The organism is Pokkaliibacter sp. MBI-7, from assembly GCF_029846635.1.
In the GTDB taxonomy this organism is placed as follows: domain Bacteria; phylum Pseudomonadota; class Gammaproteobacteria; order Pseudomonadales; family Balneatricaceae; genus Pokkaliibacter.
This window is the reverse complement of record NZ_JARVTG010000001.1, coordinates 2,175,001-2,230,463: the sequence shown is the minus strand read 5'-3', so window position 1 is coordinate 2,230,463 and position 55,463 is coordinate 2,175,001. Positions and strand designations below refer to the sequence as shown.

The following is a 55,463-nucleotide window of genomic DNA, read 5'->3' as shown; positions in this document are numbered from 1 at the left end:
TTAAGGAGGTGCCTGTCGAGTCCGGCTATCCCTGCCGACCGTTTGGCACTGTTGTCCATACTCTGTGGCCAACTGCGAAAACCGGTTCATTTTCTGGCCTGTTCGGAAGCCGGCTATTGTGCCTTTTTATTGCCTATAAGGAAACCTGATATGCAGGCGGTGGACACGTTTCAGTTTTGTCTGGAAATTTAGAGTTTGCTGACCAGAAATGCAGTGGTGTTCGTTGTCTTTGTGTCTTGATGCATTATCCTGTAGCCCATGTTACCGCCTGGAGCATGGCTGTGCCGGTTCGGGCCGCCCAGGACAGGTCCTGAAGAATGACAACATAGACTCCCTGGCCAGCGGGCTGGAGTGGTTAACAACAGTGCGAGGGAGAAACAGTCAATGTCGACGCCAGTGGGCCAAGCCCTGATCGAATGCAGTGTGCTGAACCTGTTCGGTGAGCGCAGCCAGCGCTACGTTCAGGATGATGTATTCCAGCTGTGGCAGTTCATGATGTATCACAAGCACGGCTTCCAGGTGGAAAATCCACAGCCCTGCCGCTGGTTGCCTCTGCTGCCGGGTGGCAGCAATGTGCCTGCCGGGCCGCTGGTCAACCGCGTGCAGCTGAGCCGCTGGGACGCCGAGCTGCAGAAGGTGCAGTTTATCGAGCGTTTCGTCAGTGCCGATGACACGGCCAAGGTCAGTGACCTGCTGCGCCGCCATTACAGTCCGGAACAGCTGGGCGGCTATCCGCTGGAGCTGAAGATCGAGCCGGGTTTCGTCAGTATCTGACACAGGCTGCAGGCTGACTAAAAAAGAACCGGAGTGATGACCTTACTCCGGTTTTTTGCTTTCTGCAGTGTCGCTTGCCTGTCCGGATCGTTGCGCGGGCCGTAGTGGCTGTTGCACAGTCTGCTGTGGTGATAGTGCTAGACTTCTGCTCCTGACTTCACTTCGCTCAGTCCAAGGACGGTTTCCATGTTCAGCCGCCTGTTTCTTGCCCTCATTCTGCTCGCCGCCGCCGCTTTGCTGCTGTTCCCGCCGCCGATGCTGAATCTGCTGCAGTCCCGTACGCTGGCCATCGTGCTGGTCACCCTGACCCTTTGGGCAAGCAGCGCCTTGCCGCAATACCTCACCAGTCTGCTGTTCTTTCTCGCCGCCATCCTGCTGCAGGTAGCTACGCCCGTCAGTGTCTTCAGCGGTTTTGCTTCGGCGGCATTCTGGCTGATTTTCGCCGGACTGGTGATTGGCATGGCCATTCGCTCTACTGGTCTGGGTGACCGGATGGCGGCCCTCCTCGGGCGGCATCTGGCGCACAGTTATACCTGGCTGATCTGTGGCCTGATGCTGTGCGGCACCCTGCTGGGGTTTGTCATGCCATCCTCTATGGGGCGAGCCGTGATGATGGTGCCGATTGCCATGGCACTGGCGGAGCGATGTGGCTTTGCCCCGGGGTCGCAGGGGCGGATTGGCGTTGCTCTGGCAGTGGCCTTTGGCTGCCACGTACCGACCTTTACCATCCTGCCGTCCAACATTCCCAATATGGTGCTGAGCGGCACGGCTGAAACTATCTATGGCGTGCACATCAGCTATACCGACTACCTGTGGCTGCATTTCCCGGTGCTGGGCCTGCTTAAGGCGGCGGTGATTGCGGCCCTGATTCTCTGGCGCTATCCGGCGCAGGTGGTCGCGCAGACGTCAGCTGTATCCGCTACGGCCAGCCATGATCCGGCATTGCAGCGACGCCTGAGCCTGATCTTGCTGGTGGCGCTGGGGTTCTGGCTGACCGACAGCCTGCATGGCATCAATCCGGCCTGGGTCGGGCTGGCGGCCGCCTGTCTGTTGCTGATGCCAAAGATCGGTATGGTCAGCGACAAGGAGCTGCAACAGCAGATGAACATCAGCATGCTGCTGTTTGTCGCCGGGGTGCTGGCGCTGGGAGCGCTGGTCAACAGTTCGGGGCTGGGCTCGGCCATTGCCGGAGCCATGATTGACTGGCTGCCGTTACGGCCGGGGGCGGATCTGCAGAACTTCCTGTCCCTGAGCGGACTGGCCTTTGTTACCGGGCTGATCGCCACGTTGCCCGGGGTGCCTGCGGTACTGACACCGATGGCGGGGGAGCTGGCACAGCACAGTGGCTGGACGGTGCCCATGGTGCTGATGACGCAGGTGGTGGGGTTTTCCACCATCCTCTTTCCCTATCAGTCGGGGCCGCTGATTGTGGGCATGCAGCTGTGCAAGGAGCCGCTGCGCGAGCTGCTGAAGATTACGGTGCCGCTGACAGTGATCAGTCTGCTGGTGCTGATACCGCTGGATTATCTGTGGTGGTGGCTGACCGGACAGTTCAGTGCTCTGAGTGGCTGAGGGAGAGCACAGGGGCGCCACAACGGCACCCCTGTTGCAGGTCAATACCTGACCTTGTCGACCAGCATGGCCAGCACATCGGCCATGTTGTCCAGTTCGTGGCGCTGCAGTACCAGCGCTTCACCCAGGATCAGTGCCTGCTCGGCGGCCTGCAGGCGCCGCTGTTCATCAGTAATGCTGTCCAGATCCTTGACGTGCGCCAGGCCCACTGTACGGCGGATCAGTTCACAACCGGCATAACCCAGGGTGTCCTGCCAGATGGCGCGCAGCAGGCGTGACTGCCAGCGCAAAGTGTTGAGGCTGGGGTCGCGGGTCGACTGGCTGAGATGCTCGCTGAAGCGTTCGGCAAAACCGCTCCACAGCTGATCAATACTTTCCAGCAGCCCGCTGCGGTAGGCATTGCGCTGCTCTTCGGCTGCCATCAACCCCCACTGACCACAGAAATTGAGCAGCATGTTGCCGATGAAGGAGCCAATGTCGAAGCCCATCGGGCCGTAGTAGGCAAACTCGGCATCAATCACCTTGGTGCTGTCCTGACGCACAAAGATGGAGCCGGCATGGACGTCACCGTGCAGCAGTGCCTGCGCTTCGGTGAGGAAGCGGAATTTCAGCTCAGCCACTTCCCCCTTCAGCGCCTCGTTGTGCCAGAGCGCTGCCGCCCGTGTTTCAAAGCCGGGGTAGACGTTGTTGCGTTCGTGGTCGCAGTAGGGGTCAAGAAAGAACAGGTCTTCGGTGATCTTGCACAGCTCAGGGTTGATGAACTGCGCCACCCGGGCCTTTTTCTGCTGCTGATCCAGATACAGATCAGAAGTGAAGAACAGGGTGTCGGCCAGAAAGCGGGCCATATCGTCGATCAGTCGGGGGAAGTGCTCACCGGCAACCATGGCCTGACGCAGGATGACGTGATCGGACAGGTCTTCCATGATGGTCACCGCCATCCCGGCATCATAGTGATAGATGGTCGGCACCAGCGCAGGGCACAACTCACTCTCGATCAGCATGGCTTCGGCCTCGATGCGGGCGCGGTCCAGCGTCAGTGGCCAGGATTCGCCGACGCAGCGGGCGTAGGGCAGAGCCTGCTTGACGATGGCACTGGCGCCACCGGGGTGGCTGACCTTGAACACCAGATTCAGGTTGCCATCACCAATTTCGCTGCAACTCAGGGTAGTCGGGTCGAGGCCTTCAAACAGGGAGGTATGCGCCACGGCATAGGCCAGGGCATCCTGGGGCTGAAAGGTCTTATACACTGCCATGGTATTGCCTTTTCGTTATGTCGTTATCGGTTTTTGGTTATAAGCGTCAGGGCTTATTAGAAGATATACGCTCTTCACAGCGAACGAAGAGCTTACCCTCTGCAATCGGTATTGGCGACTGATTAACGTTCATTTGTTTATCCAAGGTCGACATTGGGCAGCGTGCGGGCTTCTGCTATGGTTAATCCCCTACCGTCCGTGCGCCCATGGTGCCTCACCTGGGCATGCCGACTTCTTCAGGACGATGACGAGGACATGTGCCTATGAAAGATTTGCTGGCTACCAGCGTGAAGTATGAGCAGGGTCGCTTGTGGGTACTCGACCAGCACGCCTTGCCTCATCAGGAAAACTGGCTGCCGTGTGATTCGGTGGATGCCATGGTGGCGATGATTAAAGCCCTGCAGATTCGCGGTGCACCGCTGATCGGTGTCGGTGCCAGTCTGCTGCTGGCCCATCTGGCCGAGCAGGGGGCTGACCGCGAGCAGCTCGAGCAGGGCGCGCTGACACTGCGCGCAGCCCGGCCGACGGCAGTGAATCTGATGCACTGCATGGACCGCATGCTGACCTCATTGAAACAGAACGACCGCGTGGCGCTGGTGCGCACGGCCGAAGCCATCTTCGAGGAAGATATCAAACTCTGTAACCGCATCGCCGAGAACGGTGCGGCGTTATTTGGTTCAGGGCAGCGCCTGCTGACCCATTGCAACACCGGCCGGCTGGCCACTGCCGGTGCCGGTACGGCACTGGGTGTCATTTATAAGCTGGCGGAGCAGGGCAAGGCACCCCATGTCTGGGTGGATGAAACCCGTCCGCTGCTGCAGGGCGGCCGCCTGACGACCTGGGAGCTGGCCAAATATGGCATCAGCCACACCCTGCAGTGTGACAACATGGCGGGTATTCTGCTGCGCGATGGCAAGGTCGATGCGGTGCTGGTCGGCGCAGATCGCATCGCCCGCAACGGCGATTTCGCCAACAAGGTCGGCACCTACAGTCTGGCGGTGCTGGCACACTTCCATAAGGTGCCTTTCTACGTGGTAGCACCCTACACCACGGTGGATGTGGATTGTGCCGATGGCACGCAGATTCCGATTGAGCAGCGTGATGGTGCCGAAGTGCAGGGCGTCAGCGGCAGCTTCGGCAGCGTGGAATGGGCACCGGCAGACACCGAGGTGTTCAATCCGGCATTTGATGTCACACCGGCGGCACTGGTAACCGGCTGGATTCTCGATACCGGCATCTACAGTCAGGACGAGATTCGCAACGGCGCCTTGCTGGCACTGGAAGCGGCCTGATAGCGCACAGTCAGTCTGAGAACATAGATCAGTCTGGCGCCACGGTGTGCCCCTATCCTTTGCGGATAGAAGGCCGACCGTGGCTTGTTGTTTCTGGCCCATATGGAACTGCCAGCCCTTCATCCCTATAAAGCAGCTATGAACCTGACATGACCGGAGCGCCATGGATGCGACGTTACCTGCTTTATCCCCTGTTGTTTTTGCTGCTGTTACTGGCAGGACCGGCAGCCCTGCTGCTCAGTGGCCAGATTGATCTGCAGACCTCCTGGAGCAACGCGGACCGCAGTTCGGCGCAGCTGGCGCCCGATCCTGCCCGCACGCCGGAAGCGGTGGTGCAGGTCTACGCTGCCCGCGCCTATAACTGGCGTGGTGCCTTTGCGGTGCACAGCTGGATTGCCACCAAGGCGGCGAACGCCAGCCAGTATCGGGTGCGACAGGTCACCGGCTGGCGGCGGCCGACAGTGATTGACCGCTATGATGTGCCCGACCGTGCCTGGTTTGGCAGTCAGGCGCAGTTGCTGGGCGAGCTGCGCGGTGAGGCCGCAGCCCGTGCCATCACCGAGATCGACCGGTTGCTGCCAGGCTACCCCTATGCCGACGAGTACCGTGCCTGGCCGGGGCCTAATTCCAATACCTTTGTGGCCTGGGTGCTGCGCCGGGTGCCTGAACTGCAGGTAGCACTGCCGTCCAATGCGCTGGGCAAAGACTATCTGGGCCCGCAGCTGCTGGCAGCGACACCCAGTAAAAGTGGCTATCAGCTGTCTCTGGGCGGACTGTTTGGCGCCACGCTGGCCGCTCAGGAAGGGCTGGAGCTGAATGTGCTGGGACTGGTGGTCGGGCTCGACTGGCAGCAGCGGGCGATCAAGCTGCCGGGAATGGGTGAGGTACGCCTGCTACAGTGATCGTTTTTTTGCCAGATCTGCCATCGCCATTGACGATGGCAGCCTCGCCAATCACTGTTTTGCACACCCTGCGTCCCATTGCATGATGTTTTGGCCCGCCTTCAAGAGTTATCGAGCAGCACTCTTTTCTTGGACCGCGGGCTCTTGCCCTGTTTCCATGAGATCGGGCTGACGTCATCGTCCAGGCAGATGGACGGTACGGCAGAGGAAATGTGGGCAGGAAACCTCCCTCCGACTCAATTACTCCAATCAATAACAATAATGTGGAGACACCCATGAAGGCATTCGCATACGCCGCCGGTTCTATCGGCCTGGCCTGCGCTCTGATTTTCGGCGCTCCCGCCCAGGCAGAATCCAATCTGGAACAAACCAAAGTCAGCATCGCCGTGGGCGGTAAGACCCTGTTTTATTACCTGCCACTCACTATTGCCGAGCAGAAAGGCTTCTTCAAAGAAGAGGGGCTGGACGTGGAAATCAGTGATCTGAGCGGTGGCTCCAAAGCCCTGCAGGCACTGGTAGGGGGCAGTGCGGATGTGGTGTCAGGCTCCTATGAGCACACCATCAGCATGCAGGCCAAGGGCCAGGATATTGTGGCCTTCGTGGTGGAAGGCAATGCGCCGGGTATCGTACTGGGTGTTGCCAAAAGCAAAGCGGACAAGATTACCTCCGCCAAGGATCTCAAGGGGCTGAACATCGGCGTGACGGCACCCGGCTCCTCGACGCATATGTACGTCAAAACCCTGCTGGTGAAGGCTGGCCTCAGCCCGGATGATATTTCCGCCATCGGCGTGGGTGCCGGTGCCGGTGCGGTGGCTGCGCTGGAACACGGTGAAGTGGATGCCGTGGCCAACCTGGATCCGGTGATTGCCAAACTCGAAGCCGATGATGCCATCAAGGTAATGTATGACACCCGCACCAAGGCCGGTGTCGACGAAGTTTATGGTGGTGACTACCACGCCGCGGTGCTCTACACCAAGGCCAGCTATCTGCACGATAACCCTCACACCTCACAGGCACTGGCCAACGCCATTGTCCATGCGCTGAAGTGGATGGCATCCGCCACGCCCGAAGAAATCGTCAATACCGTGCCTGAAGCCTATTACGGTGGCGACAAGGCGCTCTATACCGCCGCATTGAAAGCGAACCTTGGCAGCTACAGTAAAACCGGTGAGTTCTCTGCAGAGGCGACTGAACACGTACTGGCCGTGCTCAAAGCCTTCGATGAAAAAGTGCAGAAAGCCACCATCGATCTGAGCAAGACCTACGACGACCAGTTCGCCAAAGCCGCCCAGTCGGCCGTCAAGTAATCTCTGCGCGCACCCCATGAAAGGTGGGGTGCCTGCTTCCTGAGTTTTGTTGTGAGTGCAGAACCCGCCATACCGTCATAGCGCTGGTGCCGTTCTGCCAGGAGCCTGACATGCCTGCAGTTGTCAAAGATCATCTCAGTCTGGTGCGCAACCAGCAGGGTGCCGCCAACAGTGCGGTATCGCTGAAAAGTATCACCTGTTCGTTTAATACCCCCAAAGGCGGTACCTATACCGCGGTCAAGGATATCTGTCTGGATGTCGGCGAGGCCGAGTTTGTCTCCGTCGTCGGGCCGACCGGCTGTGGTAAGTCGACCATTCTGAACAGTATTGCCGGTCTGCTACAGCCCACATCAGGTACGGTGGAAGTGTTTGGCCAGCCGTTGCAGGGCATTAACCGTGACGCTGGCTATATGTTTCAGGCCGATGCGCTGATGCCATGGCGCACCGCTTACGACAACGTGGTGGCCGGGCTGCAGTTTCGCGGCACGGAGCCGGAAGAAATGAAGCATCTGGGTCATCAGTGGCTGGACCGGGTGGGGCTGGGGCGCTTTGCCGACCGCTATCCGCACCAGATGTCCGGCGGTATGCGCAAACGGGTGGCCATGGCGCAGATGCTGATCCTCAACCCGAAGATCATTCTGATGGATGAGCCATTTTCCGCGCTGGATGTACAGACCCGTCAGCTGATGGAAAACGAACTGCTGGCACTGTGGTCAGCCAATCGCCGCTCGGCGGTGTTTATCACCCATGATCTGGAAGAAGCCATTGCCATGTCTGACCGGGTGGTGGTGCTGTCTGCCGGGCCGGCATCGCACATCATGGCAGAGTTTGAAATCACCCTCAGTCGCCCTCGTGATGTGGCTGAAATCCGCATGACGCCGGAGTTTCTCGATCTGCATCATCAGATCTGGGCCACCATGCGTGATGAGGTAATGAAGGGGTATCAGCAGAGTCAGCAGGGCTGACCGGCTGCCGCCATTAACGTACCGGGGCCGCGCGCTGCGTCGGCCGTCGGGCACCAGGGTTTGAGGAGCACAACGATGTCGTCATCCGCATCGACCGGTGCAGCTGGCGTGGCCCAGCCTGCCATCAGCTATAAAGCCAGGATTCGTCTGTACCAGCTCGCGTTGCTGATCGGACTGTTCCTGTTCTGGGGGATCACCACGCACTACGGTATTCTGCCCAGCTTCTTCTTCGGTGAGCCGATCCCCGTGCTGCAACAGGTCTTCGACTGGTTCAGTGGCACCGCCATCTACATGCATCTGGGGATTACCCTGCTGGAAACCCTGCTGGCGTTCGTGATCGGTGCCGTACTGGCCATGATCGTCGGCCTGTGGCTGGGTCTGAATGATCTGGCCTCCGCCGTGGCTGACCCCTACATCAAGGCCATGAATGCGATGCCAAGGGTGATTCTGGCGCCAATCTTCGCCGTCTGGTTCGGCCTGGGTATCTGGTCCAAGGTGGCGCTGGGGATCACCCTGGTGTTCTTTATCGTGTTCTTCAACGTTTATCAGGGCGTGCGTGAAGTCAGCCCGACCCTGGTCGCCAATGCGCGTATGCTGGGCGCCTCACGCAAGCAGCTGATCCGCAGTGTCTACCTGCCTTCTGCCACCAGCTGGGTGTTCTCCAGCCTGCATACCTCGGTGGGGATGGCCTTCGTCGGCGCCGTTGTCGGTGAGTATCTGGGCTCAGCCCGCGGCATGGGCTATCTGATTCATCAGGCCGAAGGGGTATTCGATATCAACACCGTGCTGGCGGGGATTCTGGTGCTGACCATCTTCGCCCTGATTCTCGACGGACTGGTTACGGTAGTGGAGAGCAGACTGCACGGCTGGCGGCCTGTGGCGGACCATTCCGGCCACTGACGGCCTGAACCCTGTCTGGTGGGCATTGCCCGCTGGATCCTGCCCGGATCGTGAGCAGGTTCTTATCTCCGTGGTCTGTCTCCGCGTTAGCTGTGGATTTTCGTCATCGTATTTTCTGTTGCAAGGGAGGCCTCCATGCTGACCGATTCTACCCAACCGCTGCCCCTGCAGGGGGTCAAGGTCATCGAACTGGGAACCCTGATCGCAGGCCCTTATGCTGCTGCAGTGCTGGCCCAGTTTGGTGCCGAAGTGATCAAGATCGAGTCGCCCAAGGGCGGCGATCCGCTGCGTACCTGGCGCAAAATGCACAAGGACACCTCGTTGTGGTGGTACTCCCAGAGCCGCAACAAGAAATCCATCACGCTCAATCTCAAGTCGGCAGAAGGTCAGCAGATCGTCCGTGATCTGGTGCAGGAGGCCGATATCGTTATCGAGAACTTCCGCCCCGGCTGTCTGGAAGAATGGGGGCTGGGCTGGGAGCAGCTGTCGGCGCTCAATCCGGCCCTGATCATGGTGCGGATTTCCGGTTACGGCCAGAGTGGCCCCTACAAGGACCGGCCGGGTTTTGCTGCCATCGCCGAGTCCATGGCGGGGATGCGTTATGTCACCGGTTACCCGGACCGGCCACCGGTGCGGGTCGGGGTCAGCATCGGCGATACCCTGGCTTCGCTGTACGGGGTGATCGGCGCCATGATGGCCATGCACCATCTGAAAGTGAATGGCGGCAAGGGTCAGTTTATCGACGTGGCGCTTTATGAAGCGGTGTTCGGGGTGATGGAAAGCCTGATTCCCGAGTTCTCGGCGACCGGCTTTATCCGCGAACGCAGTGGTTCCAGCATGCCGGGCATTTCGCCTTCTAATACTTATCTCTGTGCCGACGGCAGCTATGTGGTGATTGCCGGGAATGGCGACAGCATCTTCAAACGCCTGATGCAGGCCATTGGTCGTGCTGATCTGGCCGATGATCCGCGACTGGCCAAGAACGATGGCCGCGCCCGGTACAATGACGAGCTGGATGATGCCATTGGTGCCTGGACCGGTCAGCACAGCCTGGAGCAGGTACTGGCCGCGTTGCAGCAGGCCGACGTGCCCTGCGGCAAGATCTACAACGCCGCCGATATTGCCAGCGATCCGCATTTTGCAGCCCGTGAGATGATCGGCCACCACACGCTGGAAGACGGGCAGGCGGTGGATATTCCCGGCATCGTACCCAAGCTCAGTGCCACCCCGGGGCAGACCCGCTGGCTGGGGCCGACCCTGGGCCAGCATACCGAAGAAGTACTGGCCAGCATCGGCATTGACGCCGCCCGGCTGGCGGACCTGAAAGCCCGTGGTGTGGTGTGAGGGAAAGGTCATGAGTCTGTTTTCAGCACTGGCGGCCGGTGAGCGGCCGCAACTGGCCATCAACGAAGTGATGACCCGCGACGGGCTGCAGAGTGAAGCGCTGTTCGTGCCGACCGAGGCCAAGATCGCGCTGGTCGATCAGCTGTCCTGCACCGGGCTGGCCAAGATCGAGGTGACCTCCTTTGTGTCACCCAGAGCCATTCCCAATCTGCGTGATGCGGCGGAAGTGATGGCCGAGATCATTCGTCATCCCGGCGTCACCTATGTGGCGCTGGTACCCAATGTGCGTGGGGCGGAGCGGGCGCTGGAGTGCTCGGTGGATGAGATCAATCTGGTGATGTCGATTGGCGAAGAACACAATCTGGCCAATATGCGTATGACCTGTGCCCAGTCGCTGGCGCAGTTTGCCGACGTGATGTCCCTGCTGCAGGGCTCACCGATGAAGGTCAATGGCACGCTGGCCACCGCATTTGGCTGCCCGTTTGGCGGCGGGCAGAGTGATGAGCGGGTACGCTGGGCCATTGATGCCTATCTGGAGCTCGGCATGCACAGCATCACGCTGGCCGATACCACCGGCATGGCCTTCCCCCGGCAGGTGTATGAGCGCGTCGCGGCGGTCAGACCAGCCTATCCGCAGCTGCCCCTGACGCTGCATTTCCACAATACCCGCGGGATGGGGCTGGCCAATGTGCTGGCCGCTGTGGAGGCTGGCGCGCGCTCGTTTGATGCCTCGCTGGGCGGCATTGGCGGTTGCCCCTATGCACCGGGCGCCAGCGGTAATATCAGCACCGAGGATACGGTGCATATGCTGGAAGGCTGCGGTATCGCCACCGGCGTTGATCTGGATGCACTGCTGGCGATCGGCCGTGAGCTGCCCACCTTGCTCGGTCACGATCTGCCCGGGCAGATTCTCAAGGCGGGAAAAAGCTCGGAACTGCGTCAGCGCGGGAGTGTCAAAGCCCAGTCGTGACCTGCAAGCGGGGCAAACTATGGGGCTGGGAAAACAAAGGGGGTACGGCACGTTGCTGGCGCTGCTGCTTATTGCGATGGCCGCCGCAGGCCATGCTGCCCCGCTAACGGGACCGGCTTATACCACTGAGGTGTTGACCCTGCCGGGCAGCACCGCGCGTGCCCTGTATTTAAGCCCTGCTCATCCGCGTGCGGTCCTGCTGATGCTGATCGGCGGTACCGGACAGCTGGGGCTGACAGCGGATGGTCATCTGGCTCACCGCGCTAATGTGCTGGTGCGCACCCGTCGTGACTGGCTTGCGCGTGGCTATGCCGTTCTGCTGCCCGATGCACCTGATCGCCATAGCCTGCGCGGTCAGCGATCCTCCTCTGCCTATCTGGCGTACCTCAACCGCTGGCTGGACCGTATAGCAGGTCAGACTGCTGCACCGGTGATTCTGCTGGGGACCAGTCAGGGCTCGATCGCAGCCGTCAATGGCGCTGCCCATCTGACTGCACGCCTGCACGGCGTGGTACTCAGCGAGCCTGTTACGGTGTCGGGTGGCAGTCACGAGACGGTATTTGATGCAGGCCTGCAGCAGGTGGCACTGCCCACCCTGATTGTGGCCAACCATGATGATCAGTGCCCGGTCACTCCGGCCAGAGGCGCGGCACAGATACCTGCTCGGATGCCGCTGGCGCAGACCAGGCTGATATATATCGATGGTGGTGCAGGCGACAGCGCCGATTGCGACTCGTTGTCAGCTCACGGCTACCGTGGGCAGGAAGCTGCCTTTGTCCAGCATGTAGCAACGTGGATACAGCAGCTGCATTGACCTGAGCAATGGCTTCAGGCATTTGTATCGGCTGGTCTTCCTGACTGCTTCCACATTCACGCTGTCTACAAGGGGCTGCTATGTCCACTTCTTCTCTGCACTACCATCTGGATCGCACACTGACCGCTGAGCAGTTTGTTGATGTGCTTAACCGCTCCAGTCTGGGCGAGCGCCGCCCGGTGGATGACCGTACCACCATTCAGGGCATGCTTGATCATGCCGATCTGCTGATCACCGCCTGGGACGGTGAAACCCTAGTAGGGGTGTCGCGCGCTGTGACTGACTTCCACTACTGCTGCTACCTGTCTGATCTGGCGGTCGACAAGGCCTGTCAGCATCAGGGCATCGGCATCGAACTGATGGAGCTGACCCGTCAGCAGCTGGGGCCAAAGTGCACGTTGATTCTGCTGGCCGCTCCCGCCGCACAGGACTACTACCCCAAGGTCGGGTTCGACGCCCATCCACGCTGCTGGGTAGTGGCGCCGGGCAACAGGATTGAACGCAAGGGCTGAACAGCAAAACGCTGCCAGCCAATGGTAGCGGCCGGGCACATTACCGGTGGGTCAGGCTTGCACCCGCCTTCCCGTCAGCTGTCGGTGCAGCACTAGGCTCAGCCAGGTGAAGGCTGCAATGCCCAGTGCATCGGCCAGCAGATCCTTGCCATCCAGGGTGCGGGAAGGGAAGAAGTATTGGCTCAGTTCTTCCAGCAGCACGAAGCTCAGTACCGCCAGCGTGCCGTAGGGTAAGGTCAGGCGCTGCCAGCGTATTCCGCGGCAGGCGCTGGCCAGATTGACCAGCAGGGTGAGCAGGCCAAACAGGCCCAGATGGCCGACCTTGTCGGCGTAGGGTGTACGGCGGACAAAGTCGAGAAAGAGGTTGCTGGCGCCGGTGTCGGCCTGATAGATGATCCACAGGATAAAGGCCAAGAAGGCAAGGGCGAGGCTACTGATCAGTGTGCGCATGGTCCATTCCTGCGTGATGAAGAATGAGGGCATGCTAGCACTGTGATCCCAGTCTCCACCGTGTGGATTCAGTGTGCTTTTGCAGTGCGGGGCAAGAAGGCAGAAAAGCGCCTGATCGGTACCGGTCCGGCACGATTTCTGCTCATTCTCTGATCATTCAGCCTGTACCCGTGATCGGCTACTGGGGTAAAATGCCCGTCCAATGAATACCCGCCGGAGTACCTCTTCAATGTATCAGCTTGATGATCTCGAACAATTACTGGAACAGCGCCCAGAGTGGCAGCGCGCCCTGTTCGCGGTCTCCATGGCAGAACGCCTTTTCCCCAACTATGCCCTGTTTGCGCGGGTCGCCGAATTCGGTGATGCAGCGGTGCTGCGCAACGCACTGGACAAGACCTGGGACAAGCTGGCGGGCCGTCGCAACGTGGTCCATGTGGAAGAGCTGCTGGACGAGCTGGACAGCGTCACTCCTGATCTGCGTGAGTTCGATATGTACGGTGCTCACGCCGCACTGGACTCCTGTGTCGCCCTGAATACCGCGCTGAATGCACTGGAAAGTGGCGAAGCCGCCGATGCTGCCTCTTCGGCACAGGTAGTCCAGGAATGCATCGCCGGTTTTGTCGAGTTCACGGCACCCAATGATGACCTGTCCGACGAAGAGCTGGTACGTCTGATCAATACCCATGAGCTGACTCAGCAGCAGGACGAATACGTTGCCTGGTTGCTGGATGAGCTGAAGCAGCACACCAAGGTGGATGCTGCCTGGATCGACGAGCTGCGTGCAGCGGCTGTCAATGAAGGCGTAAGTGCCATCGGGATCTCTGACGACGAGTAACACCCATGACCGCAGCGCCCTCTATTGCGGTCGGTTATGCCAGCGAATCGGGTAATGCCGAAACGCTGGCCAGACATCTGACCCAACTGCTGCACGATCAGTTCCAGCAGCAACTACCCTCCCAGACGCTCTCCATTACCTGTCTGAGTCTTGACGATCTGGCAGCCCAGGTGGCGCACGCCGATATTCTGCTGCTGATCAGCAGCACCTATGGCGCCGGTGATATCCCCTCCAACGGCGGGCATTTCCTCAGCGAACTGAAAGCCAAACGGCTGCAGGTGCAGGAAAAACAGATGGCGGTGCTGGCGCTGGGAGATCGTGCCTACGATTCTTTCTGTCAGGCCGGTCGTGATCTTTATCGTCTGCTGGCGGAGCAGGGTGCCCATGTGCTGGTGCCCCTGTTCGAGGCCGATACCAGCTTTCAGCCAACCTATAACCAGTGGCTCAGCCGCTTGCTGCCACGCCTTGGGCTGGCGGTACCGGAAAAGCTACTGGCCTTCAGCAAGACCTACAGTGCACGAGAGCCTTTTCTGGCGACGCTGACGCATCAGCACCGTTTGACCTCTGCTACGGCTGACAAAGACGTACGCCACTATGTACTGAATATCAGCGGTGCCGGGATACATTATCAGGCGGGTGACAGTATCGGGGTGATGCCGGTCAACAGCCGTCAGCGGGTCGAGGAAGTGCTGGCGGCGGCGGGGTTGCAGGGCAATGAATACTGCCGCCGTGCCGATGGCCATGATGGCCCCATTGCTGAGTTGCTGAGCCGGTATATCGAGCTGACAACGCCCGGCCAGACCATGCTGCAGTGGCTGGCTGAGGTTACCGGGGCCGAATGGTTACAGGCCCTGCTGCATCCCAGTCAGGTGCAGGCTCTGTGTCAGTTCCAGTTCACGGCGGATCTGGCCGAGGTATTGCGCCGGGTGTCAGGGCAGGTTGATCCGTTGCAGCTGCTGGCCCGACAGAGCGGTTTACTGCCCCGTTACTATTCGCTGAGTGCCAGCCCGCTGAGCCATCCTGACGAGTTACATCTGACTGTCGCTACCCTGAGTTACAGCAAGCAGGGCGCCACCGTGCAGGGTACCGCCTCGGGTTGGCTGGCGAGCTTGCCGCTGGGGTCCAAAGTGCCGGTGTTCCTGCAGCCCAGTCCATTATTCCGCCTGCCGGAAGACCCTGAGCGCGATGTCATCATGATTGGCCCGGGTACTGGTATTGCGCCTTTCAGAGCCTTTCTGCATGAACGTGAACAGCTGCAGGCCGGTGGCCGTAACTGGCTGTTCTTCGGTGAGCGTCATCGCGCCAGCCATTATCTTTATCAGGCGGACCTGCTGCGCTGGCAGCTGCGCAAGGAGCTGACCCGTCTGGATCTGGCCTTCTCCCGTGATCAGGCAGAGTCTGTCTACGTCCAGCACCTGTTGCTGCAACACGCTGCCGAGGTGTTCGCCTGGCTGGAAAATGGCGCTTGTCTCTACGTCTGTGGTGACAAGACCCGTATGGCCGCTGATGTGGATCGGGCGCTACGTCAGGTGCTGGTGGAAGGCGGCATGAGCGTGGCGGATGCCGGGCGTTATCTGCTCAGGTTGCGGATGGAAAAGCGCTATCTGCGCGACGTGTATTAAGCCTGTTACTCCCCTCATGCGCGTCTCTCCAGCGCGTCTGTGCCGGCCACGTTAATCTGTTGTTACGTGGCCGACACGACCTGCAATCTCTGCTTCAGCCCATACCACCACTGCTACGCACCCATGCTGCCCTTTACACTCTCTATACAGCGCTGCCGCTATGCTGTTGACGGCTGTGGCATCATCGCGCACACCGCGTCAGATGGTGCGAGGAGAGAATCGTGAAGAAAAAGATGTTGATGTTGTCTGCCGTGGCGTTGCAGGGCCTGACACTGGGTGGCTGCTATCCCTGGTTCCCATGGGGACCGCATGATGGTGGCGGCGGTGGAGGTGGTGGTGGCCACTGGGGCGGCGGCGGTGGACCGGGTTCCGGTTACCATGGCCACTGATGGCCACTGTTACCACTACTATTCAGAGCGCGGGCCGTTAGCCGCACGCGACAGGAAGGGAAATACCCACCGGGTATAAGGCAAGACGGGGCAGAGCGGATCGCTGCCCCGTTGTGCTGAGAACGTGCACACGCGTTGCCAGGTGTCGGCCACAACGGGCTGACCAGACCCCCTGCGTGCGCACTTCAGGCGATTAGCACACCTCAAACGCTAAAGCGTGCCGTCCATTGCTGCATGTCTCTGGCGCTGCTGGCCACCAGTCCGCTTTGCCGGGCGATATGGTGAGAGCCACTGTCAGTCTGATGAGCAATGGTGGCGATATTGGCCAGATTGCGGCTCATCTCTTCAGCCACGTTGCTTTGCTGCTGGACAGCAGTAGCAACCATGGCGTTCATATCACGAATTTCGTCGATCTTGCCCACGATGACATCAAAATGTGCACCGGTTTCTTCGGTGTGACTGACGCTTTTCTCGGCCTGCTGTAGCCCACGGTGCATTGACTGCACGGCATCCTGACAGGCTTGCCGCAAGCGTTCGTTGAGCTGGGTAATCTCTTCGGTGGACTGGCGGGTACGCATGGCCAGGGTGCGCACTTCATCGGCCACCACGGCAAAGCCACGGCCCTGTTCGCCAGCACGGGCTGCCTCGATAGCGGCATTCAGGGCGAGCAAATTGGTCTGTTCGGAGATGGCCGTGATCTGCTGCAGGATGGTGCCGACTTCCTCGCCGTGTTTTTCCAGCATGGTGACGGTATCTGCGGAGGTTTCGATGGCCTGTGCCAGAGAACTGATCTGCTGGATATTTTCCTGCACCAGTTTGTGCCCGGCCTGTGCGCGCTCACTGACTTCCTGAGTGGTGTGCGCCGTGTTGACTGCGTGCTGCGATACTTCCACCGAACTGGCAGCCATTTCCTGCATGGCGGTGACCAGCTGATTGGTCTCGTTGTTCTGCTGCTCGATACCCTTGCGGCTCTGCTCTGCCGTAGCAGACAGCTCGGCACTGTGCTGATTCAGATTGTTGGCCTGTTCATGCATGGACCTGACCAGCTGCTGCAGGCTGTCGAGTGACTGATCCAGACGCTGACTGAGTACACCCAGCTCATCGCGGGACTGATGGTTCAGGCGGCTGGTCAGGTTGCCTTTGGCCATCTGCTCGATAACGGCCAGCGCCCCCTGCAGTGGCTGGCTGATGCTGCGGCTGATTTCCCGGCTGAGGTAGACGGTGATCAGCAGTGCCCCCACCAGCACGGCGATCAGTTTGCGCGCCTCGTGCCAGAACAGGCTGTCGACATCATCCAGATAGACACCGGTGGCCGCGACCCAGCTCCACGCTGGCGCCCGCTGTGCATAAGCCACCTTGGGCACCGCTGCGGACTGGCCGTCCTTGCTCCACTGATATTGCGCAACCGCTTCACCGGACTGGCGCACATCAGTGATCATGCGGGTCAGGAAGGGGTCGCCGCCGGCATCTTTCACCTGTGCCAGATTCTGACCATTCAGTTTTGGCAGCAGCGGGTGCATGACGAACGTACCCTGCTCAGAAATGATGAAAACATAGTTGTTACCCGCGTAGCGCATGGCGCCCACGGCGGCCATGGCCTGCTGCTGGGCGTCGGCTTCGCTGAGTTTGCCCTGTCTGGCCAGCGCGGCGTAATGGCCGATCAGGCTGTTGGCCTGCTCGACGATGTCCTTATTCTGCAACTGGCGCTCCGCCATGATCTGGCCACGCAGCATGATCAGGTTGTAGCTGGCGATCAGGATCACCACCAGGGTCATCAGGCCAAACAGCAGTGCCAGTTTCTTGTTGATGGAGACATGCTTGATGATGCTTTGCACAGTAATCAACCTCAATTCATCTAATGAGTTCTGTAGGCTTTCGGGGGGCAGTGGGCACTGGCAGGTACAACATCTTTCATCAAAGTGGCGCTGCACCGCTTAATTATTGGTTTTTCATCGGCGGTGCGAGCTGAGTTCTTATTGGTAGCTGGAACAGGTTCAACTAACTGCCTGCCCCTTTGGAAATAGCGTTGAAATTTTTCCGCCTGATTATAGTGGCGGTCAGAAAATTAGCTATAACGGTTCAGCTGCCAGCGCTGGCCGTCATGTCGACTGATCTGTGCAGATCAACGGACGACCAGATTGGCGTCTTTGGGGGTGTCATCGCAAAACGTCATTCCAGCAAGATGTGCTAGCATTGCCGCGCTTTGCAGATAGGGGGCAGGAAGGTGATGTTGCGCTGGGGTTTGGTGTTGCTGATAGCACCATTACTGCTGTTGATGGGGGTGTACTGGCACGAGTTCGGCAGCGTCAACGAATGCATCCTGCAAGGTGGGCAGTATGACTACCGGCTGCATGAATGCACCTTTGCTGTCACGATGCCCTTTATACCTTTCGCTGAGCGCTATCCACTGCTGGTCAACCTGTCGATGCTAGCAGCACTGGCGGGGTTTGTGCTGTGTCTGATGGGGTTGTATTCCCGCCGCCGCTGATCTCAGAGCCCGTTGTTAACCAGCAGAATCAGCCCTGCGCCTGTTGCCTGAGGGCGGTGATGCGCTGATCCTTGTGTTGCCACAGGCTGTTGATCCAGTCCTGAAAGGCTGCACGGAACTGTTCATCCTGTTGATAATCCCCTTCCCGCAGCGCCTCCGGCACCGGAATGGCGCGGACCTCCATCACCACCCGACGAATCTGCCCGGACAGCAGATGCCAGAAACTGGGTACGCTGCCATCAGCATAGACAATGGTGACGTCCAGCACGGTATCGATCTGCTGGTGCATGGCTGACAGCACAAAGGCCACGCCTCCCGCTCTTGGTTTTAGCAGATGGCTGAACGGAGACTGCTGCTGATCGTGTTTGCGCTGAGTAAAGCGCGTGCCTTCCACGTAATTGATCAGGGTGACCTTGCGGTCCTGCAGTTTGTCACAGGCGATACGGGTAATCTCCAGGTCTTTGCCACGCAGTTGCGGGCGTCGCTCCAGTTCAGCACGGCTGTAGCGGCGCATGAAGGGGTAATCCAGTGCCCACCATGCCAGCCCTAGCAGAGGCACCCAGAACAGTTCGCGCTTTAGGAAGAAAGTAAAGAACGGTGCCTTTTCCAGCATCAGTTCCATCAGCGCAGGTATATCCACCCAGCTCTGATGGTTACAGATAATCAGGGTCGAGCGTTGCGACAGGATGTGCTCACGGCCCCGAATATCCCACTCGGTGCCGGTCAGCGCGTGCAATATCCGCCGATTGGCTAGTGCCCAGCAGCGGGCTATCCAGCGTACGCCGGTACCACAACGCCGACGCAGGGCGGGTACCGGCAGCAGGGCTTTGAGCAGGGCCAGGATCAGCATCGGTACGATACCGATCAGGGTGTTCAGTACAATCAGGCTGGCACTGGCCAGTCCAATGATCAGCGACGGCATGATGTCTCCGGTCTGGGGGCAGTGCCATCTCCGTCATGGTCCGGTGTGGCGTGCAACGGCTTGTGGACCCTGTGCACAGGCTGCGGGCACGGGTCTCTTGTTCTGTCATTTAACTGACTATTCACGTCATCTTGACCTTTTATGCACTGGCATCAGCCGCAATTGCCTCAGCATCCTCTACTATTCAAGGAGTCTGGACACGCTGGCCAGAGTCGGGACGTATTCTGGCAGCAAAATGAATAAAGTCACCGTCTGACGCAGGGAAATCAACCGCGCGGGTGGCACTGACATTCAGGGTCTTTCCGCATGGGGTGGATAAGAGGGGTGTTGTTGGTCCTTGTCTGGCTGAGCCTGACAGGGCGTGCCGGGGCGGAGATGCCCGTGCAGAGCATCACCGCTTTGCCGGGAGATCTGCTGCAGCAAAGCGGGACACCGATGATGCTGATCGATCCTGAGTCTGGTCGTATTCTTGCTGCCAACCCGGCCGCCATTCATTTCTATGGTTACAGCGGCGAACAGCTGGCACGCATGAGCATTGATCAGATCAACAGTCTTGATCCTGCCGAGGTAGCCGCCGAGCGCCAGCGCGCGCTGAAGGAAAAGCGTAACTACTTCGTCTTCCCCCACCGACTGGCTAACGGTGATATTCGCACCATGCAGGTCAACTCCTGGCCTGTACAGATCAAGGACGGCGGCAAAGCGTTGTTTTCAGTGCTGATTGATGTCACCGGGCAGCCACTGGCCCGTGACCAGCTGCTGAGCTACACCGGCAAGCTGGAGTCAATGGTGGAGGCGCGCAACAGCGAACTGCTGCAAACCCAGGTGCGTTATACCCGTATGCTGATGGCCGCGCTGGCCGTCACTCTGGTGGTGATGCTGTGGCTGATGGTCAATGTGCGTCGCCGTCGGCATGCCGAGAAGGAGCTGACACGGCAAACCATCCTGCTCAGTGGCCTGCTGGACTCCATCCCGGATCTGGTGTTCTTCAAGGACCCGCAAGGGGTCTATCTTGGCTGTAATCTGGCGTTTACCCACTTTGTTGGCCGTGACCGTGACCGCATTGTCGGCAGCACCGATGCAGACATGTTCGGTGCGGAGCTGGCTGCCATGTTCCGCAGCTATGACGAACGCATGATGCAATCAGGCATGCCAAGCTCCAATGAAGAAGAGGTGCGTTACCCCGATGGCCGCCAGGTGCTGCTGGATACGCTCAAGGCACCGCTGCACGACGCCTCTGGCAAGCTGGTCGGTCTGCTGGGCATCAGTCGTGATATCACCGCGCGCAAACAGGCCGAGGCACGCATCGAGAATCTGGCCTTCTACGACTCCCTGACGCAGTTACCCAACCGTATCCAGCTCAATCAGCGCCTGCCGGAGGTGATTCAGCAGCTGGGTGTGTCCGGTCTGCATGGGGTGCTGCTGTTTATCGATCTGGATTACTTCAAGACCATCAATGATGTCTTCGGCCATGCGACCGGTGATGAGTTGCTGCAGATCATGGCTGGTCGGCTGCGTCGTCATGCCCGCGAGGGGGATATTCTGGCGCGCCTCGGTGGCGATGAGTTTGTACTGGTGATGACGCAGCTGAGCAGTGATGAGGCGATTGCCCGCGCCGATGCGGATCAGCGTATTGCGGAGTTGCAACGCCATATGGCCATGCCTGTGTCGCTGCATGCCCGTGAAGTGAAGCTGGGGTGTAGCGTTGGCGCGGTGCTGTTTGGTGACACATGGAAAGTGCATGCCGATCTGCTCAAGTGTGCTGATATGGCCATGTATCAGGCCAAGGACGCCGGGCGGGGCACCTGCAGCTGGTACGAACCGGCACTGCGGGAGCGCATTGAGCATCGCTTCACTGTGGGGGAAGAGCTGCGTCACGCGCTGCGTAAGGATGAGTTTGTGCTGTATCTGCAGCCGCAGGTGGATGGCAACGGGCAGATTTGTAGCTTTGAAACCCTGGTGCGCTGGAAGCATCCCCAGCGTGGGCTGGTCCTGCCTGGTGAGTTTATCCCGGTAGCGGAAGAGAACGGTCTGATCGCCGAGCTGGGCGACTGGGTGCTGAACCATACCTGCCATCTGATGGCGCAGCATCCGCGGCTGCACTGCTCGGTCAATGTCAGCGTGCGGCAGTTCCTCCATCCTGAATTCCTTGACCGCATCGGCAGCCTGCTGCGTGATCATGAAATTGGCGCCAGTCGTTTGACCCTGGAGGTGACAGAAAGCCTGCTGATTGCCGACGTTGAGCAGGTGGCGCTGAAGATGCAGTCGTTGCAGCAACTGGGGGTACGGTTGTCCATTGATGACTTTGGCACCGGTTATTCGTCACTGGTGTATCTCAAGCGCCTGCCCATTGATGAGCTGAAGATTGACCGCGATTTTGTCCGTGACCTGCCCGGCGACACCAGTGATGCCTCGCTGGTCGTGCTGATTCTGGCCATGGCGCGCCATCTCAATCTGTCCGTGGTGGCGGAAGGTGTGGAGAACGCCGAACAGGCTGAGTTCCTGCGGCAGCACGGCTGTCATTACTATCAGGGTTATTTCTACGGCAGACCGCAACCCATCGACAGCTGGCTGGACGTGCTGGATCACGCCCGAGGGGTGCGCCCGGCGGCCATCTGAGTCTGTCATCGCCGCTACGGCAGAGGCGCGGCGGCGATGAGCGAAGCACGATCAGAAGGTGAGGACGATCTTGCCACGCACCCGGCCACTGGCGCTGAGCTGATGCGCTTCTCTGACCTGCTGGAACGGGAAGGTGGTGGAGACTTCCACCCTGACCTTGCCAGCCTCCACCAGATCAGCAATTTCCTGCAACTGGTCAGCCGAAGGGAATACGCGCATGCCGGTAGCACGATAGCCGTGCTGGGAGGCCGCCTCTACCACTTCTTCTGCGGTTTTTGACGGCAGGGTAACCAGTACACCATCGTGTTTGAGCACCGCCAGGGCTTTGACGCCACTGCTGCCACCTACGCCATCCAGTACGATATCAACATCACGAACGGCGTCTTTCAGTTCCACTTTCCAGTAATCAATACAGGCATCGGCACCCAGCTGGCGCAGATAGTCGTGATTGCGTTCCGACGCGACGGCGATAACCTCGGCACCGGCCTGTTTGGCAAACTGCACGGCCAGATGGCCTACTCCCCCTGCGGCAGCCAGAATCAGCACACGTTGACCGGCGCGCAGGTGAGCATAGTCATGCAGTGCTTGCCACGCGGTCAGACCGGCCAGTGGCAGTGCTGCGGCTTCGGCAAAGCTGATGTTGTCGGGCTTGTGCACCAGATGGGCGGCATTGGCGGAGACTTCTTCGGCATAGCAGCGGCCGGGCTGCGGGAAGTTGAGCAGGCCCATCACTTCATCACCGGGCTGGAAAATGGTCACCTCCGAGGAGGCCGATTCCACCACGCCAGCCATTTCCCACCCCAGAATCAGCGGTAAGCCGTTAGACAGGCTGGCTACGCCACCGCCTTCGCGGGTTTTCCAGTCAATCGGGTTAACTCCCGCCGCCTGGCTGCGGACGATGACGTGATCGGCTTCCAGCAGCGGACTGGGCAGTTCATCGATCTGCAGTACGTCCGCGCCACCAAAGGCATGGATTTGAATCGCTTTCATGGTTAACCCCCTGGCTGTACCCGTGTTACCGAGCCGGGCACGGTGTGCATCCGGTCCGGTAGCGTTATGGCTATTATTTTTATAAGTGCGGTAACGGTTGTGGTTAACGTCGACAAATACTGACGTTTATCAAAAATCCTTATCTATTCTTAGGGGAGGTGGTGCACTGTCGCAAATCGCTGACCTTATACCTAGGTCGCATAGGTTATGCTTGCCGGTGCCACTCCCACTGCCGGATGGCCGACTCTGTGGTGCTATTGAGTGTAGTCGTTGCGGTGCTAACTGTTTGACGAGAGAAGGAAAGTCCATGCGTGTTGCCGTGTTTGGAAGCAAGCCCTATGACCGTGAATTCCTGACCCGTGCCAATCAGGGGTTTCAGCATGAGTTGCAGTTTTTCAAAGTGCGACTGAACGAAGAAACCTGCGAACTGGCGCGAGGCTTTGCGGCAGTATGTGTGTTCGTCAATGACCAGCTGACCGAGGCTGTGCTGACTGATCTGGCGGCCCATGGGCTGCAGGTGATCGCGCTGCGCTGCGCTGGTTTCAACAATGTTGATTTGCTGGCGGCAGAGCGTCTGGGCGTCAGTGTTGTCAGGGTGCCTGCTTATTCACCCGAGTCGGTGGCGGAGCATTGTGTCGGCCTGATGCTGACTCTCAATCGTAAATATCACCGTGCCTTCCAGCGGGTGCGGGATGGCAACTTTGCCCTGCACGGCCTGCTGGGTTTCAATTTTCATGGCCGCACGGCAGGTATTGTGGGTCTGGGTCGCATCGGTCTGGCCACTGCACGGATTCTGCAGGGTATGGGGATGCGGGTACTGGGTCATGACAAGTTCCCCAGTGCCGAGGCGGCGAGTCTGGGTATTGCGCAGGTTGCCCTGGAGCAGCTGTATGCCGAAGCAGATGTGATTTCCCTGCATTGCCCGCTGACACTGGAAACCCATTACCTGATCAATGCCGACAGTCTGGCGCAGATGCGCGATGGCGTAATGCTGATCAACACCAGCCGGGGCGGGCTGATTGATACCGCCGCCGTGATCGCCGCGCTGAAAAGCGGCAAGATCGGTTATCTGGGGCTGGATGTGTACGAGCAGGAAGGGGATCTGTTCTTTGAAGATCTGTCGTCCGAGGTGATCCATGATGATCAGTTTGAACGCCTGCTGACGTTCCATAATGTGCTGATTACCGGCCATCAGGGCTTCTTTACCGAGGAGGCACTGCACAGCATTGCCGAGACCACACTGCAGAATCTGGCAGATGTGGAAGCGGGCCAACCCTGTTTGAACAGAATAGGGCGTGATTATTTGGCCTGATCCTGCTACAAATCGGGAACAATTCTGTCCGCACGACAACAACAATAATGACTGTGGCGATGCCACCGGAGATTGCCATGATTGCACTGCTTGAACCGATTCTGCTGCTGGCCGGACTGATTCTGATCGTCACTGGCTTGCTGCTGTACGGTATGCGTACTCAGGACTGGCGATCACTGAGAGTTTTCTGGCGGCCAACCGTGGCCTTTCAGGCCAGAGAGTACTTTCTGTACAAGCTTGGTATCACCGTCATGGTGATCGGCTTGTTTGCCCGTCTGTATAACCATCTGGGCTTTGCCTGAAGGGGCGAGACGATGGGCAGGAAAGTGCGGCATGGCTGAGCGTGTGAGCAGGCTCTGAGAGCAAAGGAAAGATGTACCCGGCCACAGGGCGGGGTAGGTAAGGGGAAACAATGGCAGATGTACGGCTGCTGGTAGTGGACGACGCCAGCTTTATCCGCGACCTGGTGAAACGGGTCATCAAATCCAAGTTGCCTGCTATCGAGGTAGAAGAGGCCGTTAACGGCAAGCGTGCCTTGAGTCTTCTTGGCAAGGTGGATTTCGATATCGTCCTGTGCGACTGGGAAATGCCGGAGATGAGCGGGCTGGAAGTGTTGCAGTGGATGCGCGGTCAGGATCGCTGCAAGCAGGTGCCCTTCATCATGATTACCAGCCGGATTGATAAGGAATATGTGATTCAGGCGGTGCAAAGTGGTGTGACGGACTATATCGGTAAGCCATTCAGCAACGAACAGCTGATCAACAAAGTCGCCAAGGTACTGGCCAAGAAGCATGATCTGCGTGCTCTGGCCCGCCGTGATGATCAGCCGTTGCAGGCCGCGCAGGGTAATCCACTGCAGGCTCAGGCCATTCAGCCAGCGAAAATTCAGGGCGTTGCGGCTGACTCGGTGAGTGTGCTGACAGGCGGGAAAAGCGCCGGAAGTGGCCGTAAGGTGGCTTCCAGCAATGCGCCCAAGGGGCTTGCCCAGCTACGGTTACCGGACAATGTCACGGCGCGCTGTGTGATCAAAGACATTAGCCTGCAGGAAGCGACGCTGGTGGTGAAAACCGAAGAGCGTGTGCCCAAGGTGCTGGAGTCGGCGGTGGTCGATATCGAGCAGGAAGGCGGCAAGCAGGTGGCGCGGGTCAATGGCTTTGTGTTTTCCGTGCAGGCCAGCGAACGCTCGGCCAGTAGCGAATTCATCAGTGTCAAAGTGGTGTTTGTCGACAACGATCCTGAGAAGTTTGAGGCGCTATCGCATTTCGTCGCGGGCCTGCGCTGATATCTCTCCTCTCATAGAAAGCACGTCCTGAGGTGGCGGGTGCAGACAGGTGTGCCCGCCACTGTTCATTGTGACGGCCTTGCGGCTGTCGCCATCAGTCGCGAAAAAATGTCTGGGTGAAGTGCAGCTCGTGGGCCGCTCCCTGTGGATCAGGGCGCACGGTGATGCTGAACTCCAGGGTATCGTCATTACTGATGGTGAAGTCGCTCAGGTAATAGACCGCCGAGGGTTCCGTGATCTCCTGAAAGGTCAGCGTGATACGCTGGCCAGCGAGGTTTTTGACCGAGCCGCTGATCATGGTTTTGCCGGGCTTGCCGTCTTTGAGCACGGCGATATTCAGTAACCCACGTTCCTTACTGCGCACCAGATGGTACTGACTGGCTATGTCCGGCTGCAGAAAGGTCGAGTTGAAGGCGTTGTAGTGGACTTCATAGGCGCCGAACTGCTGCTTCTGTTCAGCGACTGCCGGGGAGGTCAGGCACAGTGCCAGCAGGGCAATACTGCCCCATTGCGTAAGTCTGTTCAGGATAGCCATAGCGTTCTCCACTGATGCGTAGTCACTTACCGCTTACTGGTCAGCCATTCCTCGTGCAGTAAACCGTACAGTTCATGGTCGACATAGTCGTGCTGCAGACGTTCAGCCCGACGCAGCCTGCCTTCGTGGCGAAAGCCCAGCGCCTCGGGTAAACGACGGCTGCGCAGATTGCTGCTGGCTACCCGGATTTCCAGTTTGGCCAGCTGCCACTCATCGAAAGCCAGTGCCAGCAAATGGCTCAGGCAGCGTTGCATGATGCCTTTGCCCTGATAAGGCTCGGCCAGCCAGTAACCGATCTTGGCGCTTTGCAAGCGCCAGTCCACCTGCTGCAGGCCGAGGCATCCGGCCAGCTGCCCCTGATAGATAATCGTCAGGGACATGGCCTCGCGCTCAGCCAGCAGCTGTAACTGCTGGCGCAGAAAGGCCAGGGTGTCGTCACTGCTGAGGGTATCGTCAACCCAGGGCAGCCACTGGCGTAAATAGGCGCGCTGACTGTCGATCAGGGCAAACAGCGGTATGGCCATGTCCGGCAGACAGAGGCTGAGGCTCAGGTCATCGTCAATGCGGCGTCGGAACATGGCGCTCTCCTGTTATTAACGGCTGACCCGATAGATGGCCACTTCGCCCAGCAGGTTGGGCAGGTAGCGGCTGGCCCAGTTGTCCTGATGCTCGGAATCCACCACGGTGCGTTCCAGTATAGCGATACCGCGTTCGCGGCAGAGTTGCTCGAAGTCACGGAAAGTACAGAAGTGGATGTTGGGGGTGTCATACCACTCGTAGGGCAGGAACTTCGACACCGGCATCCGGCCAATACCTGCCAGATGCAGGCGGTTGCGCCAGTGGCCGAAGTTGGGGAAGGTGATGATGCATTCACGTCCTACCCGCAGCATTTCCTCCAGCGCCTGATCCGGGCGGTGCAGGGTCTGCAGTGCCTGGCTCATCAGCACCATATCGAAGGTGTTGTCACGGAAGTTGGCCAGCCCCTTGTCGAGGTTCTGCTCCAGCACACAGACGCCGCGGTCGAGACAGCGGCGAATATTGGCAGGATCGATTTCCAGACCATAGCCGGAGACCTGCTTGTGCTGTTTCAGGTAATCGAGCAGGGCGCCATCACCACAGCCAAGGTCAAGGACACGGGTGCCGGGTCGTACCCATTGCTGAATCAGTTGCAAATCGGGGCGTAACATCATGGCTGTCCTCCCTGTACGGCGGGGATGATGTTGAGATCCGACGCTACCCGGTCAAGGTAGGTCTGCATCAGTTCCATGTAGCGCGGGATGGGCAGCAGGAACGCATCATGGCCCTGTGGTGCGTCGATTTCGGCATAGCTGACGTCTTTTCCGGCCACGACCAGCGCGTTGACGATTTCCCGTGAACGCTCCGGTGAGAAACGCCAGTCGGTGGTGAACGACATCAGCATGAAGCGGCACTGGGCGCGGCTGAGGGCGACGGCCAGATCATCATCGTATTCACTGGCGGGATCGAAGTAGTCCAGCGCCTTGGTCATCAGCAGATAGGCATTGGCATCAAAGGCGGTGGAGAACTGCTCGCCCTGATAGTGCAGATAGCTTTCCACCTGAAAGTCGACATCGAACTCGAACGACAGCTTGCCGCGCTTGAGCTCACGGCCGAACTTCTCGCGCATGGCTTCGTCGGACAGATAGGTAATATGGCCCACCATGCGGGCCAGCATCAGCCCGACCTTGGGGTAGGAGTGATGATCCGCATAGCGACCCTGATGGAATTCCGGGTCCTTGCTGATGGCCTGACGGGCCACTTCGTTGAAGGCGATATTCTGCGCTGACAGCTTGGGTGCCGAGGCGATGACCATGGCATTGGCCAGTCGCTCGGGGTAGTCGATGCTCCACTGTAGCGCCTGCATGCCACCCAGACTGCCGCCGATGACTACGGCCCAGCGCTGAATACCCAGACGGTCAGCCAGACGCGCCTGAGCAGTAACCCAGTCCTTGACGGTGACGATAGGGAAGTCCGGGCCGAAGGGCTGGCCGGTCGTCGGATTGATGCTGGTTGGCCCGCTGCTGCCATGACAACCGCCCAGGTTGTTCAGGCCGACAACAAAGAATTTGTTAGTGTCGATGGGCTTGCCCGGACCGACGGCAGAATCCCACCAGCCGGGTTTACGGTCTTCCAGACTGTGATAACCGGCAACATGATGATGGCCAGACAAGGCATGACAGATCAGGATGGCATTGGAGGCATTGGCGTTGAGGGTGCCGTAGGTTTCCACCATCAGCTGATAGTGGTCCAGCGTGCGGCCGCAGGACAGCTCGAGGGGCTCATCAAAGACAAAGGTCTGGGGCGTGACCAGACCGACACTGTCGGGGGGCAGGTTTAACTGTGCCGGGCTGGCAGCAGTATCCGCGGTGGCATCATGACTCATTTCGGCTTCATATCCTCTAGCAACGGAACCGGCAGGCGCCTGGCGGCACCCGAGCCGTCAGACGCGAGGGATCAGGAGCGCATCATGGATTCAATAACGGCGGGAACGGTCAGCGGGCCATGGATACAGACGCGCTTGTGACGATTCAGTTCGCCGGAAACGATTTCGACATCTTTTCGGGTAACGGCAAAGGCACTGGCCAGAAATCTGACCAGATGGCTGTTGGCCTTGCCTTCCACCGGTGGAGCGGTGATGCGGATTTTCAGCGCATCACCGTGCAGACCGACGATTTCATCCTTGCTGGCTTTGGGTTGCAGATGGCAGACCAGTAGCAGGTCCTGTCCGCGCCATTCAAAGAAACTCATCGGTCTGTCTCCGTCATTTCACTGTGTTCAGACAATCACGAAACGTTGTACCTGACCCTGGGCCAGCTGGATGACCAGAAAAATCAGAATCGGGGACAGATCCAGACCACCCAGTGGTGGAATGACTTTACGCGACAGGCGATAAACCGGCTCGGTAATCTGCATCACCAGTCGCGCGCCGGGATGATCGGCATTGGGTGCGACCCAGCTCAGGATGACCGAGATCAGAATGGCCCAGAAATAGATACGCAGCAGCGAGGATACTACCCCGGCCAGACTGCACAGCACGACATAGGTGGCAGGCAGGCTGCCGCCGTAGGCGCGGAAGTCGATGATCAGCACCATCAGCACTTCGACGGCCAGCGCCAGTAGCAAGGACGAGGTATCCAGACCACGAATACTGGGAACTGCGCGGCGCATCGGTGCCAGCAGTGGCTGGGTGGCCTTTACGATCGCCTGTGAGATCGGGTTGTAATAGTCTGCACGCGCCATCTGCAGCAGAAAGCGCAGTAGCACGATCGACAGATAGGTACCGCCAATGATGCTTACAAGTAGATAAATAGGGTCATTACCCATGGCACCCTCACTGGTCGCTTAGAGATTTTTCATTTCGGCGGCTAATTCTTCGGCGCGTCGGGCGCAGGCCTGCATGGCGGACAAGGTTAACTCATGCAAGCCACCCTGTTCAAAGGTCTGCACAGCCTGCTCTGTGGTGCCTTTAGGTGACATCACCCGACGTTTCAGTTCGCCCGGCGGCAGACCGCTTTCCTTGGCCATCCGCGCGGCGCCGAGGGCAGTCTGGATGGTCAGCTGCATGGACTGTTCAGCGCTGAGCCCTAGCTTTTCACCCGCGGCGGCCATGGCTTCCATAAACATGAAAAAGTAGGCAGGACCACTGCCAGAGACCGCGGTGACGGCATCCAGCTGGGCTTCTTCATCGACCCAGGTCACCAGACCGACAGCCGCGAGGATTTTCTCGGCCAGCACCTGCTGGACGTCGCTGGCATGGCTGTTGGCGTACAGGCCACTGGCCCCGACTTGCAGCATCGCCGGTGTGTTGGGCATGCAACGCACGATAGGCATATCGCTGCCCAGCCACTCGGCCATCGACTCCAGTGTCACTCCCGCGGCAATGGAGATAATCAGCGGCTTGTGGTTGAGATGACCACGCAGGGCGATACAAACGTCACGCAGTACCTGAGGTTTGACGGCCAGGACTACCACCTGTGCTTCATGTACCGCTTCAATATTGCTGGTTGCCGTGCGGATACCGTACTTGTCTGACAGCTGCAGCAGATTGGCAGGAGTGCGGTCACTGGCCAGGATGAAGTCGGCAGGGTAACCGTTAGCAATCAGACCGCCGATAATGGCGCTGGCCATATTACCGGCACCGATAAAAGCCAGAGTCGCTTGTGACATAGTGAATCCTTGGTATCTACTGTCCCATCCTGTCGGCAGAGTGGGAGGTTGCTCGGATGCGGCTGACCGCGCGGGTCGTGCTGCTTATATGGGGTTGAATAGCGGTATTCCAGCCCTGTGTTCCGCGCTGTAGCGGATGGATACGCTTATTGCAGGGCATCAGGCATATTGCAGATCATCAGGCATAGTTACGGGCACCAAAGATGGCGGTACCGATGCGCACCCAGGTCGCGCCTTCCGCAATCGCCGCATCCATATCGTCGGTCATGCCCATCGACAGGGAGTCCAGCTGCGGCAGATCGTGCCGCAGTGCGTTGAGGGCCGTAGCCAGCTGCTGAAATGGCAGGCGTTGTTGTGCCGGATCAGTGCAGGGCGCAGGAATGCACATCAGACCACGTAACTGAATGTTCGGCAGGGCAGCGACGGTATGGGCCAGGGCGGGTAGTTCGCTGAGGCTGATGCCTGATTTGCTGTTTTCGCCACTGATATTGATCTGCAGGCAGAGGTTGAGCGGGGGGAGGTCTGCAGGGCGTTGTTCGCTGAGGCGCTGGGCGATCTTCAGCCGGTCAACACTGTGCACCCAGTGAAAGTGTTCGGCCACGACGCGGGTCTTGTTGGACTGCAGCGGGCCGATAAAGTGCCAGTCGATGGCCAGATCAGCCAGTGCCTGCACTTTATCCACGCCTTCCTGCACATAGTTTTCACCGAAAGCGCGCTGTCCTGCCTGCCACGCCTCACGCACTGCTTCGGCGGGCTTGGTCTTGCTGACCGCCAGTAGCTGTACGCTGCCCGGCTGACGACCGGCTGCTGACTCGGCAGCCCGGATTCGGCGATACACATCCTGAAGATTTTCGGCAATACTCATCTGCGAACTCTGTTAACCCGGTGTGCTCCAAGGGCCGTATTATTGCCCGTGCCACCCCTGATTGAAAGTGATCAAGATGGATATAACCGAGCTGTTGTCGTTCAGCGTCAATCAAAACGCCTCCGACCTTCACCTCTCTGCCGGGCAGCCGCCAATGATCCGTGTTGACGGCGATGTACGCCGTATCAAGATGGATCCGCTGGACAACAAACAGGTGCTGGAGTTGGCCTACTCCATCATGAATGACCGTCAGCGCAATAACTTTGAGCAGAATCTGGAGGAAGACTTTTCCTTTGAACTGCCCAATCTGGCGCGTTTCAGGGTCAACGTCTACAACCAGCATCGTGGTTGTGCAGCGGTCTTCCGTACCATCCCCAGCAAGGTGCTGACGCTGGACGATCTGGGACTGGGGCAAACCTTCCGCAAACTGTCAGAAAAGCCACGTGGTCTGGTACTGGTTACCGGTCCGACCGGCTCGGGTAAGAGTACGACCCTGGCAGCGATGGTGGACTACATCAATGAAAGCTTCCATCACCATATCCTCACCATCGAGGATCCGGTGGAATTCGTTCATGAACCGAAGAAAAGTCTGGTCAACCAGCGTGAACTGAATCGCGACACCCATAGTTTTTCCAACGCACTGCGCGCGGCCCTGAGGGAAGACCCGGATATCATCCTGGTCGGTGAGATGCGTGATCTGGAAACCATCCGCCTGGCGCTGACCGCAGCGGAAACCGGCCACCTGGTGTTTGGTACCCTGCACACCAGTTCGGCGTCGAAGACCATCGACCGTATCATCGACGTATTCCCGGCAGCAGAAAAAAGCATGGTGCGTTCGATGCTGTCAGAGTCGCTGGAAGGCGTCATCAGTCAGACCCTGCTCAAGCGTAAAGGCGGTGGTCGGGTTGCCGCCCATGAAATCCTGATTGGAACACCCGCGATCCGTAACCTGATCCGTGAGGATAAGGTGGCGCAGATGTACTCGGTGATTCAGTCGGGCTCCACCTTTGGCATGAAAACCATGGATCAGGCGCTGGCGGAGCTGGTAGCCAAGGGCGTGATCAGCAAGGAAGTGGCGAGGGTCAAAGCCAAGGCTCAGGAAATGTTTGCCTGAGCCTGATCGGCAAACAGTGTCAAAGCGCAGGCGTCACTGCGCTTTGACATCGAGTTCTTTCACTTCTTTTGACTGGGCGCTGGCAGCAGGGGCGGGGAAGGGGTTAACGGCAGGTGCAACAACGGCCTTGTCGGCGCTGTTTTCACTGCTGTGATCTGCAGCTTTGCTACTTTCGCTCGTTGAGCCTGATGTGGCCTGCAAGCCGCTATCCAGAGTCTCTGGCTGCTCCTGCCAATGACAGCTCAGGCGTTTACCGCGCAGACGCGTAGCATAGTGAACATCGCGCCAGCCCTGACAATTTGTGGGAGCGGGCAGGCTTAGCGGCTCCGTAACACTGATTGAAGGTGGGCTGACAGGTGCTGGTGCCGGCTCTGTAGCACTGGCCATCCTGATGGGTGTCGGTACGTTGTGTTTGCCGGGCTCCAGCCATGCCAGCAACTGCGTGGTACTCAGCTGACGATAGCCAGCTTTGTTGATCTCAGGCAGGCGACGCTTCAGTACTTCCAGTGTGGTTGGATAAGGGTGGCCAATCGCTACGGCATAACCGCGCTTCTTGGCCAGTTCCAACGCCTGATCCAGCTGTTTCTCGATATCTCTGGTTTTCTGACTGTCGTCGAGAAAGACATCGCGTTGCAGCCAGGGTACCTGATGTTTTACCGCCGCAGCGGTGGCAACAGACTTAGCCGTGGTGCGACTGTCCAGGAAATACAGGCCGTGCGGTTTGAGCGTATCCATCACCCAGCTCATTTGCTGTGGCTGCTCAGTCAGCAGGCTGCCCATATGATTGTTGACCCCTTCAACACCGGGAATTTCGGCAATATCGGCATTCAGGGTGCTTTCCAGCTGTTCGCGGCTCTGCTGCAGGGTTAATCCGCCCGGGCCAAGCGGAAAGTTGTGCTGGTTAGCCATCGGCGCATGGAGGATGACACCATGGCCTTTGCGTTTGGCGTTGATCGCCAGTTCGCGGGCGTGCGGTGTACCTGGGAGGAAAGCAAACGTCATTGGTCCCGGCAGATTCAGCGCCGCTGTGCCTCGCTCAAGGCTCTGTCCCATATCATCAATGATCAGCACCAGTACCGGGTGTTGCTGACCGGCAGGTATTGGCCGTGGCCAGCTGGGCGGTGTTAGCTTGGTGGGCGCTGCCAGTGTGGCTGCAGGTGGCTCAGTCGTTGAGTCATTCGGCAATGGCGTAATACTGGCAGCGGATGTGCCGCACGCCAGTGCCAGGCTCAGCGCCAGCCAGTGTCCTTTGGCCGTTTTTCCCTGAAATTCGAACGCGATCAAGAGTCGTACTTCTTTTATATCTGCGGATAAGGATGGCGTGTGTGAGGCGTTGAGTGAGGAGAAAGAGCGTTCTTTCCCATCACTCTGTGGTGCGCAAACCGCTGGTTAACGTTTGGCCAGTGACAGCGCCTTCAGCAGGTTGAACGACTCAAACAGTGGATAGTCACTTTCAATCAGATTGCTGATGGACTGATCATTGTTCTGCACGTTACCACCGGCATTATTCAGGTGGCCTTTGAGGTCGGCTTCCTTGATGCTGACGCCCTGTTCTGCCACAGGCGTCACCTTGACGTCATTCACCCGGATATCAGGGGTGATGCCCTCGGCCTGAATCGAACGCCCATTGGGAGTGAAGTACAGTGCGGTTGTCAGCTTGATAGCACTGTCACTACCGAGAGGCATGATGGTTTGCACCGAGCCCTTGCCAAAGCTGGGTTCGCCGAGAATCACGCCACGCTTACGATCTTGCAGGGCGCCGGCAACGATTTCCGATGCCGAGGCGGAGCCGCCGTTGATCAGCACAACCAGTGGCACTCCGCCGGTCAGATCACCGGGTTTGGCATCGAAATCGGCACGCCCTTCATCTTCACCGCGGCCTTGGGTGTAGACCACCAGACCGCCATCCAGGAACGCGCCAGCCACTTCCACTGCGGCTTGCAGTACGCCACCGGGGTTATTACGCAAATCCAGCACCACGCCACGCAGGCCTTTGCTTTTGGCATCATCTTTAAGACGTTTGAGGGCGCGGACCACTTCGTCACCGCTGTCTTCCTGGAACTGGGTGATGCGTACATAACCGTAGCTGTCATCATACAGCTTGTATTTCACGCTCTTGACGCGGATGACCGCCCGCTCAAGCACTTTGACGATGGGCTGGGTAACACCTTCACGCATCAGCGTCAGTGTTACCTTGGAGCCGGGCTTGCCGCGCATCAGGTTGATGGCATCGTTGACGTTCATGGTCGACACCGCCTGACCATCCACTTTGATAATCATGTCGCCTGCTTTGATGCCAGCCTTTTGTGCGGGGGTGTCATCAATCGGCGATACCACGCGAATCAGGCCATCCTGCTGGTCAACCTCAATACCCAGACCACCAAATTCACCACTGGTGCTTTCCTGCAGGTCACGGAAATCATCCGGGCTCAAATAGCTGGAATGGGGGTCCAGATTGGAAACCATGCCCTGAATGGCATACTGGATCAGCTGCTGATCACTGACTTCTTTGACGTAGTTCTGCTTGATGCGCTCAAAGGCTTCAGCAAACAGCCGTAGTGAGTCGATGGGCAGCGCATTGGCGTCCGCAGGTGTGTTAGCGGGAGCCGCCTGCGCGCTCAGCGGAATGGCCAGAGCCAGTGTCAGGGTGCTCAGCAGAGCACGTAGGGGTGTCTTAACCATTTTTGAACCAAGGCTGGGGGTCAGTCGCTTTTCCATCATGACGGATCGCAAAATATAAGCTGGATTCCTGTTGTCCACCGCTGCGCCCGAGGGTGGCGATGGCATCACCGGCCTGTACCCAGTCACCGGTGTCTTTCAGGAGGGTTTCGTTATGGCCGTAGAGGCTCATATAGCCCTGACCATGGTCAATAATCAAGAGCAGGCCAAAGCCTCTCAGCCAGTCGGCAAACACGACCCGACCGCTACTGACCGCTTTGACGGTAGCTCCGGTTGGGCCGCCGATGACAATACCGTCATTGCTGACATAGTCGCCACCGCGGCCAAAGCGCGACAGGACAGGCCCGTCCAGCGGTTTGGATAGCTTGCCCTTGAGAGCAGCAAAGGCGCCATTGCTCTGGCTCAATTTGGCAGCACGCAAAGATGCTTCAATTTGTGCCAGTACGGTATTCAGGCGACGCTGATCGGTCTGCAGACCTTCCAGGCGGTCAGACTCACGGTCCATTTTCTTGTTCAGTGCTGCCAGTGTGGTACCACGTTGCTCATACACCTTGGCGAGTTCCCGCTGGCGTGCTTCCATGCCGATACGCGCCTGATTCTGCTCGGTTTTTTTCTGCTTCAAATCCTGCTGGACCAGCGTCATCTGATCCAGCAGGTTCTGATAGGTGAAGAGTTGATCGCGGTGTGCCTGTTGCAGGCGGTTCTGATAAAACCATAGCCGCGACATCTCCGCTGCGTCATTCTGGCTGAGCAGCATTTTCAGCCGGTCATTACCCTGCCCGTTGATATAGGCGGAGCGCAACTGATGGGCAATGATGTCGCGCTGTTCAAGTCGGGAGGTATCAAGGGCTTTTTTTTTCTGCTCCAGCGCTTTGATCTGCGCTTCGATATCCTTGAGTTGAGCTTCCTGTTCGCGGATTTGCTGCTGCAGCTGGCCCATGTCGGTTTCACTGCTTTTGAGCTGTTTGAGCAGCGTTGCGCGCTCATCCTTGGCTGAGTCTAGCCAGCCCTGCAGCTTGGAGATATCCGTCTTGAGTTGTTTGATCTGTGCCTGAGTGGCGGTTTTGTCCTGATCGGTTGCTGCCTGCGTGGGCAGACTGCAGCAACTGGCCAGCAGCAGGGCAAACGCAACCAGCCGGCGCAGAGGCCAGCTGGCTGGGCAGCGTGAGATCAGCATGAGCAGGCTGGGCACGATGGAGTATCAGTCAAAATGCACCAGTGACTTGCCCTGCATTTCTGCAGGCTTTGGCAAACCCATCATGTCCAGCAAGGTAGGAGCCAGATCGGCCAGAGCGCCGTTGTCGAGGCTGACCTTGCGTGGCCCGGCATAGACCAGACCTACCGGGAACACGGTGTGAGAGGTGTGAGGCTGGCCAGTGCTAGGGTCCTGCATCATTTCGACATTACCGTGGTCTGCAGTGATCAGTACTTCGCCGCCCACATCGGCCAGTGCCTCCAGAACCTTGGCAAGACAGCTGTCGACCGCTTCTACCGCTTTTACCGCAGCATCATAGATACCACTGTGGCCAACCATGTCACCGTTAGCGTAGTTGCAGGCGATAAAATCAAATTTGCCGGAACGGATGGCCTCACAAAGCTTGTCGGTAACTTCAGGAGCACTCATCTCAGGCTGCAAATCGTAGGTCGCTACTTTGGGCGAGGGCACCAGGATGCGCTCTTCGCCGGGGTAGGTTTCTTCACGACCTCCGCTGAAGAAAAAGGTAACGTGGGCATACTTTTCTGTTTCAGCAATACGCAACTGGGTTTTGCCCAGATTGGACAGATACTCGCCCAGTGTATTGGTCAGGCCTTCAGGTGGATAGGCGCAGGGAATGTGCATGCTGGCGGCGTATTCGGTCATCATCACGAACTGCACCTGTGGCCGGGCTTTACGCTGAAAGCCATCGAACTCGTCACCTTCAATGAAGGTGCGGGTGATTTCGCGGGCGCGATCAGGGCGGAAGTTCACGTTGATGATGGTATCCCCATCCTCAAGGGTCGCGACCTGGCCGTTGTCGCCAACAATAGCAGTGGCTTTGACGAATTCGTCGTTTTCTCCGCGCTCATAAGCCGCTTTCAGGGCTTCCTGTGCAGAGTGAGCAGAATATTCCGCTTCGCCCAGGGCGATGACATTGAAGGCGGTCTCGACCCGATCCCAGCGGTTATCGCGGTCCATTGCAAAATAACGACCACAGAGGGAGGCGATGCGACCGACACCCAGCTTGGCCAGCTCGGCTTCGATGTATGCAATGGAGGATTCGGCACTGCGTGGTGGGGTGTCGCGGCCGTCAAGGAAACCATGAACGTAAAGTTTGGTCGCGCCGCGTTTAACGGCCAGAGCACAGGTAGCGGCCATATGCTCTTCATGGCTGTGTACGCCACCGGCGGACAGTAAACCGATGATATGGACTGCCTTGCCAGCCGCGACGGCTTTATCGATATTGTCGACCAGCGCCGCGTTGGTGAAAAACGTACCATCGCTGATGTCTTTGGTAATACGGGTGAGGTTTTGATAGACCACGCGGCCTGCACCAATATTCATGTGGCCGACTTCGGAGTTACCCATCTGACCCTCTGGCAGACCGACGTCCATCCCGGAGGTGGCAATTAGAGAGTGCGGATTGTTCTTCCACAGACCGTTCCAGACGGGGGCCTTGGCTTGGTTGAAGGCACTGGATTCGGTGTGCTCGACGCCCCAACCATCAAGGATAATCAAGGCCACAGGTTTACGTTGTGCAGTCATTACGGTCTCACCCTTCCTATCTACACCCGGCTTGGCTTTCGGGAGCTGGCGCTGGTGTTCATCGCTGGCATTGTACTCTGTAAAGGACAGCCTTCATACCGCCCTGGTGCGCAGCACAATGGCACTGTTGCCGTTAATGTGTGACTGCTATGACCGCATTACCAATAGCCTCTGGCTTATGGGGCAATAAGGAGGCTCTGCTGGTATGGCGGGATGTGCAGTGTATACTGACGGCCATCTTTTTTGGGGAGGCAGCGATGGTTGTCACGGTGGTAGCTATGCTGCTTCACGCCTTCTCTCGAGCGGACTGAAGTATGGAACGTTATATCGAATTTGTAATGAAACACTGGGAACTGGCAGTAGCCTTTGCGGCGGTGCTGGGTTTACTGCTGTGGACCGAAAAGCGTAAAGGCGGGCCATCGCTCAGCACGCAGCAGGCAACCATGCTGATTAACAAGGAAGATGCTGTGGTGGTCGATGTTCGCCCACGTAAAGAGTTTGAATCCGGACATATCGTCAACAGTATCAATATTCCCGCTGCTGACTTTGACAAACGTGCTGATGAACTGAATAAACATAAGGACAAACCCATTATTGTAGTATGTGCGATGGGGCAGAGTGCTGGTGCGAGCGCCAAGACACTGCAGACGCGGGGTTTCGCGCGCGTGATGAAGCTGTCAGGTGGTATCGCTGAATGGAAAGGGGCCAACCTGCCCGTGGTTCGTTAAGTGTTGGGAGGGAGCATGCAAGCTGTCGAAATCTACACGACCCGTTACTGCCCTTATTGCATTCGTGCCAAGCAGTTATTGCAGCATAAAGGCGTGGAATACAAAGAGATTGCCGTAGATGGTGATAACGCGGCACGCCAGGCAATGATGCAACGTGCCCAGGGTCGTCATACGGTGCCACAAATTTTTATCGGCGAGGCCCATGTGGGCGGCTGTGATGATCTTTATGCGCTGGAGCGTGCCGGAAAGCTGGATACCCTGCTGGCAGGCTGATACTCTTTGAGCGTTTTTTACCTCTGAACTGCTTAGTGTAAGGAATTCTCATGGCTGACGAACAACAAGCCCAACAGCCCCAGTTTGCACTACAACGCCTTTATCTGAAGGACGTGTCCTTTGAGGCGCCGGGTGTGCCGCTGGTATTTACCAAGGCTTGGGAGCCCAAGGTTAAGCTGGATCTGAATGCCGGTGCTAATCATCTGGCTGAGGGGCTGTATGAAGTGGTGGTCAGCGTTACTGTGACCGTACAGAATGCTGATGAGACTGCCTTCCTGGTGGAGGTAGAGCAGGCTGGCCTGTTCGTGGCTCGTGGTATTGAAGGTGATGCACTGGAGCATACCCTGCATGCATTCTGCCCTAACGTACTGTTCCCTTACGCTCGCGAAGCGGTAGACAGCCTTGTTGTTAAAGGCGGTTTCCCACCGCTGATGCTGGCGCCAGTGAACTTTGACGCGCTGTACGCTGAACAGAAAGCCAAGGCTCAAGTTCAGTAATTTCCAGCGTTTCTGGGCAAATAAAAAACGGAGCTTGTGCTCCGTTTTTTATTTGGATTTATCAGGCTCAAGCCTGCAGATCGCTGGCTGCGCTCTGAAGGCTTTGGGTCAGTGCCTTGAACAGTTTCGGGCTGGCTGCCATGACATGGCCACTATTGCGATAGCTGGGGTTGCCATTCAGGTCACCCAGCAGAGCGCCGGCTTCCTGCAGCAGCAGCGTGCCTGCATCCAGTTCAATTTCGTTGCGGTTCAGCATGACGATGGCATCCAGCTGACCTGCTGCCAGTGCTGCCATTTCCAGCAGGGCGCTGCCACACTGATAGACATGGGCGTTGCCCATCATCAGCTGGCGCTGCACATTCAGATAAGTGCTGAGCAGGTGGCGATTGCTGATGACGTTGTCAAAAGTAATGCCGATCAGGGCCTTGTCGAGCTGAGCGCGATTGCTCAGACGAATACGGCGACCATTAAGCTGCGCACCACGACCGCGGCTGGCAGTGAACTCGTCACCGGTTACAGGGTTGATGACTAGTACGTGTTCAACTTTGCCTCTGATCTTGGCGGTCAGTGACAGTGCAAAAGAAGGCAGGTTGCGGCTGTAATTCAGCTCACCATCCAGCGAGTTGATTGTCCATTCGGCTTCGATGTGCTCGCCCGTGGCGGTCTGGATAACGCCACTGGCGCGACCGTTGATGCTGTGCTGAGGAAATGCCTTGAGGATGGTGCGGGCAATGCTTTGCTCAGCACGTTGGCAGGTTTCCATAACGAACTTGTTGACGTCCTGTCCTTCGGCACGAACCAAGTCCAGGCGTTCAAGTGAGCGTACAAGGTTTTCAGAGGCAATACGCGCGGCGCGTAAAGCAATATTCAGCATGGGCTGCATGGCAACAATTTACCGAGAAAGACTTACCAAGAAGGACCGAATTACCAATGACCGACGATTGTGATATCCGACTCATGATATCGGGGCAAGTGCGCAAGTATAACAAACTTCTTTCGACTCGCATCTGCCAAAGTGTGTCGAATGCGCCAATGATGTCGTCCAGTGGCGCATCTTTTTTTGTGGTTTGCTACAATAGCGCGCCATTTTTGTTGAGGTTTGAAAATGCTTGAGCGCGTCCGCATTGTTCTGGTCAATACGTCATTGCCTGCCAATATTGGTGCGGCCGCGCGCGCCATGAAAACCATGGGGTTGGCGCAGATGGTGCTGGTGGCGCCAAAGATATTTCCAAGCCCCGAGGCGGATACGCTGTCATCCGGCGCTACCGATATCCTTGCTCAGGCACGAGTCGTTTCTTCATTGGATGAAGCCATCGCAGGGTGCCGGCTGGTCATCGGTACCAGTGCCCGGTCACGTCATATTCCATGGCCGTTGCTCAATCCTCGTGCGGCGGCGGCGCAGGCTTGGGCTGAGCTGCCCTCAGGTGAGGTGGCGTTGGTCTTTGGTCGTGAGGATCGGGGTCTGACTAACGACGAATTGCACAAGTGTCATTATCACGTGCATATTCCGACCAACCCTGATTTCAGTTCACTCAATCTGGCGGCTGCGGTTCAGGTGCTGGCTTACGAAATGCGTATGCGTAGTCTGGAAGATGATCAGGTGGAAGCACCCTTCTGGGGCGTGGATTGGGATATCGATGCCGCTCCTGCCGAAGATATTGAGCGCCTGTTCGTGCATCTTGAACAGGTGTTGGTCAAAGTCGATTTTCTTGATCCTGAAAATCCGAGGCAATTAATGACGCGCTTGCGCCGGCTGTTCCTGCGCTCGCGCCTCGACACTGTTGAACTGAATGTGCTGCGTGGCTTCTTGACGGCCATCGAAAAATCGTCGAAGTAATAACCTACTAAATTGCTCAGCTATATACTTGATAAAATTAGTCGGGATTAGCATAATACGTCCATCTTGGTGATTTGATGAGTCAGAACGCGGTCTGTGTTCTGGCTTGGTATAAAAGGCTTAAGGCGCGCCGGGAGCGAGCACGATGCGACTGACAACCAAAGGGCGCTATGCCGTCACGGCGATGCTGGATCTGGCATTGCACCGTGGCAAAGGTCCAACTAGCTTGGCGGATATATCGGAGCGTCAGGGTATTTCTCTGTCCTATCTTGAGCAGCTTTTTGCCAAGCTGCGTCGGCACGACTTGGTGAAGAGTGTGCGTGGCCCCGGTGGTGGCTATCAGTTGAGCCGTGAGCTTGAGAGTATCTTCGTGGCTCAGGTCGTTGATGCAGTCAACGAAACTGTGGATGCAACGGGCTGTGGCGGGCAGGGTGGCTGTCAGCAAATGGGAGAAACCTGCCTTACTCACCATCTATGGTGCGATCTGAGCGATCAAATTCATACTTTTTTGAGTGGCATTAGTCTGGCTGACTTAGTCTCGCGCCGTGAAGTGCAGGCCACCGCAGAGCGTCAGGATCGTCGCCATCAGAGCAGACAAATGAGTGCTGATCGAATTGCCGTGGGCTGATCAGCACCAGACCGTGATTTTGCTATTTGAGGAAGGGTTTCGGCCCTGGAGAGTTAAGCATGAAGTTGCCTATTTTTCTTGATTACCAGTCCACTACCCCCGTCGATCCTCGCGTTGCTGAGAAAATGGTTCAGTGTCTTACGATGGATGGTGTTTTTGGCAATCCGGCATCACGATCGCACGTATTTGGCTGGAAAGCAGAAGAGTTGGTTGAGCAGGCTCGTGATCAGGTAGCTGATCTGATTGGTGCCGACGCTCGTGAAATCGTCTGGACATCCGGCGCAACCGAAGCCAGTAACCTGGCAATCAAGGGCGCTGCGCACTTCTACCAGAAGAAAGGCAAGCACGTTATCACCTCCAAGATTGAACACAAGGCAACGCTGGACTCTTGCCGGCAGCTGGAGCGTGAAGGTTTCGAGATTACCTACCTGACGCCTAACGCGAATGGCATGATCGAGCCTGAAATGGTGGCAGAGGCGCTGCGTGATGACACGGTGTTGGTGAGTCTGATGCATGCCAACAACGAAATTGGCACCATTACCGATATTGCTGCCATCGGCAAACTGACGCGTGAGCGTGGCATTTTGCTGCATGTTGATGCGGCACAGAGCGTTGGTAAGATTCCTGTCGACGTTGAAGCAATGAATGTTGATCTGATGTCGCTGACCGCTCACAAGATTTATGGTCCCAAAGGCATCGGTGCACTCTATGTGCGTCGCAAGCCACGTGTTCGTATCGAAGCACAGATGCATGGTGGTGGTCATGAGCGCGGTATGCGTTCAGGCACACTGCCTACTCACCAGATTGTTGGTATGGGCGAGGCCTATCGTATTGCCAAGCTGGATATGGAAAAGGATGCCGCCCATGCCAGCGCGCTGCGTAACCGCCTATGGAATGGTGTTAAAGACATGGAGGCGGTGTACCTCAATGGCGACGCTGACCATCGTGTGGCAGGTAACCTGAATATCAGCTTTGCCTATGTTGAAGGTGAGTCGCTACTGATGTCGCTGAAAGATCTGGCGGTGTCATCTGGTTCGGCCTGCACGTCGGCCAGTTTGGAACCGTCCTATGTGCTGCGTGCGCTGGGTTTGAATGATGAGCTGGCACACAGTTCCATCCGTTTTGGTATCGGCCGTTTCACCACTGAAGAAGAGGTGGACTACGCCGTTGAATTGATTCGCAAAGCAGTAGATAAACTGCGTGAGCTTTCTCCCCTCTGGGATATGTATAAAGAGGGCGTTGATCTGAGCACGGTGGAGTGGGCTCATCATTGATGATGGGCAGCAATTGCTACGCACATTTCGGAGAAAGTTGAGGAGATTGATATGGCTTACAGTGACAAAGTAATCGACCACTACGAAAACCCCCGCAACGTTGGCAAGCTCGATGCGGCTGATCCTTCCGTGGGTACTGGCATGGTCGGTGCACCTGCCTGCGGAGACGTTATGCGTCTGCAAATCAAGGTCAATGAGCAGGGCGTAATTGAAGATGCCAAGTTCAAGACCTATGGCTGTGGTTCTGCCATCGCTTCCAGCTCGCTGGTTACCGAGTGGATGAAAGGGATGACTCTGGATCAGGCGGCTGAAATCAAAAATACCTCTATCGCGGAAGAATTGGCCCTGCCTCCGGTCAAGATCCATTGCTCGGTATTGGCTGAGGACGCCATCAAGGCAGCCATTGAAGATTATCGCGCTAAGGTTGCGAAGTGATTTGACTGTGACAGTGCCAGCTTTGCTGGCACCCAGGAGAGCGAGTGGAAATGGGCATAAGCATGACAGAAGCGGCCGCGCGCCATGTCGATCGCTACATCAAAGGGCGTGGACAAGGGCAGGGGGTACGCCTCGGTGTGCGAACCTCTGGTTGTTCCGGACTGGCTTACGTTCTGGAGTTTGTTGATCGGCCTGATGACACGGACGAAGTTTTCGAGTCGTTTGGAGTAAAAGTGTTCATTGATCCTAAAAGTCTGGCTTACCTTGATGGTACCGAGCTGGATTTCGTCAAAGAGGGTCTGAACGAAGGCTTTAGGTTTAACAACCCAAATGTACGTAGCGAATGCGGATGTGGTGAAAGCTTTAACGTCTGAGTTAACAGACGTTATGAGTTCCCCTTGTTTTTTAGTCAGTGAAGCCTGCCATGGACTTTCGTCAGAACTACTTTGAACTGTTCGGTCTGCCGTTGTCTTTTGCGGTGGATCAGGTGGTCTTGCAGCAGCGGTATCAAGAGTTGCAGAAAAGTCTGCACCCGGATCGCCATGCTGCAGCCAGTGCACAGCAGCAGCGTATGGCACTGCAGTATGCCACCTATGTGAATGAGGGATTAGCTACGCTAAAGTCACCTCTGAAGCGTGCCGGGTATTTGTTGCAGTTGGCTGGTCTGGATGCGAGATCAGAATCCAACACCACCAAAGACGTCAACTTCCTGATGCAACAGATGGAGTGGCGCGAAGCCTTGCAGGATGCGAGTGCTGCTACCGACCCCTTTGCAGTGCTGAACGGTGTTCGAGATGAAGTCGGGCAAGCACGTGACGGGTTATATCAACGCTTTGTCAGCGCCTGGCAGCAAGGGGACGCGGATTCCCTCGCTCAGGCGCACGAATACCATCGCCAGCTGCAATTCATGCATAAGCTGCTCGACGAAGTTGATGCCATGGAAGAACGGCTCGACGACTAATCATCATTAAGGTATTGCCGTGCTACTGCAGATATCAGAACCGGGCCAAAGCCCACAGCCTCATCAAAGCAAGCGAGCGGTAGGTATTGACCTGGGGACGACCAATTCCCTGGTAGCTACCGTACGCAGCGGTGAGCGAGTCACCCTGGCCGATGAGCAAGGCAGGGATATCGTTCCTTCTATTGTGCGCTATGCCGAAACCGGTATTGAAGTGGGTGAGGTTGCGCGAGCAGCCATGGCTATCGATTCGGAAAATACTCTGTCATCAATCAAGCGCCTGATGGGGAGGGGTGTTGCTGATGTTGACAGCTCGACGCTTGCTTATCAGCTGGAAGCCAGTGATTCAGGTATGCCCTATGTGCGTACGCGGGCAGGTCTGGTCAGTCCGGTGCAGGTCTCTGCCGAGATTCTGAAAACCTTGGCAATGCGTGCCAGGGCTTCGCTAGGTGGTGAGCTGGACGGTGTTGTGATCACCGTGCCAGCATACTTTGATGATGCTCAGCGTCAGGCGACCAAAGACGCTGCTCGACTGGCTGGTTTGCAGGTGCTCCGTCTGTTGAATGAACCTACGGCAGCCGCTGTCGCCTATGGGCTGGATGAGCAGGCAGAGGGGATCATCGCTGTCTATGATCTGGGCGGTGGTACCTTTGATATTTCCATCCTGCGCCTGCACAAGGGTGTGTTCGAGGTCATGGCCACAGGCGGTGATTCGGCGCTGGGTGGTGACGATTTCGATATGGCTATCGCGCGTTGGGCAGTGACGCAGTGGCAACTGCCTGAGACTGAGCTGTCAGGGCGGGACTGGCGCCTGCTGCTGCAGTCTGCCTGTGCCGCCAAAGAGCAGCTGGCTCAGCATGAAGAGGTACAGCTGCAGCCTGCGCTGCCTGGAATAGAGTCAACACTGGTGCTGACCCGCCAACAGATGAGTTATTTGCTGGATGGCTTGGTGCAGCGCACGTTGCGAGCCTGTCGCAAAGTCCTGCGTGATGCGGGTATCTCTGCCCAGGAGGTGAAGGACGTCGTGATGGTGGGTGGCTCTACCCGCACCTTGTATGTGCGTGAGCAGGTCGCAGTCTTTTTTGATCGCCAGCCACTGACCTCTATTGATCCCGATAAGGTAGTAGCACTGGGCGCTGCCGCCCAGGCCGATATTTTGGTCGGTAACAAGCGCGATGCTGACATGCTGTTACTGGATGTGATTCCGCTGTCTCTTGGTCTGGAGACGATGGGTGGTTTGGTCGAGCGTGTTATTGATCGGAATACTGTGATTCCGGCTGCCCGCGCGCAGGAGTTCACGACTTTCCGCGATGGTCAAACGGCGATGATGATTCACGTGGTGCAGGGTGAGCGTGAGCTGGTTTCTGATTGTCGCTCTCTGGCGCGTTTTGAGCTGCGAGGTATTCCTCCTTTGGCTGCAGGTGCAGCACGTATTCGCGTGACGTTTCAGGTGGATGCAGATGGCTTGTTGAGTGTGGCTGCAGAAGAGCTGTCTACCGGCGTCAGTAGCAGTGTCGTGGTCAAGCCCTCCTATGGGCTTTCCGAAGATGAAATCGGGTCGATGTTGAAGGCGTCCTATCAGTTTGCTGAAGTGGATATGGCCGCACGGGCCCTGCGAGAGCAACAGGTTGAGGCGGATCGTCTGCTGGAAGCGCTGGACAGTGCCTTGGAAGCTGATCAGGCGCTTCTGTCTGCAGCGGAGTTGCAGGCAATGCGCGAAGGTATGACGCAGCTGCTGACGTTACGCCAGCAGACACAAGATCACACTGCCTTGTCGGCGGCGATTGAGGCTTTGAGCCAGAGTACCGATTACTTTGCTGCCCGACGCATGGATCGCAGTATTCGCGATGCGCTGGCAGGCCATCGTGTAGATGAGTTTTGAGGTGATAGATGACACAGATTATTTTCCTTCCCCACGAAGAAGTCTGCCCAGAAGGCAAGGTGATCGAAGTTGAGCCAGGTGTGTCGATCTGCGATGCAGCGCTGCGTCATGGCATTGAGATAGAGCACGCGTGCGAGAAGTCCTGTGCCTGTACCACCTGCCATGTCATCGTCCGCGAAGGTTACAGCAGCCTCAACGAGGCAGATGAGCTGGAAGAGGATATGCTCGATAAGGCATGGGGTCTGGAGCCCGATTCGCGATTGAGTTGTCAGGCTATCGTGGGTGACACGGATCTGGTTGTGGAGTTGCCCAAGTACACCCTGAATCACGCATCAGAGCGTCATTGAGGAGCATGGCTATGCACTGGACTGATGTACAAGATATCGCCATTGAGCTGGCTGAGGGGCATCCCGATGTGGATCCCCAATATGTTCGATTTACCGATTTGCATCGCTGGGTGTGCGAGTTGGATGGATTTGAAGATGATCCTGAGCGCTCCAATGAAAAAATTCTTGAAGCGATCCAAATGGCCTGGATCGAAGAAGCGCGTTAGACCCTGTGATGCATGATACGATGTTGATTGCACGCCGCCCGCTATTGCGGGCGTTTTGTTTTTGTGGATAACCCTACTCAGGGTAAAGGCTCTCACGTATAATGCCCGGTTTAACTTCCAACCCCTAATCAAAGCATTTGCTGGAGAGAAAAATGGCTATCGAACGTACCCTGTCCATCATCAAGCCTGACGCAGTTAAAAAGAATGTAATCGGTGAAATCATCACGCGTTTCGAGCGTGCTGGCCTGAAAGTTGTGGAAGGTAAACTGGTTACTCTGTCTCGTGAAGATGCCGAAGGCTTCTATGCTGAGCACAAAGAACGCGGTTTCTTCAATGACCTGGTATCTTTCATGACTTCTGGCCCTGTTTTTGTACAGGTGTTGGAAGGCGAAGAAGCCATTGCTAAAAACCGTCAGATCATGGGCGCGACCAACCCTAAAGAAGCGGCTGCCGGCACTCTGCGTCATGATTACGCAGATTCTATCGATGCCAACGCTGTACACGGTTCTGACTCCTCTACTTCAGCTGCTCGCGAAATCGCTTACTTTTTCGGCGGCTGATTCCCGGGTGGGTTAGTCCACCTTTGACTGATTGAAATGACTTGCCCCATGAACGAACAGAACACCAAAGTAAATATTCTCGGCTACTCTTTGCCAAAGCTGATTGCTTTCTTTGAGAGTCTGGGTGAAAAGAAATTTCGTGCCATTCAGGTGCTGAAGTGGATTCACCAGCGTGGGGCGAAGTCATTCGACGATATGACGGATATCAGCAAGAGCCTGCGTCACAAGCTTGAACAGGTTGCTGAGATTCGCGATCCGGAAGTGATCTATCAACACTTTTCCAAAGACGGTACTCGCAAGTGGGTGGTTCGTGTCGGTGAAAGCAACTCAGTAGAAACTGTGCTGATTCCCGATGGTGACCGAGCTACGTTGTGCGTCTCGTCACAGGTCGGCTGTTCACTTGACTGCAGCTTCTGCTCCACTGGTAAGCAAGGGTTCAACCGTAACTTGTCTGCTGCAGAGATTATCGGCCAGCTGCGTGTCGCCATTGGCTCCTTTGGTCCGTTTGATCCTGCGGGTGATCGCCGCGTGACCAATGTGGTGATGATGGGAATGGGTGAGCCACTGATGAATTTTGACCCGGTGGTAGATGCCATGAGTCTGATGATGGAGGACAACGCCTATGGTTTGTCCAAACGTCGGGTAACGCTGAGCACCGCAGGAGTAGTGCCTATGCTGGATAAGCTGGGTGACGTGACGGATGTTTCTCTGGCGGTATCCCTGCATGCACCAACCAATGAACTACGTGACAAGATCGTACCTATCAACAAGAAATACCCTATTGAAGAGCTGGTCGCTGCCTGTAAGCGCTATCTCGACAAGTGTGATGACAAGCGCGGTATTACCTTTGAGTACACCATGCTGCGGGGCGTTAATGACCAGCCCGAGCATGCCAAAGCACTGGTGAAGGTATTGCGGCAGGTACCCTGTAAACTGAACCTGATTCCGTTTAATCCCTTCCCTAACTCGGGTTATGAGCGTTCTACGGACGAAGCGATCAAGGCGTTCCAGAATTATGTTTCCCATGCCGGTATCGTCACTACCGTGCGGACTACCCGTGGTGATGATATCGATGCAGCCTGTGGTCAGTTGGTAGGTAAGGTTGATGACCGTACCCGTCGCAGCGAGCGCTATATTAAATTGGTTGATCAGTCCTTGACGGTTCGTGATAACCTTGGGATCTGAGTCAGCCTGATAATCGTTGTTATCTTAACCAGTAAGGAGTAGTGGATGCGCCACACAGCATGGATAGGACTGCTGACCATGTGTTTGCTCCAAGGGTGTGCCACTACTTCTAATCCTCCAAAACCTTCTGCTAAAGAACAGCGCGAACAAGCTGTGCGTGCTGCCCAGGCTTATGTGCGTCTTGGTCTGGGGTATCTTCAGGCCGGCCGGCCTGAATCCGCTATCAAACCTCTGCAACGTGCTAAAGAGCTGGATCCGAACGATGTAGAAGTACTGAATGCCTGGGCCATGATGTATGCCGCCCAGGGTGAGCAGGGCTTGGCTGAGCAGACGTTTGATCAGGCTATTGCCCGCTATCCTGCCGATGCGCGGCTTCACAACAACTACGGAGCGTATCTGTTTTCAGTGGGCAAGGCTCAGCAGGGGTGTGCACAGGTCAAGCTGGCCGCAGAGGATCCTCTCTACACCCAGCGTGCTCAGGCGTTTGAAAACCTGGGGCGCTGTGCTTTAATTCAGGGCGACTTGGCGGGCGCTCGAGACAACTTAAATCGCGCGGTCAAGCTGTCGCCCATGTCGCCACAGACATGGTATGCCCTTGCTCAGGTAGACATGAAACTATCAGATTCTAAGCAAGCTGCGATCGATTTTTCCTTTTTTAATCGTTTGGTAAAACAAGGCTATGCGAAGCACAACCCGGAGACGCTGGCTCTGGGAAGACGCATTGCTGAACAAAGCGGCAACAAGTCACTACTTGAAGAGTTGAATGCGTGGACACAGCCTGTAACCCCAGGAGCCTCGGAGTGAACGAGACAGATGATCTTTCAGCTGGCCTGAGTCCTGATGGTATTTTTCCCGGCAATTTGCTGCGTGTGGGACGTGAGCGTCTGGGGCTTTCACTAGATGATGCTGCACGCCAACTGCACCTGACTAAATTCTATGTACAGGCGCTGGAAAGTGGAGACTTTTCGCGCCTGCCCAAACCGCCCTTTGTCAGAGGGTACATCAAGGCGTATGCCAAGCTTCTTGGGCAGCCGGAGCATATCTGGCTTGGCCCGTATGAGCAGATGGTAGGTGTGCAGGAGCAGCCTCGCATCGCTCCTCTGCCTAATGTAGGTAAAGTGAAGCGTCAGGCGCGTATTACGGACCCGTTGATGCGGATACTGACTGTCCTGTTCTTGCTGGCGCTGGCGGTATTGTCCTTGCTCTGGTGGAAAGAGCAGCACCAGTTCACTAATCCTAGCGAAATATTCCATAACCTGATCAGCAAAATTACTGTCTCCACACTGGAGGGGGACAAGCAGATCGTGCTAGCTGACCCGGCAGAAGAGAATAACAGTGTGCCCTTGCCGCTGAGTGCCGGTCAGACCAATGCCTCAGTGATAGGTAACAATGAGTCAGCACCGACAGCTACTTCCAATGAGGTCGCTGCGAATAATGTTGTCCCTCCTACTGATACGGTAAACACGGAGTCTGCAGTGACAGCATCTGCCGCTCCCGTTGGCTCTTCTGCTGATGTCGCAGTTGCTACTGAGCCAGGTGCAACGAGTGATCAGCAGGTTGCTGATGACGACATGTCGAACACTGCCGCTCCGGCACAAAATGTGCCTGCAGGGCCTCCTGGGACAGATTATGTGGTGATCAAATTCAAGTCCGACTGCTGGTTCCAGCTTCAGGATGGGGATGGCAAACGGTTACTGGCTGCTATCAAGTCCACTGGTGATGAAGTCGCCATGCATGTGAAGCCACCGGTGCGTCTGGTGATCGGATATATGCCTGGTATCGAATCCATCAGTATCGATAGTCATGCAGTCGATATCAGTCAGTACGCTGGACGTGATGTCGTACGTATGACATTGCCGCAAAACTGAATCCATTTATCTGTATTGGGGAAAACGCTTTGGCAAAGATTCAAGCCATTCGCGGGATGAATGACGTACTGCCACAAGACTCGGTCGTTTGGCAGTATCTCGAAGCGCAAGTGAAAGATGTGTTGGATGCCTATGGCTACAGTGAAATTCGTATGCCTGTGGTGGAATACACCCATCTGTTTAAGCGCTCCATCGGTGAAGTGACGGATATCGTCGAAAAGGAAATGTATACCTTCGAGGATCGCAACAACGAAAGTCTTACATTGCGCCCAGAAGGTACCGCTAGCTGTGTACGCGCAGCGGAAGAGCATGGCTTGCTGTTCAATCAGACCCAGCGTCTCTGGTATCAGGGGCCGATGTTTCGTTATGAAAAGCCACAGAAGGGGCGCTACCGACAATTCCATCAGATTGGTGTGGAAGCTTTTGGTATGTCGGGAGCCGAGCTGGACGCTGAACTGATTCTGTTGACTGCAAGGCTATGGAAGTCGCTTGGCCTTCTTGAGCAGGTCACTTTGGAGCTCAACTCGCTCGGCAGCAGTGAAGCCAGAGCTCAATATCGTCAGGTACTGGTGGACTACCTTGTCCAGTTCGAAGCTCAACTGGATGAGGACAGCAAACGCCGCCTTGCCAGCAACCCACTGCGTATTCTGGATTCAAAAGATCCGAATACTCAGGAGATTTTGCGTCAGGCACCCATGCTTGAAGATTACCTTGATGAGGAATCCAAAGAGCACTTTGCTGAGCTTTGCCACATTCTGGATACCAATGGTATTCACTATGTTCTGAATTCCAAGCTGGTGCGTGGCTTAGACTATTACAATCGAACGGTTTTTGAGTGGACTACCTCGTCGCTGGGTGCGCAAGGCACTGTCTGTGCCGGTGGTCGTTATGACGGACTGGTTGCTCAGTTGGGCGGTAAGAGTACTCCCGGGGCAGGTTTTGCTATGGGAGTTGAACGCTTGGTGCTGATGCTGGAGACCCTGCAGCTAGTGCCTGAGTCTGCTCGCCAGAGGTTGGATGTGTATCTTGCTGCGGAGCATAAAGGTCTGCAGGCTGCTGTGATCAGTCTGGCCGAACAGCTGCGCGCTGCCATCCCTGGGCTGCGCTTGCGTAGCCATTGTGCAGGTTTGAAGAACATCAATGCCAAAGCACAGCAAGCTGGTGCAACGCTGGCCTTGATCGTCAAACATAATGGCGAAGCGTTGTGCGGTACGCTCTGGCAGGATGGTTCACCGCAAGAAGTAAATGCAGAAAGTTTTGTGGCAGCTATAGTCGCGGCGCTCAATAAGCAAGTATAAGGAATAGCCCTGTGAGTGAACTGAGAACCGAAGAGGAGCAGCTTGAGCTGATCCGTAATTGGTGGAAAGAAAACGGTAAGTCGCTGATTTTGGGTGTGGCTGTCGCTGCTGCTGCGGTAGTAGGTTGGAAAGCATGGCAGCATCATCAGCAAACATACTACGGCAATGCCTCCGCACTTTATCAAGGCTTGGTGCAAGGAGTAGAAGCTGCACAGGGTGGCAAAGCCAGTAACGAGCAGTTGGCTACCTATGAGCATGTTTCAGAGCAGTTGAAAAAGGATTATGCCGATACCAGCTATGCGCGATTCGCTGCGCTACTGCTCGGTAAGGTCTATGCCGATGCAGGGCAGCTTGATAAAGCTCAGAGCCAGTTGCAATGGGTACATGATCAAGAAAGTACTACTGATATTGGCGAGTTGGCAGAGCTACGTCTGGCTCGTGTTCTTTTTGCAGATCAAAAGGGTGCTGAGGCGCTCGGAATGCTACAGGATCACGGTGGCCTATATGCCCCGGAACGGGCGGAGCTGCGTGGTGATATTCTGAGCCAGCAAGGTAAAGCTGCTGAGGCACGTCAGGCTTATCAGGAAGCCCAGGCTCTTTATCAGGAAGCTGGACGGCAGAGCCCGGTGCTGGCGATGAAGTTGGATGATCTCGCCGTAGCAAAGGGAGCATGATATGGCATGGCGTAACTACACGGCTGTTCTCCTGGTTTCATCAGTGTTGTCTGGCTGTAGCCTGTGGCAGGGTACTCCAGAAAACGAGCCTGCAGAGCTGCAATCTATTGATGCAACACTGAAGATCAAATCTGCCTGGCATGTAGACGTTGGCTCAAGTAATACAGAAGAAAAGGTAGGTCTGACCCCGGCACTGAGTGAAACGTCGGTATTTGCTGCGACCAATGAAGGTGTGGTTGCTGCCTACGATCGGGAAAGTGGTAAGCAGCTCTGGAAACGGGACTTGGAAGCACGTATCAGTGGCGGAGTAGGCTTCAACGGTGACCTGGTTGTGGTCGGTACGTTAGATGGCCAGCTGTACGCGCTGGATGCAGCCTCCGGTGAAACCCGCTGGCAGATTGATGCACCAACAGAAGTATTGTCTCCGCCTCAGGGTAGTAGCAGCATTGTGGTCGTGCAGTACATTGACGGAAGCCTGATTGCCTATAATGCGCTTGATGGTAAACAAGTCTGGCGTTATGACAGCAATGCGCCGTCTTTGACTCTGCGTGGAACGGCCTTCCCGTTGGTGTTCAACAATGCAACCATTGCCAACTTTTCCTCTGGCAAGATGGTGCTGTTGACCAATGACACTGGCGCAACCGTTTGGGAGCAGCGTCTGGCTATGCCCAAGGGACGCTCTGAGCTGGAGCGTGTAGTGGATGCACAAGGGCGCCCTGCGTTTATGGAAAATGTGCTCTACAGCGTTACCTATCAAGGTGATCTGACCGCATTGGATGCTTCTTCAGGTCGGGTGTTGTGGAGCAAGCCATTCTCCAGTGCTAAAGGTGTTGCGGTAGATTCGACGTCAGTTTATGCGGTTGATGACGAAGGTGATGTCATGGCATTCGACCGTAATAACGGTGCTGTGCTGTGGAAGCAGGATGCATTGAAATACCGTGGACTGGGTACGCCAGTGATCTGGGGGGATGTGCTTGCCGTGTCTGACTTTGAAGGCTATGTGCATATTCTGTCCCGCTTTGATGGCCGCTTCATGAACCGCTATCAGGTTGATAGTGACGGTGTTGGCGGCGATATGCAGTCTGTTGGTCAGAGTTTATATATACTTGGCAACAGTGGTCGCTTGGAAGAGCTGCAGTATTAATTGCAGCTATTGAACATACACAGGCGGCCGTCGACTGACGGCCGTTTGTTTTTCTGAATTCGCTAAAATGGTTTTACACCGATGAATCCTGTCGTTGCTTTAGTGGGGCGCCCCAATGTTGGCAAATCCACACTCTTCAACCGTCTGACACGTACAAATGATGCGTTGGTAGCGGATATGCCAGGGGTGACCCGCGATCGTAAGTACGGCGAAGGACGTATAGGTGACCGTGCTTATATTGTGGTAGATACCGGTGGTATCAGTGGCAATGAAGACGGTATTGATGCCGCTATGGCCGGACAGTCGCTACAAGCCATTGAAGAGGCTGATGTAGTACTGTTTTTGGTGGATGCGCGTGCTGGGCTGAATCCTGCTGATGAGTTGATCGCAGATCATTTGCGTCGCCTGAACAAGGCTGCTTGGGTGGTCGTCAACAAGACTGATGGTATGGATCCTGATGTAGCCATGGTGGACTTTCATGGTCTGGGCTTGCAAGGGCCTTTGCCAATTGCGGCGGCTCATGGGCGCGGTATTCGTAGTCTGATTGAAGTGACTATGGCTGACTACCCGGTTGTCGAGGAGCAGGAACGGCTTCTGGAACTGGAAAGCCGCGGTATTCGCATAGGTGTGGTGGGGCGTCCTAATGTTGGCAAGTCCACATTGGTCAATCGGATGCTGGGCGAAGATCGGGTAGTGGTATATGACCATGCAGGGACTACGCGTGACAGCATCTATATCCCCTATGTGCGTAATGATCAGGATTACACGCTGATCGATACGGCAGGGGTGAGGCGTCGCCGCAGTGTGAATGAGGCAATCGAAAAGTTTTCTATCGTCAAAACATTGCAGGCAATTAAAGACTCCCATGTTGTCATCTGTGTGCTGGATGCGCGCGATGGTCTGTCCGAACAGGATCTGCATTTGATCGGATTCGTCATCGAGTCAGGCCGAGCACTCGTCATTGCAGTCAATAAATGGGATGGCATGACACAAGAGCAGAAAGATGAAATCCGTCGCCAGTTGGATCGTCGGCTGGTATTTGCGCATTTCGCCGACATGCATTTCATTTCTGCTCTGCACGGCACTGCTGTGGGAGACCTGTATAAATCAGTTAATGAGGCATATGCCTCGGCGATGCACAAATGGTCTACTAGTCGGTTGACTCGCCTGTTGCAAGATTGCGTGCAGGACCATCAGCCACCGATGGTAAAAGGACATCGCATCAAGCTGCGTTATGCTCACCAGGGTGGCTCCAATCCTCCCTTGTTTATAGTGCACGGTAATTCAACTAATGATCTGCCAGGTGCTTATCAGCGTTATTTGGAAAACCGCTTTGCACAGGTGCTGAATATTAAGGGAACACCCGTGCGATTCAGTTTTAAAAGCAGCGACAACCCATTTGCAGATAAGCCCAAAACTAAGACAGCAAGACAGCTGCGCGATGAAGCGCGTCAGCGTCGCTTGGTGCGGAATATCAAGCGAAGCGAAAAGCGTTGATTTAAGGCTTTCTCTTCATATGTTGCACATAAGGCCCTTCGGGGCCTTTTGTGCATTTGGTGGTTGGCTTTTAGATGTTTTGCTTTTTGTTTGGAAGAGTGTTGACAGCCTCGCGGAAGTGCCTATAATGCGCCCCCACTGAAGACGCAGCGACACGCTGAGTGCTTCGGAAGAGAAAAGAAGATGTTCAAATTCAGAGACTTAGTCGGTAACGGCGAAAGTCGAAGAAAACGGTAGTGAAAACACTGCTTGACATCTTCCGGCGATTCGATAGAATGCGCACCTCTTCTTCACTGGTGGTTGCGATCACCAGCTGCTCTTTAAAAATCAATCGGATAATTCGTGTGGGCACTTGTTCCTGACTCGACAAAATAGTCAGAGAACGATGCTCAATTCGTTGAGTAATGTGGATCTCTGAGCCAAGTTTGGTGCACTTAAAGCACCGTATGATTTGAACTGAAGAGTTTGATCATGGCTCAGATTGAACGCTGGCGGCAGGCCTAACACATGCAAGTCGGGCGGTAGCACAGAGAAGCTTGC

At 56.7% G+C, this 55,463-nt stretch carries 58 protein-coding genes and 1 rRNA gene (1 of these 59 running past the window's edge); 41 read left to right on the top strand and 18 right to left on the bottom strand.

Features of this window, described 5'->3' with window-relative positions:
* The first annotated feature begins 384 nt into the window (after positions 1 to 384).
* Together QCD60_RS10025 and QCD60_RS10020 are read left to right on the top strand one after the other, a co-directional pair.
* Positions 385 to 774 (top strand): hypothetical protein, encoded by a 390-nt coding sequence (locus tag QCD60_RS10025; protein WP_279784800.1) that lies wholly within the window; start codon positions 385 to 387, stop codon positions 772 to 774.
* A gap of 186 nt (positions 775 to 960) precedes the next feature.
* Entirely contained in the window at positions 961 to 2,346 is a 1,386-nt protein-coding gene (locus QCD60_RS10020; RefSeq protein ID WP_279784798.1) for an SLC13 family permease, read from the top strand.
* 41 nt (positions 2,347 to 2,387) lie between these two features.
* Here QCD60_RS10020 and mtnK read toward each other — a convergent pair whose 3' ends face one another.
* Complete coding sequence (gene mtnK / locus QCD60_RS10015) at positions 2,388 to 3,599, bottom strand: S-methyl-5-thioribose kinase (RefSeq protein ID WP_279784796.1); 1,212 nt, start codon at positions 3,597 to 3,599, stop codon at positions 2,388 to 2,390.
* A gap of 263 nt (positions 3,600 to 3,862) precedes the next feature.
* Here mtnK and mtnA point away from each other — a divergent pair, with 263 nt between their 5' ends.
* From mtnA to QCD60_RS09970, 9 genes are all read left to right on the top strand, one after another.
* Complete coding sequence (gene mtnA, locus QCD60_RS10010) at positions 3,863 to 4,891, top strand: S-methyl-5-thioribose-1-phosphate isomerase (RefSeq protein ID WP_104155067.1); 1,029 nt, start codon at positions 3,863 to 3,865, stop codon at positions 4,889 to 4,891.
* A 167-nt stretch (positions 4,892 to 5,058) separates the two neighbouring features.
* Entirely contained in the window at positions 5,059 to 5,793 is a 735-nt protein-coding gene (locus QCD60_RS10005) for a DUF3750 domain-containing protein (RefSeq protein WP_279784794.1), read from the top strand.
* 275 nt (positions 5,794 to 6,068) lie between these two features.
* Positions 6,069 to 7,100, top strand: a complete 1,032-nt coding sequence (locus QCD60_RS10000) for an ABC transporter substrate-binding protein (RefSeq protein WP_279784792.1) — start codon at positions 6,069 to 6,071, stop codon at positions 7,098 to 7,100.
* Between the two features lie 110 nt (positions 7,101 to 7,210).
* Positions 7,211 to 8,065: an ABC transporter ATP-binding protein gene (locus QCD60_RS09995; RefSeq protein ID WP_279784790.1), complete on the top strand. Its 855-nt coding sequence runs from the start codon at positions 7,211 to 7,213 to the stop codon at positions 8,063 to 8,065.
* Positions 8,066 to 8,140: 75 nt separating this feature from the next.
* The gene (locus QCD60_RS09990; protein WP_279784788.1) at positions 8,141 to 8,965 is read left to right on the top strand and encodes an ABC transporter permease; all 825 of its coding nucleotides are present in this window, start codon (positions 8,141 to 8,143) and stop codon (positions 8,963 to 8,965) included.
* 135 nt (positions 8,966 to 9,100) lie between these two features.
* Positions 9,101 to 10,309, top strand: a complete 1,209-nt coding sequence (locus tag QCD60_RS09985; RefSeq protein ID WP_279784785.1) for a CaiB/BaiF CoA-transferase family protein — start codon at positions 9,101 to 9,103, stop codon at positions 10,307 to 10,309.
* A 10-nt stretch (positions 10,310 to 10,319) separates the two neighbouring features.
* Positions 10,320 to 11,279, top strand: coding sequence for a hydroxymethylglutaryl-CoA lyase (locus QCD60_RS09980; RefSeq protein ID WP_279784784.1), 960 nt, complete (start codon positions 10,320 to 10,322; stop codon positions 11,277 to 11,279).
* A gap of 19 nt (positions 11,280 to 11,298) precedes the next feature.
* Entirely contained in the window at positions 11,299 to 12,093 is a 795-nt protein-coding gene (locus QCD60_RS09975) for a hypothetical protein (RefSeq protein ID WP_279784782.1), read from the top strand.
* Positions 12,094 to 12,173: 80 nt separating this feature from the next.
* Positions 12,174 to 12,605 (top strand): GNAT family N-acetyltransferase, encoded by a 432-nt coding sequence (locus QCD60_RS09970; protein WP_279784780.1) that lies wholly within the window; start codon positions 12,174 to 12,176, stop codon positions 12,603 to 12,605.
* A 51-nt stretch (positions 12,606 to 12,656) separates the two neighbouring features.
* On the opposite strand, the gene QCD60_RS09965 is transcribed toward QCD60_RS09970, so the two are convergent.
* Positions 12,657 to 13,055 carry a VanZ family protein gene (locus QCD60_RS09965; RefSeq protein ID WP_279784778.1) on the bottom strand — a complete coding sequence of 133 codons (399 nt, stop codon included), beginning with the start codon at positions 13,053 to 13,055 and terminating at the stop codon, positions 12,657 to 12,659.
* A 229-nt stretch (positions 13,056 to 13,284) separates the two neighbouring features.
* On the opposite strand from QCD60_RS09965, the gene QCD60_RS09960 reads away from it, so the two are divergent.
* From QCD60_RS09960 to QCD60_RS09950, 3 genes are all read left to right on the top strand, one after another.
* The gene (locus QCD60_RS09960; protein WP_279784776.1) at positions 13,285 to 13,890 is read left to right on the top strand and encodes a DUF416 family protein; all 606 of its coding nucleotides are present in this window, start codon (positions 13,285 to 13,287) and stop codon (positions 13,888 to 13,890) included.
* Positions 13,891 to 13,895: 5 nt separating this feature from the next.
* Complete coding sequence (locus QCD60_RS09955; RefSeq protein WP_279784774.1) at positions 13,896 to 15,512, top strand: sulfite reductase flavoprotein subunit alpha; 1,617 nt, start codon at positions 13,896 to 13,898, stop codon at positions 15,510 to 15,512.
* A 221-nt stretch (positions 15,513 to 15,733) separates the two neighbouring features.
* Entirely contained in the window at positions 15,734 to 15,901 is a 168-nt protein-coding gene (locus tag QCD60_RS09950; protein ID WP_279784772.1) for a hypothetical protein, read from the top strand.
* A gap of 203 nt (positions 15,902 to 16,104) precedes the next feature.
* On the opposite strand, the gene QCD60_RS09945 is transcribed toward QCD60_RS09950, so the two are convergent.
* On the bottom strand, positions 16,105 to 17,736 hold the full coding sequence (locus tag QCD60_RS09945) for a methyl-accepting chemotaxis protein (protein WP_279787908.1): 1,632 nt from the start codon (positions 17,734 to 17,736) through the stop codon (positions 16,105 to 16,107).
* Between the two features lie 392 nt (positions 17,737 to 18,128).
* Here QCD60_RS09945 and QCD60_RS09940 point away from each other — a divergent pair, with 392 nt between their 5' ends.
* On the top strand, positions 18,129 to 18,389 hold the full coding sequence (locus tag QCD60_RS09940; RefSeq protein ID WP_279787907.1) for a hypothetical protein: 261 nt from the start codon (positions 18,129 to 18,131) through the stop codon (positions 18,387 to 18,389).
* Positions 18,390 to 18,417: 28 nt separating this feature from the next.
* Here QCD60_RS09940 and QCD60_RS09935 read toward each other — a convergent pair whose 3' ends face one another.
* Entirely contained in the window at positions 18,418 to 19,311 is an 894-nt protein-coding gene (locus QCD60_RS09935; protein WP_279784770.1) for an acyltransferase, read from the bottom strand.
* A gap of 324 nt (positions 19,312 to 19,635) precedes the next feature.
* On the opposite strand from QCD60_RS09935, the gene QCD60_RS09930 reads away from it, so the two are divergent.
* Positions 19,636 to 21,927: an EAL domain-containing protein gene (locus QCD60_RS09930; protein WP_279784768.1), complete on the top strand. Its 2,292-nt coding sequence runs from the start codon at positions 19,636 to 19,638 to the stop codon at positions 21,925 to 21,927.
* A 51-nt stretch (positions 21,928 to 21,978) separates the two neighbouring features.
* Here QCD60_RS09930 and QCD60_RS09925 read toward each other — a convergent pair whose 3' ends face one another.
* On the bottom strand, positions 21,979 to 22,917 hold the full coding sequence (locus QCD60_RS09925) for an NADP-dependent oxidoreductase (RefSeq protein WP_279784766.1): 939 nt from the start codon (positions 22,915 to 22,917) through the stop codon (positions 21,979 to 21,981).
* 307 nt (positions 22,918 to 23,224) lie between these two features.
* Between QCD60_RS09925 and QCD60_RS09920 the strand changes: the two genes are divergently transcribed.
* The 3 genes from QCD60_RS09920 to QCD60_RS09910 all read left to right on the top strand — a co-directional run bounded on the left by QCD60_RS09920 (position 23,225) and on the right by QCD60_RS09910 (position 25,511).
* Positions 23,225 to 24,229, top strand: a complete 1,005-nt coding sequence (locus QCD60_RS09920; RefSeq protein WP_279784765.1) for a 2-hydroxyacid dehydrogenase — start codon at positions 23,225 to 23,227, stop codon at positions 24,227 to 24,229.
* 77 nt (positions 24,230 to 24,306) lie between these two features.
* Positions 24,307 to 24,531: a hypothetical protein gene (locus tag QCD60_RS09915; protein WP_279784763.1), complete on the top strand. Its 225-nt coding sequence runs from the start codon at positions 24,307 to 24,309 to the stop codon at positions 24,529 to 24,531.
* Between the two features lie 110 nt (positions 24,532 to 24,641).
* Positions 24,642 to 25,511, top strand: a complete 870-nt coding sequence (locus tag QCD60_RS09910) for a response regulator (protein WP_279784761.1) — start codon at positions 24,642 to 24,644, stop codon at positions 25,509 to 25,511.
* A 94-nt stretch (positions 25,512 to 25,605) separates the two neighbouring features.
* Here the strand turns inward: QCD60_RS09910 and QCD60_RS09905 are convergent, their stop codons facing one another.
* From QCD60_RS09905 to QCD60_RS09870, 8 genes are all read right to left on the bottom strand, one after another.
* Positions 25,606 to 26,046, bottom strand: a complete 441-nt coding sequence (locus tag QCD60_RS09905; protein ID WP_279784759.1) for a DUF4426 domain-containing protein — start codon at positions 26,044 to 26,046, stop codon at positions 25,606 to 25,608.
* 26 nt (positions 26,047 to 26,072) lie between these two features.
* The gene (locus QCD60_RS09900; RefSeq protein WP_279784757.1) at positions 26,073 to 26,624 is read right to left on the bottom strand and encodes a GNAT family protein; all 552 of its coding nucleotides are present in this window, start codon (positions 26,622 to 26,624) and stop codon (positions 26,073 to 26,075) included.
* 15 nt (positions 26,625 to 26,639) lie between these two features.
* Positions 26,640 to 27,233, bottom strand: a complete 594-nt coding sequence (metW, locus tag QCD60_RS09895; RefSeq protein ID WP_279787906.1) for a methionine biosynthesis protein MetW — start codon at positions 27,231 to 27,233, stop codon at positions 26,640 to 26,642.
* Complete coding sequence (locus QCD60_RS09890) at positions 27,233 to 28,447, bottom strand: homoserine O-acetyltransferase (protein ID WP_279784755.1); 1,215 nt, start codon at positions 28,445 to 28,447, stop codon at positions 27,233 to 27,235. Before QCD60_RS09890 ends, metW begins: the two co-directional genes overlap by 1 nt.
* Positions 28,448 to 28,518: 71 nt before the next feature.
* Positions 28,519 to 28,812 (bottom strand): DUF167 family protein, encoded by a 294-nt coding sequence (locus QCD60_RS09885; protein WP_279784753.1) that lies wholly within the window; start codon positions 28,810 to 28,812, stop codon positions 28,519 to 28,521.
* Between the two features lie 27 nt (positions 28,813 to 28,839).
* Positions 28,840 to 29,388: a YggT family protein gene (locus QCD60_RS09880; protein WP_279784751.1), complete on the bottom strand. Its 549-nt coding sequence runs from the start codon at positions 29,386 to 29,388 to the stop codon at positions 28,840 to 28,842.
* Positions 29,389 to 29,406: 18 nt separating this feature from the next.
* Positions 29,407 to 30,231, bottom strand: a complete 825-nt coding sequence (gene proC / locus QCD60_RS09875; protein ID WP_104155042.1) for a pyrroline-5-carboxylate reductase — start codon at positions 30,229 to 30,231, stop codon at positions 29,407 to 29,409.
* Positions 30,232 to 30,409: 178 nt separating this feature from the next.
* A complete protein-coding gene (locus QCD60_RS09870; protein ID WP_279784749.1) occupies positions 30,410 to 31,096 on the bottom strand; it encodes a YggS family pyridoxal phosphate-dependent enzyme in 687 nt (228 codons plus the stop codon).
* A 76-nt stretch (positions 31,097 to 31,172) separates the two neighbouring features.
* Here QCD60_RS09870 and QCD60_RS09865 point away from each other — a divergent pair, with 76 nt between their 5' ends.
* Positions 31,173 to 32,210, top strand: a complete 1,038-nt coding sequence (locus tag QCD60_RS09865; RefSeq protein ID WP_104155103.1) for a type IV pilus twitching motility protein PilT — start codon at positions 31,173 to 31,175, stop codon at positions 32,208 to 32,210.
* Positions 32,211 to 32,243: 33 nt separating this feature from the next.
* Here the strand turns inward: QCD60_RS09865 and QCD60_RS09860 are convergent, their stop codons facing one another.
* The 4 genes from QCD60_RS09860 to gpmI all read right to left on the bottom strand — a co-directional run bounded on the left by QCD60_RS09860 (position 32,244) and on the right by gpmI (position 37,632).
* Positions 32,244 to 33,494, bottom strand: a complete 1,251-nt coding sequence (locus QCD60_RS09860) for a divergent polysaccharide deacetylase family protein (RefSeq protein ID WP_279784746.1) — start codon at positions 33,492 to 33,494, stop codon at positions 32,244 to 32,246.
* Between the two features lie 105 nt (positions 33,495 to 33,599).
* A complete protein-coding gene (locus QCD60_RS09855) occupies positions 33,600 to 34,892 on the bottom strand; it encodes a S41 family peptidase (protein WP_104155102.1) in 1,293 nt (430 codons plus the stop codon).
* Positions 34,885 to 36,081 (bottom strand): peptidoglycan DD-metalloendopeptidase family protein, encoded by a 1,197-nt coding sequence (locus tag QCD60_RS09850; RefSeq protein ID WP_279784743.1) that lies wholly within the window; start codon positions 36,079 to 36,081, stop codon positions 34,885 to 34,887. The genes QCD60_RS09855 and QCD60_RS09850 overlap by 8 nt, the downstream gene beginning before the upstream one ends.
* A gap of 9 nt (positions 36,082 to 36,090) precedes the next feature.
* A complete protein-coding gene (gene gpmI, locus QCD60_RS09845) occupies positions 36,091 to 37,632 on the bottom strand; it encodes a 2,3-bisphosphoglycerate-independent phosphoglycerate mutase (RefSeq protein ID WP_279784741.1) in 1,542 nt (513 codons plus the stop codon).
* Between the two features lie 314 nt (positions 37,633 to 37,946).
* On the opposite strand from gpmI, the gene QCD60_RS09840 reads away from it, so the two are divergent.
* The 3 genes from QCD60_RS09840 to secB are packed head-to-tail and all read left to right on the top strand — an operon-like array spanning position 37,947 to position 39,130.
* The gene (locus QCD60_RS09840) at positions 37,947 to 38,360 is read left to right on the top strand and encodes a rhodanese-like domain-containing protein (protein WP_279784739.1); all 414 of its coding nucleotides are present in this window, start codon (positions 37,947 to 37,949) and stop codon (positions 38,358 to 38,360) included.
* Between the two features lie 15 nt (positions 38,361 to 38,375).
* Positions 38,376 to 38,633: a glutaredoxin 3 gene (grxC, locus tag QCD60_RS09835; RefSeq protein WP_104155036.1), complete on the top strand. Its 258-nt coding sequence runs from the start codon at positions 38,376 to 38,378 to the stop codon at positions 38,631 to 38,633.
* Between the two features lie 50 nt (positions 38,634 to 38,683).
* A complete protein-coding gene (gene secB, locus QCD60_RS09830) occupies positions 38,684 to 39,130 on the top strand; it encodes a protein-export chaperone SecB (RefSeq protein ID WP_104155035.1) in 447 nt (148 codons plus the stop codon).
* A 67-nt stretch (positions 39,131 to 39,197) separates the two neighbouring features.
* On the opposite strand, the gene QCD60_RS09825 is transcribed toward secB, so the two are convergent.
* On the bottom strand, positions 39,198 to 40,004 hold the full coding sequence (locus QCD60_RS09825) for an inositol monophosphatase family protein (RefSeq protein WP_279784736.1): 807 nt from the start codon (positions 40,002 to 40,004) through the stop codon (positions 39,198 to 39,200).
* Between the two features lie 231 nt (positions 40,005 to 40,235).
* Here QCD60_RS09825 and trmJ point away from each other — a divergent pair, with 231 nt between their 5' ends.
* The 18 genes from trmJ to QCD60_RS09735 all read left to right on the top strand — a co-directional run.
* Positions 40,236 to 40,967, top strand: coding sequence for a tRNA (cytosine(32)/uridine(32)-2'-O)-methyltransferase TrmJ (trmJ, locus tag QCD60_RS09820; protein ID WP_279784734.1), 732 nt, complete (start codon positions 40,236 to 40,238; stop codon positions 40,965 to 40,967).
* Between the two features lie 145 nt (positions 40,968 to 41,112).
* Entirely contained in the window at positions 41,113 to 41,595 is a 483-nt protein-coding gene (gene iscR / locus QCD60_RS09815; RefSeq protein ID WP_279784732.1) for a Fe-S cluster assembly transcriptional regulator IscR, read from the top strand.
* Between the two features lie 59 nt (positions 41,596 to 41,654).
* Positions 41,655 to 42,869: an IscS subfamily cysteine desulfurase gene (locus tag QCD60_RS09810; protein ID WP_279784730.1), complete on the top strand. Its 1,215-nt coding sequence runs from the start codon at positions 41,655 to 41,657 to the stop codon at positions 42,867 to 42,869.
* A gap of 51 nt (positions 42,870 to 42,920) precedes the next feature.
* On the top strand, positions 42,921 to 43,304 hold the full coding sequence (gene iscU, locus QCD60_RS09805) for a Fe-S cluster assembly scaffold IscU (RefSeq protein ID WP_279784728.1): 384 nt from the start codon (positions 42,921 to 42,923) through the stop codon (positions 43,302 to 43,304).
* Between the two features lie 50 nt (positions 43,305 to 43,354).
* Entirely contained in the window at positions 43,355 to 43,678 is a 324-nt protein-coding gene (gene iscA, locus QCD60_RS09800; protein WP_279787905.1) for an iron-sulfur cluster assembly protein IscA, read from the top strand.
* 50 nt (positions 43,679 to 43,728) lie between these two features.
* Positions 43,729 to 44,265, top strand: a complete 537-nt coding sequence (hscB, locus tag QCD60_RS09795; protein ID WP_279784726.1) for a Fe-S protein assembly co-chaperone HscB — start codon at positions 43,729 to 43,731, stop codon at positions 44,263 to 44,265.
* A 19-nt stretch (positions 44,266 to 44,284) separates the two neighbouring features.
* On the top strand, positions 44,285 to 46,144 hold the full coding sequence (gene hscA, locus QCD60_RS09790) for a Fe-S protein assembly chaperone HscA (RefSeq protein ID WP_279784724.1): 1,860 nt from the start codon (positions 44,285 to 44,287) through the stop codon (positions 46,142 to 46,144).
* A gap of 8 nt (positions 46,145 to 46,152) precedes the next feature.
* Complete coding sequence (fdx, locus tag QCD60_RS09785; RefSeq protein WP_104155026.1) at positions 46,153 to 46,491, top strand: ISC system 2Fe-2S type ferredoxin; 339 nt, start codon at positions 46,153 to 46,155, stop codon at positions 46,489 to 46,491.
* Positions 46,492 to 46,496: 5 nt separating this feature from the next.
* Positions 46,497 to 46,697, top strand: a complete 201-nt coding sequence (iscX, locus tag QCD60_RS09780) for a Fe-S cluster assembly protein IscX (protein WP_279784721.1) — start codon at positions 46,497 to 46,499, stop codon at positions 46,695 to 46,697.
* 152 nt (positions 46,698 to 46,849) lie between these two features.
* A complete protein-coding gene (ndk, locus tag QCD60_RS09775; RefSeq protein ID WP_104155024.1) occupies positions 46,850 to 47,257 on the top strand; it encodes a nucleoside-diphosphate kinase in 408 nt (135 codons plus the stop codon).
* 48 nt (positions 47,258 to 47,305) lie between these two features.
* A complete protein-coding gene (gene rlmN, locus QCD60_RS09770; protein ID WP_279784718.1) occupies positions 47,306 to 48,442 on the top strand; it encodes a 23S rRNA (adenine(2503)-C(2))-methyltransferase RlmN in 1,137 nt (378 codons plus the stop codon).
* A gap of 45 nt (positions 48,443 to 48,487) precedes the next feature.
* A complete protein-coding gene (gene pilW, locus QCD60_RS09765) occupies positions 48,488 to 49,246 on the top strand; it encodes a type IV pilus biogenesis/stability protein PilW (RefSeq protein WP_279784716.1) in 759 nt (252 codons plus the stop codon).
* Positions 49,243 to 50,310, top strand: a complete 1,068-nt coding sequence (locus tag QCD60_RS09760; RefSeq protein ID WP_279784714.1) for a RodZ domain-containing protein — start codon at positions 49,243 to 49,245, stop codon at positions 50,308 to 50,310. Before pilW ends, QCD60_RS09760 begins: the two co-directional genes overlap by 4 nt.
* Before the next feature lie 29 nt (positions 50,311 to 50,339).
* Entirely contained in the window at positions 50,340 to 51,608 is a 1,269-nt protein-coding gene (gene hisS, locus QCD60_RS09755) for a histidine--tRNA ligase (protein WP_279784712.1), read from the top strand.
* 11 nt (positions 51,609 to 51,619) lie between these two features.
* Positions 51,620 to 52,282 (top strand): tetratricopeptide repeat protein, encoded by a 663-nt coding sequence (locus QCD60_RS09750; protein WP_279784710.1) that lies wholly within the window; start codon positions 51,620 to 51,622, stop codon positions 52,280 to 52,282.
* A gap of 1 nt (position 52,283) precedes the next feature.
* Entirely contained in the window at positions 52,284 to 53,426 is a 1,143-nt protein-coding gene (gene bamB, locus QCD60_RS09745; RefSeq protein ID WP_279784708.1) for an outer membrane protein assembly factor BamB, read from the top strand.
* An 81-nt stretch (positions 53,427 to 53,507) separates the two neighbouring features.
* Entirely contained in the window at positions 53,508 to 54,923 is a 1,416-nt protein-coding gene (gene der, locus QCD60_RS09740) for a ribosome biogenesis GTPase Der (RefSeq protein ID WP_279784706.1), read from the top strand.
* Between the two features lie 453 nt (positions 54,924 to 55,376).
* Positions 55,377 to 55,463, top strand: a 16S ribosomal RNA gene (locus QCD60_RS09735) (it continues 1,456 nt past the right edge of the window).

What these genes read in the sequence shown, in the direction of transcription:
- QCD60_RS10025 (WP_279784800.1), top strand. Translation starts at nt 385, where the DNA reads ATGTCGACGCCAGTGGGCCAAGCCCTGATCGAATGCAGTGTGCTGAAC.
- QCD60_RS10020 (WP_279784798.1), top strand. Translation starts at nt 961, where the DNA reads ATGTTCAGCCGCCTGTTTCTTGCCCTCATTCTGCTCGCCGCCGCCGCT.
- mtnK (WP_279784796.1), bottom strand. Translation starts at nt 3,599, where the DNA reads ATGGCAGTGTATAAGACCTTTCAGCCCCAGGATGCCCTGGCCTATGCC.
- mtnA (WP_104155067.1), top strand. Translation starts at nt 3,863, where the DNA reads ATGAAAGATTTGCTGGCTACCAGCGTGAAGTATGAGCAGGGTCGCTTG.
- QCD60_RS10005 (WP_279784794.1), top strand. Translation starts at nt 5,059, where the DNA reads ATGCGACGTTACCTGCTTTATCCCCTGTTGTTTTTGCTGCTGTTACTG.
- QCD60_RS10000 (WP_279784792.1), top strand. Translation starts at nt 6,069, where the DNA reads ATGAAGGCATTCGCATACGCCGCCGGTTCTATCGGCCTGGCCTGCGCT.
- QCD60_RS09995 (WP_279784790.1), top strand. Translation starts at nt 7,211, where the DNA reads ATGCCTGCAGTTGTCAAAGATCATCTCAGTCTGGTGCGCAACCAGCAG.
- QCD60_RS09990 (WP_279784788.1), top strand. Translation starts at nt 8,141, where the DNA reads ATGTCGTCATCCGCATCGACCGGTGCAGCTGGCGTGGCCCAGCCTGCC.
- QCD60_RS09985 (WP_279784785.1), top strand. Translation starts at nt 9,101, where the DNA reads ATGCTGACCGATTCTACCCAACCGCTGCCCCTGCAGGGGGTCAAGGTC.
- QCD60_RS09980 (WP_279784784.1), top strand. Translation starts at nt 10,320, where the DNA reads ATGAGTCTGTTTTCAGCACTGGCGGCCGGTGAGCGGCCGCAACTGGCC.
- QCD60_RS09975 (WP_279784782.1), top strand. Translation starts at nt 11,299, where the DNA reads ATGGGGCTGGGAAAACAAAGGGGGTACGGCACGTTGCTGGCGCTGCTG.
- QCD60_RS09970 (WP_279784780.1), top strand. Translation starts at nt 12,174, where the DNA reads ATGTCCACTTCTTCTCTGCACTACCATCTGGATCGCACACTGACCGCT.
- QCD60_RS09965 (WP_279784778.1), bottom strand. Translation starts at nt 13,055, where the DNA reads ATGCGCACACTGATCAGTAGCCTCGCCCTTGCCTTCTTGGCCTTTATC.
- QCD60_RS09960 (WP_279784776.1), top strand. Translation starts at nt 13,285, where the DNA reads ATGTATCAGCTTGATGATCTCGAACAATTACTGGAACAGCGCCCAGAG.
- QCD60_RS09955 (WP_279784774.1), top strand. Translation starts at nt 13,896, where the DNA reads ATGACCGCAGCGCCCTCTATTGCGGTCGGTTATGCCAGCGAATCGGGT.
- QCD60_RS09940 (WP_279787907.1), top strand. Translation starts at nt 18,129, where the DNA reads ATGTTGCGCTGGGGTTTGGTGTTGCTGATAGCACCATTACTGCTGTTG.
- QCD60_RS09935 (WP_279784770.1), bottom strand. Translation starts at nt 19,311, where the DNA reads ATGCCGTCGCTGATCATTGGACTGGCCAGTGCCAGCCTGATTGTACTG.
- QCD60_RS09925 (WP_279784766.1), bottom strand. Translation starts at nt 22,917, where the DNA reads ATGAAAGCGATTCAAATCCATGCCTTTGGTGGCGCGGACGTACTGCAG.
- QCD60_RS09920 (WP_279784765.1), top strand. Translation starts at nt 23,225, where the DNA reads ATGCGTGTTGCCGTGTTTGGAAGCAAGCCCTATGACCGTGAATTCCTG.
- QCD60_RS09915 (WP_279784763.1), top strand. Translation starts at nt 24,307, where the DNA reads ATGATTGCACTGCTTGAACCGATTCTGCTGCTGGCCGGACTGATTCTG.
- QCD60_RS09910 (WP_279784761.1), top strand. Translation starts at nt 24,642, where the DNA reads ATGGCAGATGTACGGCTGCTGGTAGTGGACGACGCCAGCTTTATCCGC.
- QCD60_RS09905 (WP_279784759.1), bottom strand. Translation starts at nt 26,046, where the DNA reads ATGGCTATCCTGAACAGACTTACGCAATGGGGCAGTATTGCCCTGCTG.
- QCD60_RS09900 (WP_279784757.1), bottom strand. Translation starts at nt 26,624, where the DNA reads ATGTTCCGACGCCGCATTGACGATGACCTGAGCCTCAGCCTCTGTCTG.
- metW (WP_279787906.1), bottom strand. Translation starts at nt 27,233, where the DNA reads ATGTTACGCCCCGATTTGCAACTGATTCAGCAATGGGTACGACCCGGC.
- QCD60_RS09890 (WP_279784755.1), bottom strand. Translation starts at nt 28,447, where the DNA reads ATGAGTCATGATGCCACCGCGGATACTGCTGCCAGCCCGGCACAGTTA.
- QCD60_RS09885 (WP_279784753.1), bottom strand. Translation starts at nt 28,812, where the DNA reads ATGAGTTTCTTTGAATGGCGCGGACAGGACCTGCTACTGGTCTGCCAT.
- QCD60_RS09880 (WP_279784751.1), bottom strand. Translation starts at nt 29,388, where the DNA reads ATGGGTAATGACCCTATTTATCTACTTGTAAGCATCATTGGCGGTACC.
- proC (WP_104155042.1), bottom strand. Translation starts at nt 30,231, where the DNA reads ATGTCACAAGCGACTCTGGCTTTTATCGGTGCCGGTAATATGGCCAGC.
- QCD60_RS09870 (WP_279784749.1), bottom strand. Translation starts at nt 31,096, where the DNA reads ATGAGTATTGCCGAAAATCTTCAGGATGTGTATCGCCGAATCCGGGCT.
- QCD60_RS09865 (WP_104155103.1), top strand. Translation starts at nt 31,173, where the DNA reads ATGGATATAACCGAGCTGTTGTCGTTCAGCGTCAATCAAAACGCCTCC.
- QCD60_RS09855 (WP_104155102.1), bottom strand. Translation starts at nt 34,892, where the DNA reads ATGGTTAAGACACCCCTACGTGCTCTGCTGAGCACCCTGACACTGGCT.
- gpmI (WP_279784741.1), bottom strand. Translation starts at nt 37,632, where the DNA reads ATGACTGCACAACGTAAACCTGTGGCCTTGATTATCCTTGATGGTTGG.
- QCD60_RS09840 (WP_279784739.1), top strand. Translation starts at nt 37,947, where the DNA reads ATGGAACGTTATATCGAATTTGTAATGAAACACTGGGAACTGGCAGTA.
- grxC (WP_104155036.1), top strand. Translation starts at nt 38,376, where the DNA reads ATGCAAGCTGTCGAAATCTACACGACCCGTTACTGCCCTTATTGCATT.
- secB (WP_104155035.1), top strand. Translation starts at nt 38,684, where the DNA reads ATGGCTGACGAACAACAAGCCCAACAGCCCCAGTTTGCACTACAACGC.
- QCD60_RS09825 (WP_279784736.1), bottom strand. Translation starts at nt 40,004, where the DNA reads ATGCTGAATATTGCTTTACGCGCCGCGCGTATTGCCTCTGAAAACCTT.
- trmJ (WP_279784734.1), top strand. Translation starts at nt 40,236, where the DNA reads ATGCTTGAGCGCGTCCGCATTGTTCTGGTCAATACGTCATTGCCTGCC.
- iscR (WP_279784732.1), top strand. Translation starts at nt 41,113, where the DNA reads ATGCGACTGACAACCAAAGGGCGCTATGCCGTCACGGCGATGCTGGAT.
- QCD60_RS09810 (WP_279784730.1), top strand. Translation starts at nt 41,655, where the DNA reads ATGAAGTTGCCTATTTTTCTTGATTACCAGTCCACTACCCCCGTCGAT.
- iscU (WP_279784728.1), top strand. Translation starts at nt 42,921, where the DNA reads ATGGCTTACAGTGACAAAGTAATCGACCACTACGAAAACCCCCGCAAC.
- iscA (WP_279787905.1), top strand. Translation starts at nt 43,355, where the DNA reads ATGGGCATAAGCATGACAGAAGCGGCCGCGCGCCATGTCGATCGCTAC.
- hscB (WP_279784726.1), top strand. Translation starts at nt 43,729, where the DNA reads ATGGACTTTCGTCAGAACTACTTTGAACTGTTCGGTCTGCCGTTGTCT.
- fdx (WP_104155026.1), top strand. Translation starts at nt 46,153, where the DNA reads ATGACACAGATTATTTTCCTTCCCCACGAAGAAGTCTGCCCAGAAGGC.
- iscX (WP_279784721.1), top strand. Translation starts at nt 46,497, where the DNA reads ATGGCTATGCACTGGACTGATGTACAAGATATCGCCATTGAGCTGGCT.
- ndk (WP_104155024.1), top strand. Translation starts at nt 46,850, where the DNA reads ATGGCTATCGAACGTACCCTGTCCATCATCAAGCCTGACGCAGTTAAA.
- rlmN (WP_279784718.1), top strand. Translation starts at nt 47,306, where the DNA reads ATGAACGAACAGAACACCAAAGTAAATATTCTCGGCTACTCTTTGCCA.
- pilW (WP_279784716.1), top strand. Translation starts at nt 48,488, where the DNA reads ATGCGCCACACAGCATGGATAGGACTGCTGACCATGTGTTTGCTCCAA.
- bamB (WP_279784708.1), top strand. Translation starts at nt 52,284, where the DNA reads ATGGCATGGCGTAACTACACGGCTGTTCTCCTGGTTTCATCAGTGTTG.
- der (WP_279784706.1), top strand. Translation starts at nt 53,508, where the DNA reads ATGAATCCTGTCGTTGCTTTAGTGGGGCGCCCCAATGTTGGCAAATCC.